We start from the raw sequence: 57671 nt of genomic DNA, 5'->3' as shown, positions 1-57671 counted from the left end.
ATTATCATCATCATCTGCTATACCATCATTATTACTATCTATACCACCTGCTTCTACAACATCATAAATCCCATCATTATCCGCATCTAAATCGAATTGATTTGAAATTCCATCGGCATCAGGGAAATCACAAAATAGAGGTTGCAAACTTATGTCATCCAATAAGTAATCGTTACCACCCACATTTGGCCCTCTTTTAACAAAAACATCTACAGTTATAAAATTATCTGAACCTGAATTCACAAAAAAGTTATCGAATTCCCAGGCACCGAAACCAAGACCTGCCTCACCATCTAATATTATAAATTGACTACCGTTTACTCTTAATTCAATTTGACCTTCCAAAGTGCTATCAACTATGCTAGGGTCACCAGCAAAATCTGTTCTAGCCCAAATCATGTTAGCAAAACTAAATTCAAAATCTTGATTTGGCTGAGCAGGAAGCGTTAAACTAACTACTTGCAAAAAATCTTCGGCACCGTTATCTGAAGGGCCTGCCTGAATACCTATTATAGAACCACCCGTACCTAAACCTGTAGTAAAATCTGTGATTGTATTTTGATTTGCATCTACCTGAAAGCAAGGATTATCTGCACCACCAATTGCATAAACTGGAGCTGCATCAAACCAAATACCTTGGCTACAATTTTCTGACCTCGTAAAAGGAGGTGGCAAAGTAAATGAAGCATTATCAAAGACAAGACCACAAGGAGCTACCTCTACTGAATCTGGAATACCATCATTGTCATCGTCTAGATCATCGATATTATTAATACCGTCACCATCACAATCACCAGTTGCTGAGGTGTCTCCACACTGTGCATAACCTGCAGTTGTCATAGCAATTAAAAACAACATGAACAATAGGAAACCTTTAAAGGTTTGTTGGTTTGTTTTGTTTGAAGTAATTTTTGTCATAATCATCAATTATTTTACTATACTATTGTTTTCTTCTAATTTTCTAAATTTGTAGATTAGCCGTTAGCGCTACGTTGTTCTAAAAATTTAAAAAATTATTTTAAATATATTGTGTGCACTTTAAAGTGCTGTATTTAATGTTGTATTAAGTTAAAGACCCTAAATTGTAAAAAAGTCACTAGAAATAATTGACTTTCTTTATTTTTTTTAATTTATTGCACAAAACAAACTGTAACTTTCACATACAAATTGTAAAGTTGTCTTAATTTAATAAAGGGTAAATGGGTAATTGTTAAATGAAGCATATTGGGGAATTTAGTTCTTTAACAAATTTAGAAAAGTTTTTAACATATTCCAAAAAAAAAGTTAAATTTTATTAAACTGAAAATTAGTTACTTAGGTTTTTTTTAGCATAGACAATGTCTTTGACACCCCAATTAAAGAAGAATTAACCTAGTATAATTGTTAATAACTAAGTTTACTAATTTGTAAGTTTTTATAAAAAGCTTGTAAGTTTTACCATTTTTAGAAAATTATGGAAGGTTTAAATTAAATTATAACGAACAACACATTTTTTTTGTTTGCGTTACAATTGTTGCACAATTATTTGAAGAAAACTAAAAGTTACGTTCGTTTTTAATTTTCTCATAAGCTTCTTGTACACTTTGAAATTTTTCTTTGGCACCTTTAATATGCGCTTCTCCTAAATTTTGCACCCTGTCTGGATGGTATTTTTTTACCATTTTTCTGTAAGCTGCCTTAATTTGGTTATTTGTAGCCGCTTTTGTAATTTCTAGAATTTTGTACGCATTTTCAGCCTCATTATAAAACATGGCTTTTATAGAGTTGTAATCGCTATTATTTATATATAAATACCCTGCAATTTTTCTAATTTCTTCTACTTCTTTATGAGACACCAATTGGTCTGCCTTTGCAATACCAAATAAAAAATGCAGCAATTGCAAACGCGCTGCATGAGACATGTGTTCTCTTATTTGCATACAAACTTGACGCGAAGAGATATTTTGTTTAACCACACCTTTAAATAATTTAAAGGCATTGTTGGCTCTTTCTTTACCATACATTCTTAAAAATTGAGCACGTACAAAATCTAATTCTTTTTGATCTATTTTACCGTCTGCTTTTATTACAATAGAGGCTAAAACCAATAGACTCATTTCAAAATCGCCAGATTGTGTTTGTGCACTTTGTTTTTCTTTGCTTGTTTTTTGTTGATATTCGCCTTGCTCTAAAACCAGATCTTTTTCTGAAAAACCGTCTACAAAACTACCTATTGCAAAACCTATTGCTGCACCAATTGGGCCACCTAACGTAAAACCCAAGCCTGCTCCTATCCATTTTGTAAATTTGCCCATAATTGATTTTTGTTGCCGTAAATTTACCAAATTACTTATAAAGTATTATTTTTTTATGGGGTTAGATTGTACATAATTTCGATTTTTTTTTCTTTTTTTTGAAAAAATGCTGAAAACTGTTTTGTAGCCAAAAGTTTGCTCTTGCATGAAGGATTGTAGCATTTGTTTGAGCTCTTATTTGAGGTACGAAAATAAAGCGAGTGCGAAAAGCCTGACGATTGCTATAGAAAAGTGCAGTGTAACGAAACTTTTTTATAGCAATGGGCATGCCCAAATTATTATAAATCAACAACAATAATTCCCTATAAATTTTGTTGATATTTCTATTGAAAACAGCGTTTATATTAAGGTTGAATTTTGCAAAACAAATACTTATCTTTGTTACATAAAATTATATAATTATGTATCCAGAAGAATTAGTAAAACCAATGAGAGACCAGTTAATTGATGCTGGTTTTGAAGCATTATATACCGGTGAAGATGTAGAAAAGGCAATGGCAAAAAAAGGAACAACTTTAGTGGTTGTAAACTCTGTTTGTGGTTGTGCTGCAGGTACTGCAAGACCAGGAGCAATTGCTTCTTTAGGCGCTGCTAAAACACCAGACAATTTAACTACGGTTTTTGCAGGTGTAGAGAAAGAATCTGTACAAAAAGCGCGTGAATTTATGATTCCTTTTCCGCCGTCTTCGCCAGCAATGGCTTTGTTTAAAGATGGTAATTTAGTGCACATGCTAGAAAGACATCATATAGAAGGACGCTCTGCACAAATGATTGCAGAAAATTTGGCACAGGCTTATGACGAATATTGTTAAGCTATTCTAAAGCTTTTTGAAGAAAGAGAACTTTGAAAAACCACATGAAAAAAAAATCGTGTGGTTTTTTTAATTTTACTAAAAAACACCTATGGCTTTTACCAATTATACCAAAGAAGAACTTTTAAAGAAATTAAAAACACAGCAAAAAATGTTCTTTTTTAAGATTGTTGTGGTTTTTTTATTAATTTTAGTGAGTGCTTACCAAACCTATATAGAAGGGTTTTCTTTTAACACTTTGTTACCTTTACTTTTTATTCCTATGAGTATTTATATGTACATGGAACTGAAAAAAATACAAAAAGAATTGGCCTCTAGAAAATAATTATGAATAAAGAAATTGTTATTAAAAATACGATAGCCTTTGTAAAAAAAGAGTTGCAAAATGCAGAAGGTGGGCATGATTGGTTTCACGTAGAACGCGTTTTTAAAAACGCTATTTTAATTTCTAAAGATGAAAAAACCGATGTTTTTGTGGTTTCTTTAGCCGCGCTTTTGCATGATATTGCCGACCCAAAATTTAACAACGGTAACGAAAAAATTGGTCCGGAAAAAGCAACAAATTTTTTAATTGCACAAAATGTACCTAAAAAAACGGGTGTACATGTTGTAAATATTATGAAACACATTTCTTTTAAAAATACGTTTGATACTACTGCCAAAACCTTTAATTCTAAAGAGTTAGCAGTAGTGCAAGATGCAGATAGATTGGATGCTATTGGGGCAATAGGTATTGCACGATGTTTTAATTATGGTGGTTTTAAAAATAGAGCGTTGTATGATCCTGAGATTTTACCCAACTTAAATATGACGAAAGAGGCGTATAAAAATTCTACGGCTCCTACCATAAATCATTTTTATGAGAAATTGCTGCTTTTAAAAGAACATATGAATACAGCTACTGGAAAACGTATTGCTGAAAAACGACATGCGTTTATGGAAATTTATTTGGAACAATTCTATAATGAATGGAATGGACTGCAATAAGTTTTAACTATACATAAATTTATTACATAGTTTTTGCTAATAAAAAAAGGCTTTAAAATTCTATATTTAAAGCCTTTTTATTTTTAAGTAACCCAATTGCATGTTTGTTTAAAAAAATAATCTTAAACCTGTATAAAAATGCGTATTTTAAATTTTGAGTCGGTTTTTTACCCTTTTTGAAGAAAATGTGCTATTGAATTAAGTTCAACATTTCGCTTCTGTATTTAGAAGCTGATTTTCCTGTAAACTCTTTAAACAATTTATTAAAATGAGAAAAATTATTAAAACCACACTCAAAAGCAATGTCTGCAATACTCATATTGCTTTCTGATAATAATTTTGTTGCATGCACCACACGATACTCATTTACCAATTTTGTAAATGTTTTTGACGTGGTTTTTTTGAAAAATCTACAAAATGCAGGCACTGTCATACTTACCAAATCGGCTACTTCTTCTAAAGGAATGCTTCTGGTAAAATTCTCGTTAATGTGTTTGAATATAACATCTATTTTTTTGTTGTCTTGTGGCTGGGTTTCAAAAGCAAAACCATTTGCATTTAAAATGGTATAATCGTCTGTTTCTGCCAATTCTTTTAGTATGTTTAAAAACGCAATAATTCTTTCAGCACCTTCTAAACCCGCTAAATTTTCTATTTTTGCACCAATTCTTTTTTTAATTTCTATATTAAAACGAATGCCTTTTTTTGCTCTTTCAAATAATTGATTGATTGCCTGCATTTCTGGAATACTAAAGAAATCTGCTCCTAAAAAATCTGGCTTAAATTGTATTAAGGTTTCTGAACCATTAGTTGTTAAACGATCTACAAAACCCATGTGTGGCAAGTTAGAACCAATTAAAACCAACTGACTGTTGTTAAAATAACCAATATGGTTACCTATATGCCTTTTTCCTTTCCCTTTATTAACGTATACAATTTCTATTTCTGGATGAAAATGCCAAAATGCCTTATTCTTCTTTAAAAACTGTACGTGCTGTTTAACTAACAAAGAACTACCAAAACTTGGTGTTATTTTTTCTAATGTTGGTTTTGTTTTCATAACCTATTTATATATGTGCAAAATTACAACACAAAAATGAAATAACGCTTATAAAATTAACATTATTGTATTCTAAATTAACTTAACATTCAATTAACCTTAATTTAATAGATAATTTAGTGTATATATTTGCTAATTTAAATGTTTTCAGGGATCTATAAACGCCATAAATTTGTAGTGTTAAACATCATGAACAATGATAAAAACAAAAATTATGAAAGCAATAGTAAAAAAACTAGTAGTAGTAGCTTTAATGTTTGGAACATTAATTACTAACGGAAACAACAACGCAAAAGAAAACAATACTTCTAAAGTAAGTAATGTAATTGTAGAATTTACTGCCGCAAAAAAAGGACAAGTCTTATCTATAAGAAATTTAGAAGGTACTTCTGTATATAGTGCACAAATTGAAAAAAATGGTGCATTTTCTAAAACATTTGATTTATCTCATTTAGCAGAAGGAAACTATACAACAGAATTGGAAAAAGAATTTGAAATTATTGTAAAATCTTTTTCTATAAGCAAAGGTTTGGTAACTTTTGAAGACAATGTAGAAAAAGTTTTTAAACCAATTATTAGAACAGAAAACAACTTGGTTTTAATCTCTAAAATAGCTTTTAATAAAGAACCGTTAAAAGTAAATTTATATTATGGAGATGAAATGATTTATAAAGAAACTGTTACAGATGCTAAAAGTATTTTAAACAGAGTTTACAGAGTATCTGAGCAAGAAAAAGGTGCTTATACAGTTGTTATAAAATCTAACAACAGGTCTTTTACCAAAAACTTTAACCTTTAAGATTTAGTTAATTGATGCATTAAATTACTGCTATAATTTAATGGTAAAGCGAGCCTTTTAAGGCTCGCTTTTTTTTAGTTATTTATTTTTTAAAATTACCTATAAACTATACATAATTAACCCTTTAATTAACCTTAATATTATTTTTGATAAAATATAGTATATAAAGTGGCTAATTTTGTTGTTTTACAAAGTTTAATTCTACCATATCTTTGTAGTGTTATTAATCATATAAATGAAAAAAAATGAAGACAACAATTAAAACACTATTAGTTATGGCTACACTGTTTGGTAGCTTACTAAGCAACGCAAACGAGTTGGCAAACAATTTAAAAGGTTTGGCTGCCGAAAAAGTTAAAGTTACTTTTAACGACGTACAAAAAGGAAATACTTTATTTATAAAAAATATAGCAGGTGCTGTAGTCTATAAACAACAAATTAAAACTTCTGGAGCTTATACTAAAACTTTTGATTTATCTAAATTAGAAGAAGGAACATATAGCACAGAATTGGATAAAGATTTTGAAATTATTATAAAGGAATTTACAGTTGCCGACGGTAAAGTAAATTTTACAGCTCAAAAAACTGTTTTTAAGCCCGTTTTAAGAACTAAAGATAATTTAATTTTATTTTCTCAAATATCGTTTTCTAAAAAACCAACTAAAATCATAGTGTATTATGAAGATGAAATGATTTACAGTGAAACAATTGATAAAACAACACACAACATTGTAAATAGAACTTTAAAATTAGAAGAAGATATTAAAGGCGCTTATAAAGTAGTTGTAAAAAATTCTGGAAAATCTTATTTGAAAGAATTTATACTTTAATCCTTTAGTTTTATATTTTATGTTTTGTTAGAAACGAGTCTTCAAAGACTCGTTTTTTTTGCATAAGAAAGTAATGATAACAACTAATTTCCAGGAAAATTTGGTTTTCTTTTTTCTAAAAACGCGGTAGTACCTTCCTTAAAATCTGCGGTAGCAAAACAACTACCAAAACTATCTATTTCTGTTTTAAAGCCAGTAATAGGTTCTTTATAACCTGCATTAATAGCAACAATTGCAGCACTAATAGCCACCGAAGAATTGCGCATTATTTTACCCGCTAGTTTTTCTGCCAAAGGTAATAAAGCCTCTAATTCTACTACATAATTTACCAAACCTAGTTGTTTTGCTTCTTCTGCAGAAATCATAGCAGCTGTCATAATCATTTCCATAGCTTTACCTTTACCTACCAATTGTGGCAAGCGTTGTGTACCACCATAACCTGGTATAACACCTAAAGAAACTTCTGGCAAGCCCATTTTTGCGTTTTCTGAAGCAATTCTAAAATGGCAAGCCATTGCCAATTCTAAACCACCACCTAATGCAAAGCCATTTACAGCAGCAATAACTGGTGTGTCTAAATTTTCTACAAAATCAAATAAAATTTCTTGTCCTACTTTTGCTAAACTTGCACCTTCTTGTTCTGTAAAATGGGCAAATTCAGAAATATCTGCACCTGCTACAAAGGCTTTTTCTCCACTTCCTGTTAAAATAATAACTTTAATACTTTGGTCTGTTTCTAAAGTATCAAATGCAGTGTGTAACTCTTGTATTGTTGCTTTATTTAGAGCGTTTAATTTTTTTGGTCTGTTAATGGTAATTTGTGCTAAACTATCTTTTTTTGTTACTTGTATGTTTTGATAATTCATGGTTGTTTTGGTTTTAATCATATACATTTCCTATAAACTGATAATATTCATTTTTATATATCCATATATATTTCTTATATTTGTATCTATTAGTCTGCGGAACACGAAAGTCGACTCCACGTCGTTATTTTAAATTTAATTTAAAATTAGTGTTTTAGTGGGCTTATTTTATTTTTAGATGTTAGTGGATTTTTTCTGTTATCATAATAATTTTTCCAACCTTCATATTTATTACTATCATATAAATCAACTACTAATACTACTTGATCTTTAATATAATTATAATATCTGATTTCTCCTCTTTCAAAAACACGTTGAATTGTCCAACAAAAATAATCTACCAAATTTAATAACGGATCTTTAGTTGGATAATTTACATTGAAAACTATTTCAGTTTTTGATTCTTTATCCTTATTAACCCTGGAAAATCTTTGCTTGGCTTTTAAAAAAGCTAATTCTAAATTATGATTTTTAGTGCTTTTACCTCGTTCTGAAATATGCATAACCAATTTGTCATGCTTTGTTAATTTATTTTTAAGTAAATGAGATAATAAATCTGCATAAAAATATTCTTCTTTACCTTTATGTTTTGTTTCATAACGCTCAATATCTTTTCTTCCTACAACAGCTTCAAAACTACAATTTATGGTTTTCATTAAATCGAACATTTCTTTTCTAACTTCTGGTAAATCATCTGTAGCATGCAAATAGTATCCTGTTTTTTTAATTTTCTTTAGAACACTGGGAACATGATAAAATTCATCACCAATTATTTTGTTTTGAAGCTCATTTATTTTATCTCTTACCTCATCTAATGGATCCTTAATTTTTATCATTCCAAGGATAAACGCTTTTGAAACTCCATTTTCTCCAATAATATTTCTCTTTCCTTTACCGTAGAAAGTAGTATCACCAGCTTCATCTAAAAACCTATGAAAATCCATTAATTTCTTCTTTCTCATTATTTATTTTTTTAGAACACTTAAGAAATATTTAGTCGCATTTAAAATTGCATTTTTAAATTCAATTGTCAAGAATAAGAATTAAAAAATTAGATTTTATAAAATGATTTGTGTTTTATAGCATTGTATCTTTTAGATTAAAAAAAAGGAACAAGAAACTATACTTTGATAATAGATTTTATTTTTTACTTATCAATACTAAAGATCTTAGTTTAAAAAACAATTTTGATAAACACCTATTTTTTTGGTAAAACAACCGTAAAAACGGTACCTTCTCCTTCTTTAGATACAAAAGAAATAGTACCATCGTAAGCCTCTATGATGTTTTTAATCATACCTAAACCTAAACCCATTCCACTTGATTTTGTGGTAAATTTTGGTTCAAAAATTAGCTCTTTTACATTATCTGCAATTCCTTTTCCGTTATCTGTAACCTCTAATTTTAAATTATTTTTCTCAGAAAAAACAAATACATTTATGAGTGGGTTTTCTTCCTTATCTGTTGCTTGAATTGCGTTTTTAACCAAATTGGTAACAATTCTAATTAATTGGGTTTTGTCTAAAAAGGCATACAATTCTTTTTCTTTGGGTTGATAAGCTATAGATTTTTCATTAAAAATGTCTAAGGCAAATTTTACCACACTTATCACCTCTATTTCTTCTTTTTTTTGTGATGGCATTTTGGCAAAATCAGAAAAAGCAGATGCAATAGAGCTCATTACATCTATTTGCTGAATTAAAGTTTGGCTATATTCTGCTAATTTTTCTTTAATATTATTATCTTCAGGATTAAATTTTCTTTGAAAACTTTGTACAGTTAAACGCATTGGAGTTAGTGGGTTTTTAATTTCATGAGCCACCTGTTTTGCCATTTCTCTCCATGCTTGTTCCCGTTCGCTTTTTGCTAATTTTGCTGCACTTTCTTCCAATTGATCTATCATGCTATTGTAAGCATCTACCAAAACTTCTATTTCTGAGCTTGCTGTATCTAAAATAATTTTTTCATTACGTTCATTTAAACGCGTTTGCTGCATTTTATCTGAAATGGTTTTTATAGAACGTGTAATGTAACTGGATAAGAAATAAGCAAATGCAATGGCAATTAAAAACATTACCAAATACACTAAACTTAATCTAGAAATAAACTCTCTTAATTCATGCTCAATCTCTGAATTATCTTGTGTAAACTGCAATTCTAAAATACCAATTCGCTTAAATTTTGAATCGTTTATATAGGTGTAAGAAGTTTGGTAACTGGTACCTTCTACTTCTTTATTTTTTAAAATTCTATGGTTAGAGTTTTGTGCCAACTCTTTTACAATTTCTTGCGTAAGTGGTTGTACATCAATTTTTTCGAAAGCAGCAGCAATAGAAGATTTTAAAAGTTTACCTTTTAAATTATATATGGCAATATTTAATTTATTAATAGACGATATTTCATAAATACGCTCTTTAAAAATCTTTTCTAAATTTTCTGTTTTTACCGCGTAAGTGGTTTTATTACTTAACTCTAAATCTATGATTTGTTTGGTAATGGCTTCTTTACGTTCAAAACGCTGAATGTTATAGTCTTTTGTTTGCTCATCATACTGGTATACTGTAACCACCAAAATTAATATAGAGGCCAATAAAACCAAAAAAAGCATCGATAAAAAGATACGGATTCGTAAAGAAATATTTTTAACTTTAAACAAAATGGTTTTGTATTTTTAATGATAAATTTCATGGAAAGATACCAAAATAAAAAAGCCATTACAAATACTGTAATGACTTTTGGTTTACTTTTAACGTAAAAACTCTTTTGTAAATAAGGCAGACTTAAATATAAAGTAGCTTTAATAACTTAATATAATTGCAACTTTAGCAAGAATAAAATCTAATAATTAGTATTATTTATAGATTTAGTTTTTTAAATGGATAGATTTTACCGCAAAAACGAAATTACATTTTCAAAAAACATTTTCTGCACAAACAAGCTAATACCAAAAGCACACTGTGTACTAACCTACTATATTTACTATTTTTCCAGGTACAATAATTACTTTTTTAGGTGTTCTGCCCTCTAATTGTGCTACTGTTTTTTCATGTGCCATTACTGTTTTTTCTATTTCTTCTTTAGATAAATCTAAAGGAAGTTCTAAAGTAAAACGCATTTTTCCGTTGAAAGAAATCGGATAATTTTTAGCACTTTCTACCAAATGTTTTGCTTCAAAAACAGGAAAATCTACAGTAGCAATAGATGTTTTATGACCTAATAACCTCCACAATTCTTCTGTAATATGTGGTGCATAAGGCGATAATAAAACTAGCAAAGGTTCTAAAATTTCGCGTTTATTACACTTTAAAGCTGTTAATTCATTTACAGCAATCATAAATGTAGAAACAGAAGTATTAAAAGAGAAGTTTTCTATATCTTCTTCTACCTTTTTTATGGTTTTATGTAAAATTTTTAACTCATCTTTTGTAGCTTTTTCTTCAGAAACTTCAAACTTTTCTCCTTTAAAATACAACTTCCATAATTTCTTTAAGAAAGAAGAAACTCCAGAAATACCAGAGGTTTTCCAAGGTTTTGTTTGTTCTAAAGGCCCTAAAAACATTTCAAAAAGACGCAAAGCATCTGCACCATATTCTGCAACAATATCATCTGGATTAACCACATTGTATTTAGATTTCGACATTTTTTCTACTTCTCTAGAAACTTTAAAAACATTTTCTACTAAATCTTCTGCTATAAAAATTGCATCTTTATATTCTTTATTTATGGGATGATTTTTAAAACCTTCTACATCTAACTCATCAGAAGCATTTACCAAAGAAACATCTGCATGTAATGGTGTTTTCGTAATCATTACCAAATCTGCAAAATTAGGATTCAGTAATTTTTTATCTAACAAATAATTTTTTACGACCGTTTCAAACTCATCATCATTAGAAAATAAACTTTTTGAAACAAATACTGTGGGTATGTTTTCAATAACGTCGTCATTAGATTTGTCTATTGCACAACCATTTTTAACAAAAATAGTAGCTTTAAACACAAATGCAGAAGTTCCTAAAATCATTCCTTGGTTAATCAACTTTTTTGCAAATTCATCAACAGGTACAATTCCTTTGTCAAACAAGAATTTTTGCCAAAAACGCGCGTATAATAAGTGTCCTGTTGCGTGTTCTGATCCACCAATGTATAAATCTACATTTTGCCAGTAATCTAACGCTTCTTTGCTTGCAAATTCTTCAGAATTTTTAGCATCCATATATCTGTTAAAATACCAAGAACTGCCTGCCCACCCTGGCATTGTGTTTAGTTCTAAAGGATAGACCGTTTTGTTTTTTAGCTTCTCATTAGCAACTACTTTTTTAGCACGAGAATCCCAAGCCCATTCTGTTGCGTTTCCTAAAGGTGGTTTACCGTCTTCTGTTGGTAGGTATTTTTCTACTTCTGGCAACACAATTGGTAAATGTTTTGCAGCTATCATTTGTGGCATTCCGTCTTTGTAATACACAGGAAAAGGTTCTCCCCAGTAACGCTGTCTGCTAAAAACAGCGTCTCTTAATCTGTAGTTTATTTTTCCATAGCCAAAACCTCTTTTTTCCATTTCAAAAATGGCAAGTTTTAGTGCTTTTTTATATTTTAAACCTGATAAAAAATCTGAATTTGCAATTACAGTTCCTTCTTTATCTGTGTGTGCCTGTTCAGAAATATCTACACCTTCAAAAATATTAGGAATTGGAATACCAAAGTGTTTTGCAAATGCATAATCACGCTCGTCTCCACAAGGAACGGCCATAACTGCGCCTGTTCCATAACCTGCTAAAACGTAATCTCCAATCCAAATTTGTATTTTTTCACCAGAAAAAGGATGAATTGCATAAGCGCCCGTAAAAGCACCAGAAATGGTTTTTACATCTGCCATTCTATCGCGCTCAGAACGTTTTGCAGTTGCTTTTATATAGGCTTCAACTTCTGCTTTTTGTGCGTCTGTTGTTATTTTTGAAACCAACTCGTGTTCTGGAGCTAATGTCATAAACGAAACTCCATAAATTGTATCTGGTCTTGTTGTGAAAACCTGAATCCTATCTCTGACTTTCTTTCCAGAGGAAAGAGACACTGTTGGAGCTGACTCTTTGTTGCTTATGTTTATATTATTTTCTTTTTCTTGACTTTTTTTGATTTTCTCTTCTAATTTTTGAAGATTGTAAAATTGATTATTTAACTCTTTTTCAATTTTAAGAATTACTTCATCAATATTACCAATTACCTCTTCATTAGTAAAACGAATTACTTTAAAACCAGATTTTTGCTCTAATTCTAAAGTTCTAGCTTCGTCTTTTTCTAGTTGATAGTCGTGAATTCTTCCATCAACTTCTATTATTAATTTACGTGTTAAACAAACAAAATCTACTATATAATCATTGATTAAATGTTGTTGTCTAAACTTTAACTTGGTTTTTTTACCTTTTAACTGTTTCCATAAAATAGCTTCTGCTGGTGTAGGGTTTGCTCTCATTTCTTTTGCTTTTTCTAGCAATAAATAAGAATTTGTTCCACCAGTCATATAACCAGGCGTTTTCGATTCCGTATTTGCTCCCTTTCCTTCGGAAAGGGTTGGGGATAGGATTTCGAAACTAACCATTGCACCTTGACTTCTACCAATCCAATTGGTTTGTGAATCTTTTAGCGGTTGTGGCCAATCAATTTTTTCTAAACCGTCTAATAAACGTTGTGCATAAGCAGAAATTCGCATAGACCATTGTGTCATTTTTTTACGAATTACTGGATGACTTCCTCTTTCTGAAACTCCGTTTACAATCTCATCATTTGCTAAAACGGTTCCTAAAGCAGGACACCAATTTACTTCTGTATCTGACAAAAATGTTAAACGGTATTGTAGTAAAATTTCTTCTTTTTCTTTGGTTGAAAACGCCTTCCATTCTTCCGAAGAAAATGTTTTTACAGCATCATCACAAACAGCATTTACAGTTGCATTACCATTTTTTATAAAGATTTTTTCTAAGCTAGAAATATCTTCTGCTTTGTCTGTGTCTTTATTGTACCACGAATTAAAAAGTTGAATAAAAATCCATTGTGTCCATTTATAATATTCTGGATTAGAAGTTCTCACTTCTCTACTCCAATCAAAAGAAAAACCAATTTGATCTAATTGTCTTCTGTAAGTTTTTATGTTTTCTTCTGTAGTTTTTGCTGGGTGTTGGCCAGTTTGTATGGCATATTGTTCTGCAGGCAAACCAAAAGAATCATAACCTTGAGGGTGCAAAACGTTAAAGCCTTTATGACGTTTGTAACGTGCATAAATATCACTAGCAATATAACCTAAAGGATGCCCAACGTGTAAGCCTGCACCAGAAGGATAAGGAAACATATCTAACACATAATATTTGGGTTTATCTGAAGTTTCTTCGGCTTTAAAAGTTTGATTTTCTGCCCAAAATTTTTGCCAATTTTTTTCTATTTCTTGATGGTTATATTGCATCTCTTACATCTTATTTAGTGGGCAAATTTACGTTTATTCTTTGTAAGCAAAAAACAGATTTCTCTTAAATTAAAAAGAGCTTTCTAACTACATAGAAAGCTCTTTTTTTATAGGATAAAAATGTAAGATTACAAACAATTTTTATAATTAGAATTTCTTTTGTAAAGTGTTGTATTTAATGCTCCATCTTTATAAAATTCTACTATGGTATTATCACAAGAAAACTTTACTTGGTAAGTAACTATATTGCCAAAATTAAAATCTAAAGTTATGCCGTCTCCAGAAATTGTATACGCTTCTGTACCTGGTATTGCTTGATCTTGAAAAACATTATCTACACCATAATACGTTAAACGTTCTCCATTTACAAATGCATACATTACCCGATCTTCAAAGTCTTTTAAAAGCCATTCTCCATTTTCTAAGACTTCTATTTTGCTTGCTGTAGCTAGTTCTAAATCTAAATTTTCTTTAGTACTGCTGCAACTGGTAAAAACAATGCTAGCTATAAGTATAAGGTTTAAAAAAGTTCTTTTAAAATTTGGTTTCATGTGCTTCATTTTTAAAGTTTTAATTAAGTTTTACACAAATAAACTGTAAATTAATACTTTACACGAGATATTTATTGCTAAAAGCGAAAAAAAAGCTTTGAAGCCGAAAAAAGCCACAAACAAAGTTTGTGGCTTTTTTAATAGTTATATAATTTAAACTTATTTTACAGTTATTGGCACAGATACAACGGTGTGCTCCCAACCCATTTTTAAGGTCATGTTTTTATCAAACATCATAGAAAAAGCTTCAATAGAATCTTCTACTTTACTTACTGCTCCATTAACTCTTACTACATCTTGGTCTTGCTTATAAAAGTAAGAACCCCAATAATTTAATTGATTACTTAAAATGATTGTCCAATCTCCTTCTGTGGGAATTGTGTATAAAGAATAGGTGCCTTTTTTTACTTTTTTACCACCAAAAATTACATCTTTATAGAATGTAATTACTGCAGATTCGTTTGCACCAGTTCTCCAAACTTTATCATTTGGTGCTAATTTTGCTAAAGATCTACCCTTTAAAGATGGTCTACTATACACTACTTTTACTACTTTATCTGAGTTTCTCCAATTGGTTGGAAAAGCTGCAGCATCCATAGGACTTACATCTAATTTTGGGAACTTTTGTGCAAAGGTGTTTGTACTTGTAATTATTGCAATTGCAAAAATTGCAATTGTAAGCATAGATTTTTTCATGGTTATATTTGTTTTTGTAACGTTAAACTTCACAGGAAGTCTGCCAAAAATAAATATCATTACAAAAAACTTTGCTAATTTTATATTAAATTTTAATGGCAATTACAATCTGTACTACAACCCGTTTTTTTCTTGGAAGGAAGAATGTATTTTTTCAGCAGAAAAAAAACAGCCACCAATACTAATATATATACTATAATCTGTTGCATTAACTTAATATTTGATAGGTTATTAAAGCAGACATATAAGCCAAAACACCCATTCCAAATAACTGAATTAAAGGCCATTTCCAACTTTTAGTTTCTCTTTTTACTATGGCTAAAGTTGCCATGCATTGCATTGCAAAAGCATAAAAAACTAATAAAGACATTCCTACAGGAAAGGTAAACATACTTTTACCTGTATCTGGATTAATTTCTGAACGCATGCGCTCTTTAATGGTAGCTGTATCTTCATCATCTGCACTTACACTATATATGGTTGCCAAGGTTCCTACAAATACTTCTCTTGCAGCAAAAGATGTAATTAAGGCAATACCTATTTTCCAATCATAACCCAAAGGTTTTATAGCAGGTTCTATAGATTTACCCATAATACCAATATAAGAGTTCTCTAATTTTGCAGCTGCAATTTTTTGTTCTAGTTCATTGGCTTGTAACTTATTATTTATATTACTTTCTATAGTATGTTTTTCTGCGTTTTTATAGGATTCTGGTCCGTTAGAAGCTAAAAACCACAACACAATAGAAAGGGCTAAGATTATTTTACCTGCTCCAATTACAAAAGCTTTCGTTTTTTCTAAAACATCAAAAAATACATTTTTAAAAGAAGGTATTTTGTAGTTTGGCATTTCTATTACAAAAAAGGATTTGGTACTTATTTTTAATGTTTTTTGTAACATATATGCTGCAATTATTGCGCTTAAAAAACCTAATGCATATAAACTTAACAATACCAAACCTTGTAAATTTAAAAACCCAAAAAGTTTAGTTTCTGGAATAATTAGTGCAATTAAAATGGCGTAAACAGGTAATCTTGCAGAACAAGTTGTAAAAGGTACTACTAAAATGGTAATTAAACGCTCTTTCCAGTTTGTGATAGTTCTTGTTGCCATTATTGCAGGTATTGCACAAGCAGTTCCAGAAATTAAAGGAATTACACTTTTACCATTCATACCAAAACGACGCATAATTTTATCCATTAAAAAAACAACCCTACTCATGTAACCCGTTTCTTCTAATAAGGCAATAAACAGAAATAAGATTACAATTTGAGGTATAAAAATTAATACACCGCCAATTCCTGGTATAATACCTTCTACTATTAAATCTGCTAATACACCTTTTGGTAGATTGGCTCTAGCAAAATCTGACAATTTTGCAAAACTACCATCTATAAAATCCATTGGCATACTTGCCCAATCAAAAATAGATTGAAAAATTACAAGAAGAATTAGAAAGAAAATTACGTATCCAAAAATTTTATGCGTAAATATTTTATCTAATTTACTCCTTAAATCTGTAGCCTTAGATTTGTCTACTAAATAGGTTTTCTTTAAAATTTTATTTATTTCTTGATATCTAAAAATCGTTTCTTTATGTTGGTATTTTTTTAGTTTGGTAACATCTTTTTTAAATGCTAATAATTTGTTTTTTTCTTCTTCTGTAATGGTAGCTGGGTAGTTGCCTTGGGTAACCATTAACCATAATTCGTACAAAGAATAATTGGCACTAATTTCTTTTAATCTAGAAAAATAATCTGGATCTATCTTAGAGTCTATTCCACAAAGTGGCGATGCTTTTGCTGCAACATGACAGCGAATAATAGCTTCTTTTACGTCTAAAATACCATCGTTTTTACGAGCACTTATTAAAATAACCTCTGTATTTAACTCTTCTTTTAAGAGAGAAACATCTATAGAAATTCCTTTTTTGGCCATTTGATCTACCATATTTATGGCCAATACTGTGGGTATTTCTAAATCTTTAATTTGAGAAAATAAAAGTAAATTTCGTTTTAAATTTTCTACATCTGCAACCACCAAAATTACATCTGGTGTTTCTTTAATATCTTTTTTAAGTAGTGTTTTTAATACAATACTTTCATCTAAAGAAGTGGGATTTATGCTATAAGTACCTGGTAAATCTGTAATAACAGCATTTTGTGTAGCAGATAATTTAGAAGTGCCTTGTTTTTTATCTACAGTAACTCCAGGATAATTTCCTACTTTTTGATTTAAACCTGTAAGTTGATTAAAAAGTGATGTTTTACCCGTGTTGGGATTACCTACTAAAGCAACTTTTATATCGTTTTTAGACATTAATTTGCTTTTAATATTTTTATTTGTGCTGCAGTTTCTTTACGTATTGCCAAATGACTTCCGTTAACACAGATATACAAAGGGTCTTTTAAAGGCGCAATTTGTACCAAAGCTACCTCTGCTCCTGGCAAACAACCCATTTCTAATAATTTAAGTGGAATAACATCTAAAGAATCTTCAGAAATGTAACCTACTTCTCCTTTAAGTAATGTTGCAATTGTATTCAATATAAATAGGATAAAAAATTATTACTAGCGCAATAATTAAAGTTATTGAACAAAGATATGCATTTAGAATGATTCTAAACAACTTTATTTGTTCGCATACTCATCTTTTAACAAAACGATATCTTCTTTTAATTTTTCCATTTCTAATTGATCTGTGCCATCATAATAGCCACGAATACGTCTATCCTTATCTACCAAAACAAATTGTTCTGTATGTATAAAATCATCTTCACCACCATCTCCTTGATCTAAAACTGCAAAATAACTTTTTCTTGCCAACTCATAAATATGCTTTTTTGGCCCTGTTGTTACATTCCATTTACCATCTATTACACCTTTATTTATGGCATATTCTTTTAAAACGGGTACACTGTCCATAACTGGTGTTACAGAATGTGATAGAAACATTATGTCTTTATCATTTTTGTAATATTCTTGCAGTTCACTCATATTAAAAGCCATGGCAATGCAAATAGTTTTGCAACGGGTAAAGAAAAAATCTGCTACATAAATTTTGTTTTCGTAATTTTTGTTGGTAATAAAATTTCCATTTTGATTGGTTAGTTTAAAATCTGCAATTGTGTGGTCTTTTGTAATATGCTTTATAGAAAAATCTACCAATTGCGGATTTACATCTGCAGGATTATAAATTTTCAATTTTTTATCTACTTTTAAAAGGTGATAAAAAACAGGAATAGCCAAAGCAGAAAATACGCCCAAAAAAATAAGCGTAGGTATCGATTTTTTAAAAAATTTAACTTCCATATCACCAAAATTATATTGCAAAAATACGACTTAAAATCGCCCTAAAAAAGAAAGGAAAAGCCAAGCAATCTAAATTCTTTGTTAAAATAAAAAGGCAACTTCTAATAGTTCTTTTACAACTCTCTTTAAAAACGTACATTTGTTCGATTTTTAAATTATGATTTAATACCGAATGGAAATATTAATAAAAGCATCTCAATTTATTTTAAGTTTATCTTTACTAATTGTTTTGCACGAACTGGGGCACTTTATTCCTGCAAAATTATTTAAAACCAAAGTAGAAAAGTTTTACTTATTCTTTGATTATAAATTTTCTATCTTTAAGAAAAAAGTAGGAGAAACCGTTTATGGTATTGGCTGGATTCCTTTAGGTGGCTATGTAAAAATAGCGGGTATGATAGATGAAAGTATGGACAAGGAACAAATGGCATTGCCACCAAAACCTTGGGAATTTAGATCTAAACCTGCGTGGCAACGTTTAATCATAATGCTAGGTGGTGTTTTTGTGAATTTTGTATTGGGTATTTTTATCTACATTATGTTAATGTGGTCTTATGGCGAAGAATTTTTACCAAACGAAAGTGTAAATGCTAAAGATGGTATTTGGGTAGAAAATGCTTTGGCAGAAAATTTAGGTTTACAAACAGGAGATAAAATTTTAACAGTAGATGGGCAAGCAGTAGATAAGTTTGCAGGCTTAACTTTAGAATTTATAAATGGAAACAACTACCAAATTGAAAGAAATGGGCAAATTTTAGACAAAGAAATCCCAGAAGATTTTATTTCTCAGTTAATGGATAGAGGTAAAAATGCGGGTCCTTTAATTTACCCACGTTACCCTTTTACCATTTCTAGCATTTCAGAAGATTCTCCTAATGTTGGTTCAGATTTAAAACCTAAAGACATTATAACGGCTATAAATGGTAATACCATAAAATATTTTGACCAAGCTGAATCTATTTTACAAAATCTTAAAAATAAAAAAGTTACCGTTTCTGTAAAAAGAGGTAACGAAACAAAACAAGTAAATTTAGAAGTTACAGAAGAAGGTAAATTTGGTGTTGGTTTGGCTATTTTACCTGGTAAAGATTTAGAAAAATTAGGTTATTATGATTTAGCAGATATCAAATATTCTTTCTCTGAAGCAATACCTGCTGGATGGAACAAATCTTGGAAAACATTAACAGATTACGTAAAACAACTTAAAAAAATATTTAACCCAAGTACTGGTGCTTACAAAGGTTTGGGTGGTTTTATTTCTATTGGTAGTATTTTTCCTGATGAGTTTAGTGCACAGTCTTTTTGGACAATTACCGCATTTTTATCTATCATGTTAGGTTTTATGAATCTTTTACCAATACCTGCTTTAGATGGTGGGCATGTTGTATTTACCCTTTGGGAAATGATTACTGGTAAAAAACCTGGAGATAAATTTTTAGAATACGCACAAATAGTTGGTTTTGTATTATTACTTACATTGCTGATTTTTGCTAACGGAAATGATATTTTTAGATTGTTTAAGTAATTTAAACTGTCTAACTTAAAAAAGCCTCACAAATAAGATTGTGAGGCTTTTTTTTATTTTTGAACTTATTTTTACAAGAGCAAATTATAGTTATATTTTGGTTTGTTTAATAGCTTGTTCATTTTTCCAATCTATCCATTTTTGTCCTTTTATTCTTCTCATTACGGTATCTATAGTTCGCATCACAAAAACATTGTACATCGCTTTTCCTAAATTTTTAGGGTTTCTTGCCATGGCTCTTAAACTCATAGAAAAACCTGGTGTTAGGTATTTCATATAATGCCAAAAACCTTCTGGCATATACAATACTTCCCCATGCTCTAAATACGTTTTATAACCTTTTGCATTTTTTAAAGCAGGCCATTTCTTAAAATCTGGATCTGAAAAATTAATATCTTCTCTCACAATTAAAGAATGTGGAATTTTATACAAGTGTTTCGTTTGTTGTTGATCAAACAAAATAATTTCTTTTTTGCCTTCAAAATGAAAATGAAAAATATTGGCCAAATCAATATCATAATGCATAAAAGTATGCGAATTTGTTCCACCAAAAAATAACATTGGTAAGCCTTTCATCAACTTTAAACCAAAATCTGGATAGGTAAAATCTTTTTGTAAAATGGGCACTTCTTTTAAAACATTCCACAGAAAAATTCTAAATTTTGTAGGTTTACTTTTTAGTAAATCTACATATTTTGCCATTTGCATTTTTGCATGTGGTTCATTAAAACCATCTTTAAAATCTACAGGTCTATCATCATACAAAGGCACAATTTTGTCTCCTGCAACTTGTTTTATGTAATCTAAATTCCATTTAGAATATGCTGGCCAATCTTTTATAAAATTTTGAATTACAACAGGTTTTTGTGGCTTAAAATAGTTTTTTATAAAATCTTCTTTTGTAATAGTTTCTACCCTTTCTATTTCTATTAAATTTAAGCTCATTTTTAATCCTTTAAGGTTTCAAATTTAAGTAATTAAAAAGAAAAAAATTATCGCATCAAAAAACCATCAACTTTAAAAATTGATGGTTTTTGTGCGTAAGTTAAACGCTAGTTATAAACTAAGTTTATTGCTCTTCTTTTATAGCTATGGTTTTTTCTGCTGCAAGGTCTTTTCCTTTTAAATAATCTGGCAACTGCATGCCTGCCATATTAAACATATCTTGTAAAGGTGGTACTGCATTGTACATTCCAGAAATAAAGTTAGATGTTGAAGATTTACCATCTTTACCACCACCGTTTTCCCAAACTGTAACTTTATCAATTTTAATATTCTTAATAGCTTCTGCTTGCGTTTTTACCAATTCTGGTAATTTATCTGCAATTAATAATAAGGCTGCGTTTTGAGAATCGTTACCAGCTGCTTTTACAATTTGGTCTAAACCTTGTGCTTGTTTTGTTAACACTTCATACAAACCTTTTGCTTCTGCTTCTGCTTTTAAGAAAATGGCATCTGCTTCACCTTTTGCAATTCTTCTAATGTTTTCTGCAGCAGCTTCTGCATCTATTTCTACTTTACGCTTGTCTATTTCTGCGGGTACAATAATGTCTGCCAATTGCGATGAACGTTCTCTTTCTGCTCTTGCCAATTCTGCTTCTTGCTCTGCAGCATAAGATTCTTTTAATGCATTTGCTGCTTGTACTTTTTCTGATGCAATTGCTGTACGTTCTGCTTCTGCCTCTCTTTGTCTTCTTAAAGAATCTGAATTTGCTACATTAATTTTAGCTTTGTTTTCTCCGTCTACAGCTTGTGCATTTGCTGCCGCAACTTGTGTTCTTTCATCTTGTACTGCATTTGCCTCACCAATAGAACCATCTCTATTTTTTTCTGCCACAGATTTTCTTGCTGCGTTAATTGCATGTGCTGCTGCTTCTTTACCTAAAGCTTCTATATAGCCAGATTCGTCTACAATATCTGTAATATTTACGTTTATTAATTTTAAACCTACTTTTTTTAATTCGGTTTCTACAGATTGCGAAATGTTGGTTAAAAACTTGTCTCTGTCATTATTAATTTCTTCAATATCCATGGAAGCAACAACCAAACGCAACTGACCAAAAATAATTTCTTGCGCCAAATCTTGAATTTCATTTTGCCCTAAACCCAATAATCTTTCTGCAGCATTTTGCATAACACCAGGTTCTGTAGAAATACCAATAGTAAATCTACTGGGAACATTTACACGAATGTTTTGTTTAGAAAGTGCGTTTACCAAATTTACTTCTATAGAAATTGGTGTTAAATCTAAATATTCATAATCTTGAATTACAGGAAAAATAAAGGCTGCACCACCATGTATACATTTGGCAGATTCGCCACCACCAACTTTACCATACACTACTAAAATTCTGTCTGATGGACATCTTTTGTAGCGTTTTACCATGGCAATAATTAATATAAAAATAAATAATATTGCAATTCCTACTCCTATTAGACCCGAAAATTGGGTGATTTGTAAATTAATTAAGTTTAGCATAGTAATTTTGTTTTGTTTTGAGGTTCTATAATTAATGTTCCGTTTGTTGTTACTTCTGTAACTGTAATAATTCTGCCTTGTTTTAAATCTTCGTTATAATCTGTTAATGCATCTAGCTCTCTTAAAGCGCCTTGTATTTTAATTTGAATTTTGCCTGTACTTCTTCTATTTGCACCAACTGTTAAATAAACTTCTCCCGTAGCATTTAATGCGTTTTGCATTTTTAAGGTTCCACTAGAAGTTAATTTGCTGATGTAATAAAACAAAGCTGCCATTACAAACATCATTAATAAACCAAAAAAGATAGAAACAATTACAGTGGTTGGTTTTGAGTTACCAGAATGGATACTAGAAATACCACTCCAACCAAAAATAGTAAAAAACGCAATTAAATTTTTTAAGGTAAAAAATTGAAATCCAGCTCCTGTATCTGCATCAATTTCTGCATCTACATCGCCACCAATATCATCTGAATCTGCACCAATTATTGTAGTAATTAATACAATTAAAAACATAAAAGTTGCAACACCTGTAAGCAACCAATACGTTTGCTCAAAGGCTGTAAGTTCTTGAAACCATTCCATTTATAACAATTTTTTAAAAGTTACTAAATATAAATATTTTTGATTGAATAAAACAGGTTATTTTATCAATACATTAGAGAAACTTTAAATTTAAAAATTAACTTTATATAGCGCTATTTTTGTTGATTACATTTAGCATTCGTAAAACGAAAAAAGATAAATTGTATTAAATTTTGGTTGCTCTACATATATTTGTAGCAGAAAAAATGTTTTTGTTACAAAAAAAGTTTTTCTAAAAAAAGAAAACGAAGTACTACAAGGGGTTTAAACCTCTTGTTAAACCCCTTGTTGAAAACCTTGTTAGAAATTATAACGCAAACCAAATAAAATATTGCTTGGTGGCATTGGTACAAAACCAGATTCTATATAATCTGCATTAAAAATATTATTGGCCGTAATTGTAAAATTAAATTTGTTGAAATCTACAATTACAGAAGCATCCCAAACATTATAACTTTGCCCTGTTGTGCGTTCTGCGTGTTTGTAAATAATATTTTGTCTAATATTTTTAAAGAATCTAGAAGAAAAACGCGTTACAAATTGATGTTTTAAGGTATTTAAAGAATAACGAGACAAATCTTTATTATGGTCTAAAATATCATCATTTAAATACGTATAACCAAAGTTTACAACCTGTTTATAACCTAACAATTTAAAATTATAAGCGCCTTCAAACTCAAAACCTTGTGTATTTACAGCTGCAATATTGGTTGCTGTAAAAACACTTGTTCCTGTATCTTCTCTTATATAATCTATTAAATTATCTGAATCTCTATTAAAAAATGCAACAGAACCAGCAAAACGAGCATCGTTGTATTTAAAACCAAATTCTTGCGCAAAAGCACTTTCTGGTTCTAAATTTTCGTTACCAGCAGTTACAGGATCGTTATAAAACAAATCTGTGTAAGTTGGCACTCTAAACGTATACCCTACATTACCATAAGCTTTAAAATTTTCTGAAATTTGTACCCCTAAATCTAAACCAGGAAATGCATTAAAATCAAAATCTGAAAAATAAGAAACAGCAACACCAGGTGTAATATCTATTATATTACCAAGTTTAAAACGGTGTTCTAAAAAAAGATTGGTTATGGTTCTACTTCTTTCACCTAAATTATTACTGCTAATTGCATAGCTAGAAAAATCTATACCAAAACCTGTAATACCCAATTTAGATGTATAAGAAACATTAGTTTCTGCACCAACTTTATTGGTAATATGAAAATTTCTAAAAAAAGCAGGATCATCTCTTTTTAACAGAAACATGTCTTGCCCTCTTCTCCAATACAATCTTGGTGTAACTTTAAATTTATCGTTTTTAAACGTGGTAGAAACACCTAACAAACTGTTTTGAGTTTCTTCATACTCATTCCAAGCAGGATTTGTTGTATAAAAGTTTTCTGCACCAAACTTTTTATCGAAAAACGTTCCAATAATTTCTATAGGTTGTTTTTTCTTGTTTACAATTGCTTTTAAAAAATAGTTGTAATTATTATAATCAGAATTATTTCTGTAACCTTCTGATGTTAAAGTACCTACATGTGCTATAAATGAAGAATTTTCAAACTCTTTACCAACAGTTATAGAACCATTTAATTGCCCAAAAGAGCCGCTTTCTACATTAACAGAAGCAACACTATTAAGTTTCTTTTTAGTAACAATATTAATAGCTCCTGTAAATGCATTTTGCCCAAAAACTCTTGCTGCAGGTCCCTTAATAATTTCTATTCTTTCAATTACTTCAATTGGTAAAGCTGCATTCAAGGTATGGTGTCCTGTTTGTGCATCATCCATTTTTATACCATCAATTAAAAGTAACGTTTGATCAAAACCACCACCTCTAATATACAAATCTGCCTGACTACCTGCAGTACCTCTTCTTCTAATATCTACACCAGCCACTTGTTGCAATAAATCTGCAACATTAGTAGCTGCACTGTTTACAATAGCTGCTTTAGACACAATATTTATAGTTCTAGAGTTTGCTTTAAAAGGCAAATCTATTCTTGCAGAAGTAATAACTACTTCTTTTAAAGTATCTTTTTTTATTAATTTTTCTTGTGCGCTTATTACTGTAATACAACACAATAACACAAATAAACCGGTAATTTTAAATTTCATAAGTATTCATTTTAAATCTTTGGCAAAAGTCGTAACTTTAACAGCACCAAAGATAGTCCAGTTTTAAAATGAAAGATAGTCCGGTATTTGAGTTTTTTAAAAATGAAATTAATTTTGATAAATCACTTTTGCAACCGGTTTACCTGCAAGTTGCAGCACAAATTATTAAAGCCATACAAAGAAACGTATTAACAGCAAAAACAAAATTACCTGGAACACGCATTTTAAGTACACTATTAAAAGTTCACAGAAATACAGCAGTTGCTATTTACGACGAATTAGCTGCACAAGGTTGGGTTGCTATTTTACCAAATAAAGGTACTTTTATAGCACATAAACAACTAAAATTAAACAAATTAAAAGGTACATTAGAAAACACAGACGGAAGTAATTCTGAAATAAAAAAAACTGGTTTTACATTCCAAAAATCGTTTCATTTGGCTTCCACAGTACAAAAAACAAATGCAAAATACACTATAAATGATGGCAAACCAGATTTACGTTTGCACCCTGTAAACGACTTTACAAGATGGTATAGTGCCGCCATGAAACGCAAAACATTAATCAAAAAATGGAACAGACCAAATGAAACCTCATTATCTGTATTTCAAACACAATTGTGTAATTATTTAAATGCAACAAGAGGTTTTAAAAGTACATCAAAAAATATAATTAGTACCAGAAGTACAGAAATGAGTTTGTACATTGTTTCTCAATTACTTTTAAAGCCCAATGATATTGTTTTGGTAGGAAATTTAAGCAATTACGCGGCAAATATGATTTTTCAGCAAACTGGTGCAAAAATTGAAACAATTCCTACAGATAAAAATGGTTTAGATACTAATTTTATCAAAGAAAAGTATACCAAAAACAGTATACGATGTATTTATATTTGTGCGCATAGAGACTATCCCACCACCAAAAGTTTAAGCAGAAAAAGACGTTTAGAATTATTAAAATTAGCTAAAAATTATGGTTTTGCAATTATTGAAGATGATTATGATTACGATTTTCAATATAATAATGCACCTGTAAAACCTTTAGCCAGTGCAGATACAAACGGAATGGTAATTTACTTGGGAAAATTAGGGCAATCTTTATTTCCGAGCTTTCAGACAGGTTTTGTTATTGCACCAGAAAATTTAATTGCAGAAGCCAAAAATTACTTGTATTTGTTAGATGAACAAGGAGATTTAATTCAAGAACAAATGTTATCTGAATTGATTAGCGAAGGCGAAATTCATCGTTTGATGAAAAAAAACATTGTTACCTATAAGCAAAGAAGAGATGTTTTAACGCAACTTTTACAAACGCATTTTTCTAAAATTACCAATTGGGAAATTCCTAATGGTGGTTTGGCAATTTGGTTAAATTTTAAACCACAAATCTCTTTAATAAAATTGGCAACAGCAGCAGAAAAAAACGATTTATTTTTGCCCAAAACCATTTTATATCAAAATAAAAACACTTGTGCTATTCGTTTTGGTTTTGGTCATTTAACTACAGAAGAATTAGAAATTGTAATCCTAAAATTAAAAGAAACTTACTTAGAGATTACCACAAAGATTTAAAAGCATAAAAAGTGATAAAGTGAAAGAAAAGTTTTAATTTGGCGTATTATGACTACATCACAAAATTTAGATTTTTTTGCACCCAAACCTTCACCAATAGCAGGTGCATTTTTTATAGATAATGGCATTTCCGCAGGTTTTCCTGCGCCTGCAGAAGATTTTGAACAAGAACGTGTTTCTTTAGATGAAGAATTGGTAAAAAATAAAGACACTACTTTTTTTGCTAAAGTAAAAGGACAATCTATGATTAATGCAGGTTTAAACGATCAAGATTTATTGGTTATTGATAGAAGTTTACCACCAGAAGATAAAAAAATTGCCGTTTGTTTTGTAGATGGAGAATTTACCGTAAAACGTTTGCGTGTTCAAGGTAAAGAGGTTTGGTTGCAACCCGAAAATCCAGATTACCCAATTATAAAAATTACCGCAGAAAACGATTTTGTTATTTGGGGCATTGTAACCAATGTAATTAAGAAAGTGTAGTTCTTTTTATGTTGAATAAACCTTATACAAACCAAGGTTATCCTATAGCAATAACATTAAAATTTAGAATATTTGTAATACCAAAACTTAAATTATAAACACATTGCCATCAATTTAAAATTAAAAAACATCACTAAGCTTGTTAAATTGAAGTTTTTAGAAATATGGAAGATAAAATCCTCCTTAAACCAATTAAAACCTAGTTACATTAACATAATTCAGCTCTAAAAATAATAGTTAAAATATAGCATGAACATTAAAAAAACATTTGTTGGATTTACTTTCTTACTTTTTTGCACAACCATATTTTCCCAAATAAGCGTAAAAGATTCTACTGTGCAAGTTATTGGTTATTGGGCTAATTTAGAGCAACAATCTTATGACATTTCTTTAGAAAAACTAAAGTTAAAAGGAACAGATACAATTTCTAGAGAATATACAAGTTACGAAGTAGATTTAAAAATAATTGATTCTACAGCAAATAGTTACACTACAGAATGGTATTATAAAAATTACAAAGTAGAAACCGATAGTGAAATTGCAAAAAAAATTAATGCTTTAGCTAGTGATATTGCTGTACAAATTAAAACAGATGAATTTGGTACATTTATGGAAGTTGTAAATTGGGAAAGTATCAAAGAGTATCAACTAAAAGTAACAGATCAATTAAAAGAAGAATTAAAGGACGTACCAAACATTAACAATATTATAGATAATGTTATGAAAAACTTTAATTCTAAAGAAGCTATTGAGGCAAATGCCATAAAAGATGCCATTCAATTTTATAGTTTTCATGGCATTAAATATACTTTAAATGAAAAAGTAAAAGGTAACATTACGCTGCGTAACAATTTTGGCGGCAAACCTTTTGACGCAGCTATAAGTTATAGTTTAGACGAAATTAACGAGGAAGATGGAAATGCTGTAATAAGAATGAAACAGGTTGTAAATTCAGAACAATTAACCAATGAAACTTATAAATTTTTAAAAAAAGTGAGTGCTTTTGGTAAAAATATGCCAAATCGTGAAGATTTTCCTCCATTAACCAATGAAACTTATACAGCCTCTAGAATCCATGGAGAAACAGGTTGGGTAATTTATAGCATAGAAACTAAAGAAGTAAAAGCAGAAGGCACTACAAAAATTGAAGAAAGAATTATTGAGATAAAATAAGTCTGATACAAACTAAGATTATCTTTTATTGCTAACATTAAAATTTAGAAGAATTGTTATATTTTTAATACCAAAACTTAGGTGATAAACGCATTGCCATCAATTTAAAATATTACATAAAACCAAATCATTCAATTAAACTAAAAAACTATTATGGATCATAATTTAACCAACAAAACACTTTTAATAGAATCTACAGACCAAGTCCGTGTAGAATTTTACAAAAAAACCTATGCGCACGTTGCAGGTGGCGTTTTACTATTTGTAATTTTTGAATATTTATTGCTACAAAGTAATGCTATTGTAAACTTTATGCTCTCTATGACAGAAGGTTGGCGTTGGCTGGTAATGTTAGGTGGTTTTATGCTAGCAACCAATTACGCAGAAAGTACTGCATTAAAAACTACCGATAAAAACATACAATACATGGCGTATGCTTTATACGTTTTTGCACAAGCCATTATTTTTGTGCCACTATTATACATTGCTATTTATTATACAGAAAGTGCAGATTTAGTACAACAAGCTGCTGTTGTAACCTTAGCGCTATTTGTAGGTATTTCTGCCATTGTATTTGTAACTAAAAAAGATTTTTCTTTCTTAAAAGCGGGTTTAACCGTTGGTTTTTTTATTGCAATTGGTTTAATTATTGCAGGAACTTTGTTCGGTTTTAATTTAGGTTTATGGTTTTCTGTAGCTATGTGTATTTTAGCAGCAGGTAGCATTTTATACCAAACTTCTGAAATGGTTAACAAATACGGAACAGAAGATTACATACCCGCTTCTTTAGGCTTATTTGCTTCTTTAATGTTACTTTTTTGGTATGTTTTACAAATTTTTATGTCTAGAGACTAAGCTTATTTTTTTATAAAAATTAGCATTCAGACCTCACAGTTTTTAAAAAAATCTGTGAGGTCTTTTTTTTGATGAAAACTAAAATAATTACTTTTTTAAAATATTTTATTATTGTTTTTCAATAATTTTTATATATTTGTTATCGTAAAACAATAATTATTATGAGAAAATTAAATATTTTAAAAGCTATTGTAGATTTTATGTGGATAATTGCTGTGCCAATTACTGCACCTTTAATTCTTCTTTTAATAATTGCAATTTGGTTTGACAAGTTTTCTGGAATAGACTTTAATTTTCTTGGAATTGAAGTAAAACTAGATCGTTTACCTTCTAAAATTATAATTTTTCTAACTGGAACTAGTTTTTTACTACAGATTTATTGTCTGCACATTTTCAAGAAGGTTTTGCGCTATTTTAAAAACGTTAAAATTTTTGATGTTTTTGTTATCAACTCCTTTCATACAATTGGCAAACTATTAACTATCTCTGGAGCTTTGTTTTTATGTATTGGTTTTGTTGGAAAAATTTACCTTCAAAACAAAATTAGCATTTCATTAGGTCTTCATCCCTATTTATTAATAATAGGTTTGGGTTTGTTTTTTCAAATACTTAGCGAAGTTTTTAAAATTGCCAAAAACACAAAACAAGAAAACGATTTAACCATATAATTTATGAAAGATTTAAAAGACACAAAAAAAGCCATTAAAACCTATGCATTCGTTTTTACATTTATGCTGTTTCTATATCCTATTAAAGCGCTATTCGCTTTTATGGAAAACGATTTTAGTTATTTAGGAATGGTAATTAACAACGCTAGTGCCAGCGTAATTTGGATTAAATTCGGTATTAAATTTATTGCTAGTATTGTGTTCTTTATAGGGCTATATCATTTGATAAAAACACTAAATTTTACCGATTTTAAACAACTCTTTTCAACCGAAAAAATACTGCTGTTTAAAAAAACCGGTTTTTACTTTTTACGTTCTAGTGCAATTGGTAGTTTATTAATTTTTGTAGATATTTTTGATGGTAAGTTTGCCAACTTAAAAATGAGTACAGACTTTATATTCATCTTATATTTTTCTATGATTATGGGCTTCTTTTTCTACGTTTTTAGCAGAATATTAGAAAGAGCAAAAGAATTACAACAAGAAAACGATTTAACCATATAATTATGATCACAATTTATTTCTTATTATTTGCAATTGTAGCAGTTTTTCTAGTAATACTAGTCTATAAAGCTATTTTAAAAAAAAGTATTGTAAATTATTTATATAGCATCTTTAGAGCTGGTTATTGGTTTCTTATTTTATTTTTAGTTTTTCAAATTTCTATGGAAGTTTTTACAGAAAATGGCACCATTCACTTAGATGATAGTAGTAGAATTTTTAGTTCAGATCATTCTTCAAAAGGCTATAATGTACCAGTAACTATCAACTTATCTTTTGATGAAAAAAAAATATACAATTACACTAAAAAAGATACGATTACTGGAGAGACTTTTTCCGGCAATTTCACAAAATTCTCTAACGAGGAAAAAAACAACCCAATTAAAAAAAGTTTTCTTAGAAATGCAGGCATTACAAAACAACAATTAGATAGTATTTTTGAATATTCATCAGCTATTAAAATTCAAGGAAATAAACTTAAAATTTCTGGAGAATCTGGCTTAAATAAAACTTTAAAAACAAATACTTCATCATTTAGCACAAATGGGTATTTAAATATAAAATCTTCTCATTGGTTTTTTGTTTTTTGTCAGTTTGTTGGTAATTATCTAAAAATACTAGTTGTAATAGTTATTTTCTACCAAATGCAATCTATTTTTAAAAATTTAAAGAAAGAATTTAAATTTAGCAAAGCACTCTCTAAAAAAATGAAATGGGTAGGTTTTTTAGTGCTGACCCTACAATTGTTAACTTTTATACTAAGTGTTATTTATGGTATTTATTATAATTATGTTGGGTTTAAAAATCCAAATAATGATATTCAACTTAGCATAAACCCAAGATTAGAATTCGATTTTACTTTTTTTATTATAGGTTTGGGCCTAATTGTTTTAAGTACTTTATTAGAAAAAGGCGGGGAAATTCAACAAGAAAACGACTTAACCATATAATATGGCAATTATTGTAAACTTAGATGTAATGCTTGCCAAACGCAAAATGCGAAGTAAAGAGTTGGCAGAAATTATTGGCATTACCACAGCAAATTTATCCATCTTAAAATCTGGTAAAGCCAAAGCGGTTCGTTTTTCTACTTTAGAAGCTATTTGCAAAGCTTTAGATTGCCAACCTGCAGATATTTTAGAGTTTGTACCCGATTAACATGGTTTATTTAAAAGTTGGTCTTGTTGCGTCTAACTGCTTCAACTTTAATTTTTAATGCTGAATTTCTGCATCCTTATCTTTGTTTTCTAGCATGTTGTATTTCAAATTTGTAAAAAGATACACCATTACCAAAATACTTCTTAAATCATCTGGATTGTATTCTTTAAAGAGACCAAACTTATTTAACAAAAAAGAAATACCGAATAAAACAAGGGCTGTTATCGCCAATTTTTGATATGTTTTTCATCAATAGCAGAATTTAAATCAACCTAAAATTAAGGAATCTTGCTTATTTTAGCAACACTAAAAACTCAAAATTTTACAATTCTTAAATTCAATTCAAGTTTCGCTTTTCAATAAAAAATCGTTTTAACAATTGTGCGCATTCATTTTCTAAAATACCACCAACCACTTTTGTTTTTGGATGTAACGTTGTTTTTAAGTTGATAAAACCACGTTCTGGTTCACTAGCTCCATATACAATTTTACCAATTTGCGCCCAATAACTAGCGCCTGCACACATTTGGCAAGGTTCTAAAGTAACATACAAAATACAATCTTTTAGGTATTTACCTCCTAAAAAATCTGCTGCTGCAGTATACGCTTGCATTTCTGCATGTGCAGTAACATCATTTAAAGTTTCTGTTAAATTATGCGCTCTTGCAATTATTTTATCTTTAAAAACTACAATAGCACCTACAGGAATTTCACCTTTATCAAAAGCATATTCTGCTTCTTCAAAAGCTTTTTTCATAAAATAAAGATCATCAAAAGGCTGTATCATTTTTTAATGTTATAAGTAACGAATTTAAATAAAATAATTAACGGGCAGTTTTAAAAATCACAAATTTTGATGTTGTATTTTTGCATTGAAATGAAAGTTTTATTAGACCATATTAATAATCCAAAAGATTTAAGAAAATTAAACCTTTCTCAATTGCCACAATTGGCAAAAGAGCTGCGCGATTTTATTATAGATATTGTAGCTACTAAAGAAGGGCATTTAGGTGCAAGTTTAGGTGTGGTAGAACTTACTATAGCATTGCATTATCTATTTGACACCCCAAATGATTTACTAGTTTGGGATGTTGGCCACCAAGCTTATGGCCATAAAATTTTAACGGGTAGAAAAACTATTTTTCATACCAATAGGCAATTTAATGGTATTGCAGGTTTTCCTTCTCGTAATGAAAGCAAATTTGATGCTTTTGGTGTTGGACATTCCTCTACATCTATTTCTGCAGCTTTAGGTATGGCAATTGCAGCCAATTTAAAAGGCAATACCAAAAAACAACATATTGCTGTTATTGGTGATGCTTCTATTGCAAGCGGAATGGCGTTTGAAGCTTTAAATCATGCAGGTGTTTCTAAAGCTAATTTGCTAATTATTTTAAATGATAATGCCATTGGTATAGATCCTGCAGTAGGTGCTTTAAAAGAGTATTTAACTAGGGTTAAAACCGATAGAAAACTTGCCGCACAAAATAATATTATTAAAGCCCTAAATTTTGATTATTCTGGGCCAATAGACGGGCACAATTTGCCTAAATTAATGCAAGAATTAACACGTTTAAAAAACGTGAAAGGACCAAAATTTTTACATGTAATTACTACAAAAGGAAAAGGTTTACAAAAGGCAGAAGAAGATCAAGTAACCTATCATGCACCAGGCAAATTTGATAAAATTTCTGGTGAACGTTTAAAAAAAGAAAACAACTTATTTACCAAATACCAAGATGTTTTTGGTAAAACTATTGTAGAATTAGCAGAAAATAACCCTAAAATTGTAGGAATTACACCTGCCATGTTAACAGGGAGTTCTTTAAAACTTTTATTAGAAAAATTTCCTAAAAGAACTTTTGATGTAGGTATTGCAGAGCAACATGCAGTTACCTTAGCTGCTGGTATGGCAACCCAAGATTTAGTGCCTTTTTGTGCTATATATTCCACATTTTTACAGCGCGCTTACGATCAAATAATACACGATGTTGCTTTGCAAAAATTACCGGTTATCTTTTGTTTAGATAGAGCTGGTTTGGTAGGTGAAGATGGCGCAACACACCATGGTGTTTTTGACATGGCTTATTTAAGAACAATACCCAACTTAATTATTTTTGCTCCAAGAAATGAAATTGAATTGCGTAACATTTTATATACTGCCCAACTAGGTTTAAAAAACCCTATAGCCATCAGATATCCTCGTGGTTATGGAAACATTATAGATTGGCAACTACCATTTAAGAAAATAACAATTGGTACAGGAATTCAACTTAAAAAAGGAAAAGATATCGCAGTTTTATCTGTGGGTACAATTGCTAAAAATGTAGAAGAAGCCATAATTTTATCAACAAAAAAAGAACAAATTGCCCATTTTGATTTGCGCTTTGTAAAACCTTTAGACCACAAACTGCTGCATACAATATTTAAAAACTATAAAACCATTTTTACTATTGAAGATGGTGCTATAAAAGGTGGTTTTGGATCTGCAATTTTAGAATTTTCAGCCCAACATCATTATAAAAATACCATAAAAATATTAGGTATTCCAGATAGTTTTGTAACACATGGTTCTGTTGTAGCACTGCAAAAACAAATTGGTTTAGATGCTAAAAGTTTAGCAACATTATTTTCTTACGCATAAAAAAAGACGCTAAAATTAGCGTCTTTTCAATTAAAATTTCTGTTTAAAATTTATTCTATAACAATCTTCTTAGAAGCTTTCTTGCCGGTTTTATCTATAATATTTACAATATAAATACCAGTATTTGCATTTATAGAAATTTGCTGCTGCTCTTTAACATTAAAATCTACTTCTTGTTTATGTACTTGTCTACCAGCAATATCAAAAACTACTACGTTAGATTTTCCTAAACTATTTTTAGCAAATAAAGTAAAGTTTCCATTAGATACTGTTGGGTACACTGTAAATGCAGATTTATCTGATAGTACATCTTCCACAGCTGCTGTTCCTGCTGTAAAGGTAGCTGTAAACATACCTCTACCATGTGTTGCTGCCAAAATTAAATTGTCACTTTCTCTATATTGCAACATATCTACTCTTACATTCCCCATATTGTTTGAAGCTTGCTCCCAAACTACAGGTGTTGCTGTAATATCATCTGATTTCCAAACACCAGCTTCAGTTGCTAAAATGGCTTGTTTTCTATTTAAAGGATTAAATAAAGCCCATCTTACAGGTATGTCTGGTAAATTACCTTCTATATCTGTCCAATTTTCACCGCCATCTGTAGTATACCAAACACTTTTTACTCCAAAATTAGAATATGTTAATAAGATTTCATCATCAGAAGCACCAATTTCTATACAAGAAACTGCTCCTGTTATTTCAGGTGTACGAATATTTGAAAAAGAATCATTAGTTGCATTTAATGTAACAACATTACCTACAGAAGTACCAAAATAAACTGTTCTTTCGTCTTTATTATAGCTAGATACTCTTATATGAGTAATGTCTCTACCTCCAAGAAGTCCTATATTTTCTAAATTATCTGTTGTTCCATTAAAACCTCTTCTTGAGCCTTGGTCTTCCCCATCAGGCAAAAGCTTAGCTCTAGAAATAGAGTTGGTTCCGTTATAAGAATATAAAATGTTGTTTTCATCATCATAATCTGCAGGATTTATAAAACTACCATTATCGTTAAGAATTAAAGGAACAAAATCTCTAGCTCCATTTTCTCCCAAAGGATATAAATAGTAATTATTATTTTGTGTTGATGCTATAAAATACAAACCATCAGTTCCATTTTCTGCAGTTTGGTCTATAAATGAAAAACCACCGTCTCCTCCTAAAAGTTCTGTAGTATTACTAATACCTGTCTCAAAAAAAGCGGTTGTACCATTATCTTGCGCACCACCTATAAATACGTTTTTATTTACAGGATCTATGGCCCCAGAATAGTATTGTGTAACATTAAAATTTAAATTTCTTGGTTCTACATCTGCAAATGGAAGTAAACTTGCTTTATCTGAATAAAAAATACCACCGTCTGTAGAAAATAGGATACCGTCTGAATTTGGTCTATATATAATATTATGAATATCAGCATGAGCAAAATCTACCGATGAATCTACATTTAAGTCCCAACTAGAAACTTTAAACCAAATTCCACCACCATTTATGGTTTTAAAAGTATTAATTCCTCCAATAAAAACTTCATTTTCATCTGTATTGCTTACTCGAATTGCTAAATCATACCAAGCTTGACCTCTGGTAAAATCATCATTAGGAACTGTACTATCTCCTGTATCTTCTGGTTCTATAACTCCAGAATTATTAGTTTCACTTGAAACCCAACTGGCACCGTTATCTGTTGTTTTAACCACTTCTCCAAGTCTATTACTGCTAGTAATTAAAGCATATACAATATCTTTATTACTTGGTGCTGTAGAAATTGCTACCCTACCACGCCCAGATAATGAAGTTGTATAACTAAGTGTAAAGTTAGTACCATCTGAAGAAGAAAAAATACTACCACGAGCACTACCAAACCAAATTTTGTTATCTGCAGCAATATCTAAATCTCTTACTGGTTCAGAAGAAACTCTAGTCCAGTTTATTCCTCCGTCAATTGATCTAAATAATCCTCTATTAGCAGAACTACTGTCATCTCCAGTAGCCGCGTAAATTACTCCAAGGCTTCCTCCTTCATTTCTTACAACCATATCAAAAACATAGTCGAATTCTTGGGTAGAAGGTAGCACATTCCAAGTAACACCACCATCTAAAGATTTCCAAATTCCTGCGCCATTTACGGCATCAAAATTACCCCAACCTTCTCCAGTACCTGCATAAATTATTGGACTATTTAGTGGGTCTGCAGCTAAAGCAGATATTGCAAAATTTGACATTTCTGGGTAAACTAATGTCCATGAAGAGTTTGGATCTGTAATATCATCATTTTTCCAAATACCACCACTTACGCCTCCAGAAAAAACTCTTTTGTTTGAAGTATCATTAGGATCAAAAAGCATAGCTCTTACTCTACCAGAAACCGTTTTTGGACCTCTAGATTCCCAATTAAAATTACTGTCATCTGTTTTTCCTAAATTAGTTTGAGCTCTTTTTTTTGCGCTAAAACTTGCAACTTCAATTAGATTTTCTTTGTGTAATCTTTTTGTAATTGGATTTACAGTTTTTAAAAAATCTTGCTCAAAAGCCAAGTCAGGTCTATCTTTTTTTGGTAAGTCCTTAACTTGTTTTGCTGTTAAATGCTTTCTTTTTGTAAAAGGGTGGTTTTCTAAGTAGTTTGAAAACTCTCTTTGTTGTTTTTCAAAAGCAGTTTCTTTTTGACAAGCAACAACAAATAGGGTTATTACAGCTACTAAACTTAATAATTTTAGACTCTTCATATGACTTAATTATTTATAATTTAAAAAGGAAACCAAATTTAAGTATTATATCTTACTCTTAAATAATGTTACCTGTTAATTTTTTGTGCATTTTAATGGCATAACTGTCAGACATTCTAGAAACATAACTGCAAACTTGCATAATTCTGTTATACAAATTATTGGTTTGCGTTTTGTATTCTTCTGGCATTAATTTTAGTACCAAACTATCAAAACTAGAAGGCGTGTTGTTATGCCTGTTGTTTAATGCCGTAACAAATACGTCTAATAAATCTGCTATAATTCTATAGCCTGCTACTTCTTTTTCTACAACTTCTGTACTGTTATAAATTTTAGCAACACTAATTTTTAATATGTCGTTAATCTGTGCTTCATACTTACATTTATCTAACAAAGATTTGTTAAAAGTGCCATTTAAAATGCTTTCTTCGTTTTTTAAGAAGATTGCTACTGCCTCGTTAATTAAAACACCAATTGCTAAAGCACGTAAATAACTTATTCTATCTGTTTTGTGCGGTAAAGAATGGTATTTTTTAATGTCTATGGTATCTTTTACCAACTTAATCATGTATTCTAAGGCAAATTCTTCTTCTATTAAACCTAAATTAATACCGTCTTCAAAATCTATTATGGTGTAACAAATATCATCTGCAGCTTCTACCAAATATGCTAAAGGATGTCTGTAAAAAGAAATGTCTTTTGTGGTTTTTTGCAACATTCCTAATTCTGTCATAACTTCTAAAAAATCGGTTTTTTCTGATTGAAAAAAGCCATACTTTTTATCTGAAATATGATTTGTAGGTTTTTTTGGAAGACTTTCTTTGGGATATTTTATAAAAGCACCTAAAGTTGCATAACTTAAGCGTAAGCCACCAGAAATGCCTGCTCTAGATTCTGTTAAAATTTTGAATCCGTTTGCATTGCCTTCAAAATCTATTAAATCTTGATATTCTTTTGCTGTTAATTGTTCTTTATATTTTGCGCCATTTGCAGATTTAAAATATTCTCCAATAGCTTTTTCTCCAGAATGCCCAAAAGGCGGATTTCCAATATCGTGCATTACAGAAGCTGCTGCTACAATAGCTCCAAAATCGTTAAAAGTATAGCCTAATTTTGCTAGGTTTGGATGGCGTTCTAACAACACTTTACCTACTCTTCTACCCAAAGTTCTACCCACTACAGAAACTTCTAAACTATGTGTTAAACGTGTGTGCACAAAATCGGTTTCAGAAAGTGGAATTACCTGTGTTTTATCTTGTAAACTTCTAAATGCTGATGAAAATATAATTCTATCAAAATCTACATCGAAACCTAAACGTGTTTCGTCTTGTGCTATTCTGTAGCGTTTTTGTGTGTCGCCAAAACGTTTTAAAGAAAGAAGTTGTTCCCAGTTCATTATATGCTAAATTTATTATGATATTTTCATCTATAAAACTGTTTAAGTTCTTTGAAAATACCAAAGTTCGAAAATACGAAATCTTTAGCCTAAACCAAGTTTTTCTTGTTTATCTAATTCTCTAATAATTTCATATTTTGTTGTTGATTTATTCTTTTTAATTTCTTCTGATTTTTTTATTCTTATTTGTTACACAGGTTATGCTGTAAAAAGCTTTAAGATATGGCCCAGTTTTGTATGAATAGCTTTTAGCGTGACAAAAAATTGGGTGTGTTTCTTCCTCTACACAGTTTGTTATTCTGAAAGCATCTTTTTGAGGCTTTACGAAGTCTTGCGTGAGATGCTTTCAGCAGGACAAGTTTGCAGATAAAGAATTAATACTTGCAAACAAGCTTAGCCTTATGGTATGGCTCAGTTTTGTGTGAATAGCTTTAAGCGGGGCAAAAAAATTAGGTGTGTATCTTCTTCTACACAGTTTGTCATTCTGAAAGCATATTTTTGAGGTTTTATGAACTCTTGCGTGAGATGCTTTCAGCAGGACAAGTTTGCAGATAAAGAATTAATACTTGCAAACAAGCTTAGCCTTATGGTATGGCTCAGTTTTGCGTGAATAGATTTCAGCGGGACAAAACTTTGTGTGAGTTTCTTCTTCAACACAGTTTGTTATGTTGGATGCATCTTTTTGAGGTTTTATGAACTCTTGCGTGAGATGCTTTCAGCAGGACAAGTTTGCGAATAGAAAATTAATGCTTATAGACAAATTTGGCTATACTCTATCGCTAAGTTTTGTGTAAATAGCTTTCAGCGGGACAAAAATTTGGGTGTATTTCTGTTGCAACATAGTTTGTTATGCTGAATGCATCTTTTTGAGGTTTTACGAATACTTGCGTGAGATGCTTTCAGCAGGACAAGTTTGCGGATAAAAAACTAATGTTTGTAGACAAGCTTAGCTTTACATTATGAATCAGTTTTGTGTGAATAGCTTTCAGCGTGACAAAACTTTGTGTGAGTTTTTACTTCTTCACATTTTGTCATTCTGAAAGAATCTTTTTGGGGTTTTATGCACTCTTGCGTGAGATGCTTTCAGCAGGACAAGTTTGCGGATAAAAAACTAATGTTTGCAGACAAGCTTAGCTTTACAATATGAATCAGTTTTGTATAAATAGTTTTTAGCGTGACAAAAATTTAGGTGTGTTTCTTTTTCTACACAGTTTGTTATGCTGAATACATCTTTTCGAGGTTTTATGAACTCTTGCTTGAGATGCTTTCAACAGGACAAGTTTGCGGATAGAAAACTAATGTTGGCAAACAAGTCTAGCCCAGATTGAACGGCTTGTTTGAGCTCTTTTTTGTTTTTTTCAAACAAAAAAAGCGAGTAGTGAAAGCTGGAAATGGCTTCAAAAAAAAAAAGAGAAAAACATTACTGCTTTCCTCTTTTTTACGAACTTTTACTATAAAAATGTGTTTATCCTTCACAAGATGCACATTCTTTCTTTTGTTTAAATTTTTGTGCAGCATTCATACTGTGTTGGTAATACATAGATTTTACTCCTAATTTCCAAGCGTTAATGTATACTGCATTTACTTCTTTAATTGGCATATCTGGATGCACCATAATGTTAATAGACTGCCCTTGATCTATGTGGTTTTGTCTGTTTGCTGCTTGATATACAATTACGTTTTGATCTATTTCTGAATAGGTTTTAAAGACTTCTTTTTCGTGGTCTGATAAAATGGTTAAGTGTTGCACAGAACCATCATTATCTCTAATACTTCTCCAAATTTCTGTTGTATTGTGTCCTTTTTCTTCTAGAAGTTTTTCTAAAACAGGGTTTTTAATAGTGGTTTTAATTTTTGCAATATCTTTTACATAAATATTAGACCAAATTGGCTCTATTCCTTGAGATACTTGCCCCAAAATAAATGCAGACGATGTTGTTGGTGCAATTGCGTTTAAGGTTGCATTACGTCTGCCATAACCTTTTAAAACTGCTGGCTCACCATATTCTTTTGCCATTTCTTCAGAAGCTTTGTAAGATTTTTCTTTGATTACTTTAAAGATTTCACTGTTTAAATCATAAGCTTCTGCACTATCAAAGGCGTACATTTTAGATTGTAAAAGTGAGTGCCACCCTAAAGCGCCTAAACCTAATGCTCTGTTGTCTTTGGCAAAGTTGTAGGCTTTTTCCATAAAACGGAAGGTAAATTGATCGTCTCTGTTTTCTGATACTTTAAATACTTCTAATTTGGTAATGAATTCTTCCATTACGGCGTCTAAGAAATAGGTAAGTGTTTCTACTGCGTCTGTATCTTTCCACTTGTCATAATGCAATACGTTTATAGAAGATAAACAGCAAACGAAAGACCAATCGTCATTAGAGGGTAACATAATTTCTGTACATAAGTTACTTGCGTAAATCTCATGATTTTTGTCTTTATAAACATCTACAGTGCCATTGTTTGCATTGTCTCTAAACAATATATAAGGATACCCAATTTCTCCTCTTCTTTGTAAAATTTTTGCCCAAATGCTTCTTTTTTCTACATCGCCAGCAATCATTTCTTCCATCCATTGGTTACCAACAGTTACACCATGGGTTAATTCTTGAATTGGATTCCCTTCTGTACCAATTTCTAAGAATTCTTTAATATCTGGATGGTCTACTGGTAAATATGGTGAAAAACGACCTCTTCTTACAGAACCTTGGCTAACTACATCAACCATTTTTTCAAACAATTGCATAATGTGTACAGAACCAGATGATGAACCATTATTTTTTACATCTGCGCCTCTTTCTCTTAATTTACCAAAGTAACCTGATGTACCTCCACCTAATTTAGACATCATACCTACTTCTGATTGAGAGAATAAAATATCTCCCATATCATCTGCTACATGCGAACCAAAACAACTAATTGGTAAACCTCTTTTTTTACCAAAATTAGACCAAACTGGCGATGCTAATGAGTAATAACCTGCAGCCATGTATTTGTAAAACTTGTCTGCAAAACCATCTTTCTTTAAAATACGTTCTGCATTTTCTGCAATTTCGCGAATTCTTTGTTCTGGCGTTGTGCCTTGTGTTAAATAACCCGATTCTAAAAATTTACGACTGTTTTCTGTTAGCCATTCAATTTCTGGTTGGTTTTTATTTTTAAGCATTTCTTTTCGCGCTGTATTTCTTGCTTGAATTAGTCTTTCGTGCTCAGTAAGTTCTGTTGCTGTTTTTGTTTCGTTCAGGTTCATAGGTTATAATGAGGTGGTGGTTTAAAATAGGTCGTCGCTAGTAATACTTTTAGTTCTTTTACTATAATTTATAGATCTTTTTACAAAGAAATCTCCGTGTTTGGTTCCAATAATTTCATCATCAAACCAATCTGTTTCTGCTAATAAAGCTTCATCTACATCAAATACTTGATCTACACCAATGCTAGCTAAAGATTTGTTGAATCTATTTTTGATAAATTCTTTAATTACATCTTTTGGTAAGAAGTCTAATTCTCCTTTCTCAAAAATCCAATCGATTATTTTACTTTCTGCAATAAATGCCTCTCTACATGTTTCTTGTACTAATAAACCATGTGCTTCATCAAACCAATCTGGGTTTTCTGCTTTAATAATTTTAATTACATCAATACCAAAGTCTCCATGAATTTGTTCTTCTTTTGATGTTGCTTCTACTACATTAGAAATACCTTTTAATTTGTTTCTATGTTTGTTAAAAGCCATTATTATTAAAAACTGAGAAAACAAAGAAACATGTTCTATAAACAATGAGAACAAAATAATAGATTCTGAAAACTCTTTATTATCCTCGCTATTTACATTTTTAAGTGCTCCTTCTAAGTAATTTACACGTCGCATAATTACAGGATTTTTTTTCAAGTTTTTAAACTCGTTATTTAATCCTAAAATTTCTAATAAATGTGAATATGCATCATGGTGCCTTACTTCACTTTCTGCGAATGTAGCACCTACAGAACCAATTTCTGGTTTTGGCATTTTCTTATAAATATCTCCCCAAAAAGTTTTTACAGCTACTTCTATTTGAGAAATTGCCAACATGGTATTTTTAATGGCACTTTTTTCTACTTCACTTAAACCTGCCTTAAAATCTTGAATATCGCTTGTATAATTAAATTCTGTATGAATCCAATACGAATGTCTAATAGCATCTACATATTCATTTAATTCTGGATAATCATAAGGTTTAAGATTTAATCTTTTTTCGAAAATATTCTTTTTTCTGCTTCTGTTTTGCTCATCTCTATATAAAATATAAGCTTTAGCCACATCATGAAATGGGCTATCCATTAACTTAAATTCTACAATATCTTGAATTTGCTCTACAGTTGGCACATAATTGGGTTCTTTTAACTTCCTTTCTAATAAGGTACCATTCACAATATTTGTAATTGCAAGAGCATCTTCTCTTGATCCGTTGTCTACAGAAAGCATGGCTTTTTCTATAGCCCGAGTAATCTTGTCTAATTCGAAATTACTGGTTTGGTAATCTCGCTTAATTATTTGAGTAATTTCCACGATAAAAAGGTATTTGTTCTAAGTTAATAAATGGTTAAATACCACCTCTACAAAGATGGCTTTTTTTGTTCCAAAAAGAAAGTCATAGTTATTCACAAATCCCTTGAAGTTTTTAACAAAAGCAAAAAATATTTAAAAAATCTAAAATTTTAACATTTCTACAAGTATTTAGTTTTCAATATATTACAAGTGTAAAAAACGCAAACTTATTGCTATTACTGACATTCTTAAAAAAGTTAGCAAACCGAAAAAAAATTAAGCGTTTAACGTTTATAGAAAAACATTAAACATTAAATTCACTTATAATTAACATTAATTTTACTTATAAATAGGGTTTTTATTAGGCTATTTAGAACATTTTTACATAGCAAAAAAAGCCATGTCCTTTTTTTAAAAAACTTATTTATAGGTATCTTTGCAAAAAGGTTTTTACATGAAAAAAAGATTCCCAAAAATTGTTCAAATTGCTATAATTTCTGTGTATTTAATTTTTCTAGCAGGCTCTGTTGTAAGAATGACAGGTTCTGGAATGGGCTGCCCTGATTGGCCCAAATGTTTTGGGTATTATATACCACCAACTTCTGAAGAACAAATAACCTGGAAACCCAACACAACCTTTAAAAAAGGATACATTATTATTAAAGATGAAACTTTATATGTTGCAGAACATGATGTAAACACAGCAACTACTTTTTATAGTAAAAATTGGGCTAAATACACCAAACACGATTACAACATATTTAATAAATTTCATACCTGGACAGAATACATAAATCGTTTGGCGTCTGTTTTATCTGGTTTTGTGTTTTTATTTTTAATTTACGGAGCTTTTCTTTTTAGAAAAGAAAACAAACAAATACCAATACTTGCTTTTATTGCTTTTTTCTTAATGCTTTTTGAAGCGTGGTTAGGAAAAACAGTTGTAGACAGCAATTTAACACCAACTATTATTACCATACACATGGTGGTAGGTTTAATTATAATTGCACTTTTATTACGTTTAAAATTTATTGTTTCTAATACAAAAACCTATATATATGACGCTCTTTTTAACAAATTGCTTTTAATATCTGTTATTTTTTCTTTGATACAAATTGCAATGGGCACACAAGTAAGGCAGTTTATAGATGAGCAGGTTAAACTATTTGGTTTCGAAAATAAAAACCTAAGCTTATTAAACCCTAGTTTTAAATTTTACTTTCATAGATCTTTTACCATTGCTATTGTATTGGTTAATTTAGGAATGTTCTATTTAAATCAGATTAAAAATTTAGGTTTTAAACTGGTAAATTGGATTGTTTTCTTAATTTTCTTAGAAATAATTACAGGAATTTTAATGTATTATGCAGAAATTCCTTTTGGTACACAAGCTGTACATTTATTGGCAGGTGCAATTTTATTTGGTTTACAATTTTATTTATGGCTACAAAGTAGGAGAGCTGTTAGTTTTTGGTTTTTGGTTTTTGGTTTTTGGTTTTTGGTTTTTGGTTTTTGGTTTTTGGTTTTTGGTTTTTGGTTTTTAAGAAAAATAAAAAACAGCGTTTTTGCAACTTTACTCAATTAAAAATTGATAAAAATTTTAAAATGTTCTCGCTACAATTGCGATAAAAAATCGAAATCACTTAAACTGACAGACTTTGAAATTTTGAAACTAAAATAATAAAATAACTGCAATTTTAAGACTCAATACCGAAGACTGAGAACTTAGAACTTAGAACTGCAAACTAAAATCATGGATGTGCATTTACCCAAACTTCGCCATCTGAAAAATATTCTTTTTTCCAAATTGGAACTGTTTCTTTTAAAGTATCTATGGCAAATTCACACGCTAAAAAAGCGTTTTTTCTATGTTTAGAAGATGTGGTAATAATTACAGGAATAGCGCCTATTTGTAACATGCCTTCTGCATGATGTATGGCAATTTTTTTTATGTCGAATTTTTCTAAGGCCAAATCTGCAATTTTTTGCATTTCTTTAATTGCCATAGGTTTGTAGGTAGAAAAATCGAGTTGTTTTACTTCTTTACCTTCTGTATCATTTCTAACAGTGCCTACAAAAGCTGCAATTCCGCCACAAGTATCGTCTTCTACAAACGCATAACAATCTTGTAAATCTAGTTTTTCTGATGTAATTTTTATACTTGTTTTTTGCATTTCTTTAACCCCTAAATAAATTCAATTTCAACAAAAATAGGAAAACAAATTCGTATTTTTGTTATGTAAAACTGAATAGCGAAACTTAACCTCTTTGTACCAAAAAAAACAAAACTATCAACATGAAAAAAACATTTAGAATTATTAGTTTTTTAGAAGGAGTTTCTTACTTATTGTTACTTTTTATTGCAGTTCCTATAAAATATTTACAAGGTGATGTTACTTATGTAAAAATGTTGGGTATGCCACATGGACTTTTATTTATGCTGTATATTGTTTTAGCAATTGTTATTCAAAAACAAATGAAATGGAATTTTAAAACTTTAATTATTGTTTTAGCCTGTTCTGTAATTCCTTTTGGTACTTTTTACGTGGATAAAAAGTATTTGCAATAGTTTTTTTTAAGATTGATTAAATCACGTCTTAAAAACATAGATTTTACATAAAATTTCAATTCGGCAATATTTTTTTCTTTGGGAAGATTAAGATAGGAATTACCCTCCACTAACTGGCGGAATTATGGCAACAGTATCATTTTCTTTCAGCAAAAAATTGTTTTCTGCATACGTTTCATTTACAGCAATAGCATAAGAATCTATATTTTTTAATGCTGGATATTTTTCTTGAAGTAACTTTTTAAATTCTGCTACAACAATTTCGTTTTTAACCGCTATTTCTAATTGCGTTTTCCCAACTAAATCTGTTGTTATTCCAAAAAAAAGTGTTGTTATTTTCATCATATATAATTACAGGTTTAATCTAAATACAAAACCATTTTCTTTAATTGCTCCAAATCTAGCACTTACATATTCCATTCTTAAAAAACGCCATTTACCAAAACCTAAGTTTGCCAAACCAATAGAATATTCTGTATACGGATTTTTATCTGCCACAAACAAAGCTTTTCCGCCAGCAACTACATGAAAATTTAATTTATTAAGTAGCGGAATTCTACTTAATAAAGCGCCTTTAAAATTGTGCTCTACATGCATTTCTGCATACTTATCATTGGTGTAAATCTTATAATATTCTAGCAAATTAAAACTATTCAATTCCCTATCAATAGGAAATAATAATTGATTACCGTTTGCTTGTAATTTATCCATAAAAGCAATATCTTTTTTCTTTAAAAAAGCAGCTGCTCTTGTGTGGTAAGAAAACGTACCATAATTACCTGCATTTATATTTTGCTCTATGTTTGCAATAAATACATCTGAATTTAGATTGCTTTTGCTTGCACCAAATCTTTTTATATAGTTTAAACTTATACTAGGAAATTTACTGCCGCCAACACTTACTTTTCTATCTGGATAAGAAAGGTATTTTTGCCCAATTACAAAAGTTGCGCCCAAATTTAAAGTAGCAATAGTATGCGTATTAAAGGCAGGATTATCAAAATCTGTAGGATTTAAAGGGTTGTTAGATGTAAATTTATTGTTTTCTTCTTTTACAAAAGAATAATTTGTTGTGTTAAATAATGGCGATCTTTGAGCATATTCTAAAGACCCAGAAAAATAAATACCATTTTTTATTTGTTCTGAAAAACGCACTCTCGCAAAAGCTTTTTCATATATTTTCATGTAATTGTATCCATAAAGTAAAGAGGAAATAGTGTTATTTAACCTTAAAATAGGTTTTCTACCATTAAATTGTTGTGTAGTAACACCTCCAGAAATGGTTAATCTTGGTTTAGAAAAATTATCCCATTTTTTACTAAAATAAAAAGTAGGTCTTAATCGTTTATCAGAAAAACCATAATTAAAATCTACTCCAGAACTCCACCATTTTCCTTCTTTATTTAAAGCATTAAAATAGCTAAAACCAATAGATGTATATGCACCTTGCACGGTATTAAAACCTGTTTGTAATAAAGGCCCATTGTAAGAAAAAGAACGGTTTTTATAAGAATTATTATGCGTATAACCTGTAAACGGATCCGACCAAGCGAATTTATTACTCTTAACATCTGTAGAATCTAAATATTTTTTAGACTTTTTTAATATTTTAATGCTGTCTTTTACCTTGTAGTCTGCAACCTCTTCATTAGTTAAAGGTACAGGTCTTAGCTTGTTCCAAAAAACCGTGTCTTTTTTTGTTGCATTTTTTTCGAAAGAAAGAATTTCATTAGTAAACGTTTTTGGAGTAAAATTGGGTTTAAAATTATAATCTGAATACGCATAAGAAAACTTTCCATTGGGTTTAAACCCAAAAATAGAAATATCAAAATCTATACTTTGGCTAATTAGAACCCAAGCATTTATTTCTTCTGCATAATTATAACCCTGTTTTAGTTTTAATTCATTTACAATAGGAATATTAACTTGTGCGCCGTTTGTTTTTAAATCGCAACCATACAAAGCCCAATCATCTTCTACAATATATAAAAACCCACTAAAAACCCGATCGTTTTTACGTTTTGGCAGCAATTTTATTTTATTGATTAGTTTACCACTTTTCTCATAAAAAACACCTACCAATTTGTATTTATAATAGTTAAAAGCATTGCTAGAAATTGGTGAAACCAAATCGTTAAAAACTTCAATACTATTTTGGTACAAATCTATATTAGAATCTTCTGCCCTGTTAAAACTAATACCATTGTCTTCTCCAGAAACTTTAGATGCTATAATTTTTTCTTTAAATTTTTTGGGTTTTTTCTGAAACGAAATGTTAGAAAACGTTTCTGATAAATAAATGATACCACTTCTGGTAGAGTCTAAACCGCCACCAAAATCTCCTGTAGATTGTCCGAAAAATTTTTCTGGTGCATCTTTAATTCTTGTTAAACCTCTAGAGTAAAATCTGGCAGTATAATTGGCAAATTTATCGGTATTTTTTTCTTTATTTTCTAAAACCTTTCTAATAATTATATTGGCAGGATTCTCTTTAGTAGAAACTGTAATGGTGTTTAAAGCAACACTTTCTTCAACTAAAACAACATTCAATTCAAAAGGAAAAGAGGTAATATTTATTTCTTTTTTTAATGTTTTAAAGCCCAAGAACTGAAAAACTAAAGTATGTTTTCCTAATTTATTTAAATTTAAAATATATTCTCCATCGTCATTAGAAGTTGTACCTGTTATAGATTTGTCTAAATAGACGCTTACAAAAGACAAAGGTTCATTTTTTACATCTGTAATTTTTCCTTTTACTTGTGCTAAAAAAATGGAGGTAAAGAGTAAGAAAAAGAGCAGCAATTTATTTTTCATGCGTTGGTTTTGATGATTGATAACAAACATAAAATTTATAACGCAAAATTAAAGTTTAAAAAATGTTAAAGCAATGGTATTATTTACCTTTATAAAAAAGTGTTTTTTTACTAGAAATTTATATCATTAGCTTTTAGTAGATTCTCTGATAATTAAATCTGTCTCAAGAACAATATTTTTATAATTAATAACTTTCTTCTTTTTTTTATCTTTTATTTCTTTATAAAGTAATTTAAAAGCGTTTTTACCCATTTCAAATCCAGGTTGATTTATAGTAGTTAAAGATGGAGAAATTACAGATGCCATAAACCAATTGCTAAAACCAATTACATTTATTTGTTCTGGTACTTTAATACCTTGATTATTGAATTCTGATATGGCTCCAATAGCTACTAAATCTGTATTGATAAATATACCATCTACATCTGAATGATCTTTTAAAAGTTGATTGGCATAAAACTTTCCTTCATCAAAACTCATATCATTTAAGAGATATACCAAAGAGGAATCATAAATTATATTGTTATCAGTTAAAGCCTGCTTGTAACCTAAAAAACGATCAATTGAATTTTGAGGCAATAATGGCCCTCTAAAATGCGCAATTCTTTTACATCCAATGTCAATCAAATATTGTGTGGCTTTGTAAGCTGCCTTTCTATCGTCTATGGTTACTTTAGAACATTTTATAACTTTCGCAATTTTATCAAACATCACTAAAGGTGTTTCTTGATTTAATACTTCAGATATATGTTTATAATCTGCAGTACCATTTGCTAAAGAAATTAAAATACCATCAACTCTTTTACTTATTAATAAATCTATCTGTTTTTTTTCTAACTCATAAGACTCGTTAGATTGAAGTGTAATTACCAAATATCCTTTTTTTTCTGCTTGAGAAATAATCCCCTTAATAACACTAGAAAAAAAATGATGTACAATTTCAGGTATTATTAAACCAATAGTTTTAGATTCTTTAGTTCTTAAATTTACAGCAAAAGAATTGGGTTTATAATTTAACATAGCAGCAGTTTCACGAACCAACTTTCTGGTTTTTTTACTAACATCAGGATATTCTTTAAGTGCTTTAGATACTGTAGTTATAGAAATACCCAATTCTTCTGCTATTTGTTTTAGTGTAACCATAATATCTTACTTTTATAGAATTAAACTTTGCTATTTTATCCTGTAAATATAGTAAATTATCTTAATCGAAAACGTTTTCGGAAAATCGAAAACGTTTTCGATTTATTTATTTAATAATTTAAAAACCAATAAAAATACATTTGATAAAAAATAACTAACTTTATTATTAAATTCATATTAAAATGGAAAAACAAATAAACTTTAAAAATTTGCTTTTGATGGTTCTTATGCTATCATCTACAGCTTTTGTTGCCCAGTCAACAATTTCTGGAACTGTTAAAGACAACAGTGGTAATTTAATACCTGGTGTAAACATCCTTTTAAAAGGAACCGCAAAAGGAGCTAGCTCAGATTTTGATGGAAATTATAAAATTAATAATGTAGGTAATGGTACTTATACCTTAATAGCTTCCTACATTGGTTTTGATAACTTTACAAAAGAAGTAATCGTAAATTCTTCAAATATAACTTTAAATATTGTTATTAAAGAAAATGCACAATCTTTAGATGAAATTATTGTAACGGGTGTGGTAAATCCTAAATCTAAATTAGAATCAAGTATTTCTGTTTCTACAGTAGGTATTAAACAAATAGAACAATCTTCACCTAGATCAGCAGGAGAGCTTTTTAGAAGCCTGCCAGGTATTCGTGCTGAATCTTCTGGTGGTGAGGGTAACGCAAACTTTAATGTACGTGGTGTGCCTGTTTCTTCTGGTGGTTCTAGATATTTACAACTACAAGAAGATGGACTTCCTATAATGCTATTTGGTGATACTTCTTTTGGAAATGCAGACAACTTTTTACGTATAGATTCTAATATTGGAAGAGTTGAAGCGATTAGAGGTGGTTCTGCTTCTACGCAAACATCTAATGGTCCTGCAGGTATTATAAACTTGATCAGTAAAACTGGTAGAACAGAAGGTGGTACTATAGGTGCAACTTATGGTTTAGATTTTCAAACTAGTAGATTAGATTTTGAATATGGAACTCCTATTGGAGAAGGTTTATATTATCATGTTGGAGGTTTTATGAGAGTTGGTGAAGGACCTAGAGACATAGGTTACCAAGGAAATAAAGGCGGTCAAATAAAAGCAAACCTTACTAAAGAATTTAAAAATGGTTATGTACGTACTTATTTTAAATATTTAAATGATAGAACTGTAATGTATTTACCAATGCCAGTTAGTTTAACAGGCACAAATGCTAATCCTACTTTTGGAAATTTACCAGGCTTTGATATTACTTCAGACAGTTCACATTCTACAAATATTCAGAATACATTTAGTGTTTACGATGGAAATCCGACACAAAACGACATTAGAGACGGTAACAATCCTGTAAGTGCTTCTTTTGGTGCAGAATTTTCTTTTGACTTAGGTGATAATTGGAAAGTAAATGGTAAAGCTAGATATTCTAATAATTCTGGTCAATGGAACGCTCCGTTTACTGCAAATGTTGGTACTGTAGCAGAAATAGAAGCTTTAGTAAGAGATGCTTCTGGAGCAACTGGCGCTTTAACCTTTCAAGATGGTTCGCCATTTAACCCTTCAAATGGTCTAGCACAAGATATTAGATATTTTGATGTAACTATAGAAGATTTAAGTAACTTTTTTAGCGATGTAAAAGTTTCAAAAGCAATTAATGATAATATAGGTGTTACAGTTGGTATGTTCTCTGCAACTCAAAACACAAAGATAGGATGGCAATGGAGTTCTGCAATTTCTGAAGTAGCAGGAGGTGGAACAGCAAGATTAGGTGTTTTTGATGGATTCTCTCAAGGAGGAGCTTACTCTTTTGGGCAGCCAGTTTGGGGTAACTGTTGTCAAAGAAAATACAATACAGTACATAATGTAAACTCTCCTTATGTAGGTGTAGATGCAGAAATTTCTGAAAAATTAAATTTTGACGGTAGTATTCGTTTCGAAAACGTAAATGTAAACGGAACCATAAACTCTGGTCAATTAAGTAATTTAGATGCAAATGGAGACTTAATTGGTTTTGATTATAATAGTGATGGTGTAATTAGCCCTTTTGAAGAAACAATACCTACAATTGCTGGTAACCCAGGACAAGCTATAAGCGACAATTATAATTTTGTTTCTTTCTCTGCAGGTTTAAACTATAAATTAAATGATGGTGCTGCTATTTTTGGAAGATATAGTAAAGGTGCTTCAGGTAGAGCTGCAGATAGAAATAACTATGGTACAGATGGCTTAGGAGATGTACAATTTGATGAGATTTCTCAATTTGAAGTTGGTTTAAAAAAGAGACTAGATAATGGTGTTTTAAATGTTACAGGTTTTTTAAGTAATACAGATGAAGGTATTAGTAACGAGTTAAATAGAACTGTAGGAAATCCTTTTAAAGCTCTAGGTTTAGAGGTAGAATCTGCATACAGGTTTGGAGATTTTAGTATCAATGGCTCTATTACTTATACAAAAGCAGAAATTGATGGTGGTGATAACAAAGGAAACAAACCAAGAAGACAAGCAGACTTTGTTTACAATTTTGCACCTGCATATTCTTTTGGAGCACAAAAACAACACCTTTTAGGAATCACAGTATTAGGTACATCTGAGTCTTTTGCACAAGATGATAACGACCTTGTAATGCCAGGTTATGCTTACATTAATGCAGTAGCTAAAGTTAGCTTAACAAAAGGATTATCTTTAAGCGTTAATGCAAACAATTTATTCGATACCATTGGAGTTACAGAAGTAGAAGGAAATGGAAATATAGCAGGTGGTTTAGCTGCAGCTAGAACAATTTCTGGACGCTCTACCACAATGACATTACAATATAGTTTTTAAAAAAAGAAAGTTTGTTACTTTTTATTAATTTGAACTAAAAGTGGAGCTAATGATAAATTTATTGGCTCTACTTTTTAAAACAATACAAGCATCTTTAAATTCTAAAATTATTTTAAAATGAAACATTTCATAATTATTGTTCTTTTATTTACATCACTTCAAACCAAAGCACAAGAAGTTTTTCATCAAAATAAAGAATCAAAAAAACAAAAAATGATTGTGTATGGTAGCGATAGTTGCCATAGCTGTTTAGACACAAAAACTTTTTTGAAAGGAAAAAATATTAATTTCACTTATTACGATATTGATGTAAATAAAATAAAGGAACAAGAAATGTTAGTAAAACTTCAAAAAAATAATATTTCTATTCATACTTTAAGTTTACCTGTAGTAGATAGTAAAGGAGATGTTTTTTTAAACAAAGGTAACCTACAAGAGTTTTTAAAAGTTTTAGCTAAAAAAATAGAAAAAGATGAAAATTAAAAAACCCACACTAAGCTTTTGGCAAATACTAAATATGAATGTTGGTTTTTTTGGAATTCAATATAGTTTTGGCTTGCAACAAAGTGCAGTAACGCCAATTTATGATTTCTTAGGTGCAAGTCCAGATCAAATTCCAATTTTACATCTTGCTGGTCCAGTAACAGGTCTATTAGTACAACCTATTATTGGAGCTTTGAGTGATAAAACTTGGAGCCCAAAGTTTGGAAGACGTAAACCCTATTTTTTAATAGGAGCCATTTTATGTAGCTTAACTTTATTCATTTTCCCATACAGTAGTTCTTTATGGATGGCAGCTGGTTTATTATGGATATTAGATGTAGGTAACAACACTGCAATGGAACCTTATAGAGCTTTAATTGCAGATAATTTAGATGAAAAACAACAACCCCTAGGCTTTCAAATGCAAAGTTTCTTTACAGGTTTAGGGCAAGTATTAGCAAACTTATCTTTATTTATTTTCCCTTTAATTTTTATTGGAACAACAGGTTCTTTACCTACATGGGTATATGCATCATTCTTTTTAGGTGCAATTTGCTCAATAGCAACAGTGTTATGGAGTAATTACAAAATAAAAGAAATACCGCCAACTCCAGAGGAAATAGAAAAATTAAAAGAAAAAAGAAGTGTTTTAGAACCTTTTATTGAAATTTTTTCTGCCATAAAAGATATGCCTAAAGTAATGTGGCAATTGGCTTTGGTATACCTATTTCAATGGTATGCATTATTTTGTTATTGGCAAAATTCATCTAAAAGTGTAGCTCTTTCTGTTTGGAATGTAACACCAGAAAATAAAGAAGCATATAGTGAAGCGGTAAGTTGGACTGGTTTAGTAAACGGTTGGTATAATGTTGTAACTTTTTTAGTAGCCTTTGCTTTAGTAGGTTTTGCAAAAAAATATAGCCCCAAAAAAGTACATGCCTTTTGCTTACTAATAGCAGCTATTGGCTTTCTGGCATTTCCACATATCGAAAATAAGAATATGTTATTCTTTGCCATAACAGGCTTTGGTATTGGTTGGGCTAGTATGATGGGAATTCCATATCTAATGGTTGTTTCAGACATTCCTAAAGAACGTTATGGAGTTTATATGGGAATTATTAATATGATGATTGTAATTCCAATGATTATCCAAACCTTATCTTTTGGATATATTTTAAAAACCTTCTTGAACAACGATCCAAGAAATGCCATCACATTTGCAGGAGTTCTATTAGTATTAAGTGCAACATTTACACTCTTTATCAAAAGTAAAAAAGAAGTAAATTATTAATTAAAAAGATTTGAAAAATAATATTAAAAATATAGATATTTTATGTATAGGAGAAGTTTTAGTAGACTTTATAGGCCATCAAAACAATGTGCTAATAAACGAAACTAGAGACTACCACAGATATTTAGGTGGTTCGCCTGCAAACGTGGCTATGAACTGCAAAAGATTGGGCTTGTCCTCTACTTTAGTTTCCACTGTTGGAAATGATGGTTTTGGAGAATACATTTTTAAAAGGTTAAAAGAAATTGGTATTAATACCTCAAATATTAAAACATTAGAAAACAAATCTACAAGTGTTATTTTTGTTTCAAAATCTAATGGAACACCAGATTTTATGCCTTACAGAAATGCAGATTATCACATTTCAGAAGATCAAATTACTACTGAAATTTTATCTCAAACCAAAATTTTTCATACTACCTGTTTTGCGCTAAGTAAAAATCCTGCACAAAAAACAATTCTTAAAAAAGCTGAAGAAGCCTACAAAAAAGGATGCAAATTAAGTATCGATATCAATTACGCTAAAGAACTCTGGGACATTAAAGAAGAAGCTTTACAAGTAATTAAAAATTATTGTAAATTCAATCCATTAATAAAAATTAGTGAAGATGATATGTTGCGTCTTTTCGAAAAACAACTTCCACATCAAGAAATTTTTGACTTCTTTCACTATTTAGGCGTAAAAACTGTTTGCTTAACGTTAGGAAGTGAAGGGGTAAAACTTTCTCAAAAAGGAAAAGACATTATTCAATTACCCGCTATAAAAATAGAAAAGGTAATGGATACAACAGGCGCTGGAGATGCTTTTTGGTCTGGCTTTTTATTTGCCTACATAAAAGAAAAATCTATTGAAGATTGTTTGCAAATTGCTTTAAAGTTAGCAGCTTTAAAACTACAAAACGTAGGTAGATTACCTAACAATATCAATATATTATCAAAACTTTTATAAGTTTTACTAAAAAACACCTTTTTTATGTCATCAGAAAAAAATACTACTATTTCTAATGGTGTTATGTTAAATGCATATCCAGATAGTATTGGAACAAATTTAAGTGATACTATTAAAATGCTTCAAAAAGAAGAATTTAAAAATGTGTTTTCTTTGTTTTATGTGTTACCTACTTTCTTTAATAGCGATTTAGATAGAGGTTTTTCTATTATTGATTATAATATAAACGAAGAATTAGTTTCTAAAGACGATTTAAAAGCCTTAAAAGAATTAAATATCGAGTTAAAATTTGACATTGTTTTAAATCATCTTTCTGTAGCTTCTCCGCAATTTAAAGATCTTTTAAAAAACGGAGAGAAATCAAAATTTAAAGATTTTTTTATCAACTGGAACGAATTTTGGAAAGGTAATGGTAAGTATAATGATGATGATATCATTGTGCCAAAAGAAGAATTTCTCAATAAATTGTTTATGAGAAAATCAGGACTTCCAATATTAAAAGTTCCTTTTCCAGATGGTTCTGAAAAGCCTTATTGGAATACTTTTTATCAAAACATAACACATAACAAAATTAAAGTAGAAGATTTAACTTGTATTAAGGGTTTAGGTGTAAATAATGCTATTTTAATTTGCGAAAAAGTAAATTTCGCAATCGATAATAATTTAGATTTAAAAACTTTTCAATTTAATGAAATAGAACAGTATAAAGAAAAAGTACTTAAAATAGTTTATAGAAAAAGTTCGTTTTTAGGTCAAATGGATGTAAATGCAAAATCTGAATTAGTTTGGGCGTTTTATGAAGAAACTTTAGCCAAAGTAAAAAGTTTTGGATGCTCTATTTTAAGATTAGATGCATTTGCATACTTACATAAAGAAGTTGGACAAACTAATTTTTTTAACAAACCAGGTACTTGGCAGTATTTAGAGAGAATTAACCAAATTGCTAAAAAGAACGATTTAATTCTATTACCAGAAATTCATGCAGAATATGGTTTAAATCTACATAATGAAGTCGCAAAAGAAAACTATCCCATTTATGATTTTTTCTTACCTGGTTTAATGATTCACACACTTGAAACAGCAAATAATACAGCTTTATTAACTTGGATTAACGAAATTATAGCCAAAAAATATAAAACTGTAAATATGTTAGGTTGTCATGATGGAATTCCTGTTTTAGACTTAAAGGGGAAAGAAGTTAATGGTATTTATAATAAGGGACTTTTAGAAGATTCTGAAATTGAATCGATAATGAATACCATTATAGAGCGTGGAGGAAGAGTAAAAAATCTATACGACCCATCAGGTAAAAAGATATCTTATTATCAAGTTAATGCCACTTTTTTTAGTGCTTTGGGTGAAGATGAAAAAAAATTATTACTTGCAAGAGCTATTCAAATGTTTATGCCAGGTATTCCTCAAGTTTGGTATTTAGATATTTTTGCTGGTAAAAACAACTATAAAGCTGTAGAGAAAGGTGGTAGTGGTGCTCATAAAGAAATTAACAGAACAACACTTTCTAAAGAAGACATAGAAGAAGGTTTGCAAACAGAAATTGTTAAAAATCAACTAAAGATAATGCGATTAAGAAATACTTTAAAAGCATTTTCTGGTAGCATAAACATCAATAACTCTAAAGAAAACGTTTTAGATATTTCTTGGCAAAATAATCAAGAATTTGCACACTTAAAAGCCGACTTAGTTTCATTAACTTTTTGTATCAGTTATTTAGAAAACGATTTCATAAAAAAATTGAAATTTTAATACCTATTTAAACTTATTATTATTTCATAATTTCATTTTCTCTTTCATTGAAAACCATATCTTTGTAAGCTATAAATTAGAAGAATAATTTTATGAGCGATTCTAGAAAAAGACACGAAGCATTAATTTATCATGCAAAACCAAAACCAGGTAAAATAGCTGTAGTTCCTACAAAAAAATATGCAACACAGCACGATTTAGCCTTAGCTTACTCTCCAGGTGTTGCAGAACCTTGTTTAGAAATTGCAAAAGACAATAATAACGTTTATAAATATACCTCTAAAGGGAATTTAGTAGCAGTAATTTCTAACGGAACTGCCGTTTTAGGTTTAGGAGATATTGGTCCAGATGCCTCTAAACCTGTTATGGAAGGTAAAGGTTTACTGTTTAAAATATTTGCAGATATAGATGTTTTTGATATTGAAGTAGACGCTACAGATGTAGATAAATTTATAGAAACTGTAAAAGCTATTGCACCTACTTTTGGTGGTATTAATCTAGAAGATATTAAAGCTCCTGAAGCTTTTGAGATAGAAAATAGACTAAAAGAAGAATTAGACATTCCTGTAATGCATGATGACCAACATGGAACTGCAATAATTTCTGCAGCCGCGTTAAAAAATGCAATAGACATCTCAGAAAAAGACATTACCAAAGTAAAAATAGTAGTAAGTGGCGCTGGTGCAGCTGCAATTTCTTGTACAAGATTATACCTTAAATTAGGTGTAAAAAGAGAAAATGTGGTTATGTGCGATAGTAAAGGTGTTATAAGAAAAGA

At 30.0% G+C, this 57671-nt stretch carries 49 protein-coding genes and 1 pseudogene (2 of these 50 running past the window's edge); 23 read left to right on the top strand and 27 right to left on the bottom strand.

Annotated elements, in window-relative coordinates; all coding sequences use genetic code 11:
• Together Q0762_RS02140 and Q0762_RS02135 are read right to left on the bottom strand one after the other, a co-directional pair.
• Positions 1 to 918, bottom strand: a pseudogene (locus tag Q0762_RS02140) (hypothetical protein) (its annotated part extends 5456 nt beyond the left edge of the window); the annotation flags it as partial.
• 617 nt (positions 919 to 1535) lie between these two features.
• On the bottom strand, positions 1536 to 2294 hold the full coding sequence (locus Q0762_RS02135; RefSeq protein ID WP_298763156.1) for a TerB family tellurite resistance protein: 759 nt from the start codon (positions 2292 to 2294) through the stop codon (positions 1536 to 1538).
• 401 nt (positions 2295 to 2695) lie between these two features.
• Here Q0762_RS02135 and Q0762_RS02130 point away from each other — a divergent pair, with 401 nt between their 5' ends.
• The 3 genes from Q0762_RS02130 (at position 2696) to Q0762_RS02120 (ending at position 4093) form a co-directional block, all read left to right on the top strand.
• Positions 2696 to 3106, top strand: a complete 411-nt coding sequence (locus Q0762_RS02130; protein WP_298763155.1) for a BrxA/BrxB family bacilliredoxin — start codon at positions 2696 to 2698, stop codon at positions 3104 to 3106.
• A gap of 91 nt (positions 3107 to 3197) precedes the next feature.
• Positions 3198 to 3431 carry a hypothetical protein gene (locus Q0762_RS02125; RefSeq protein WP_298763153.1) on the top strand — a complete coding sequence of 78 codons (234 nt, stop codon included), beginning with the start codon at positions 3198 to 3200 and terminating at the stop codon, positions 3429 to 3431.
• A gap of 2 nt (positions 3432 to 3433) precedes the next feature.
• A complete protein-coding gene (locus tag Q0762_RS02120) occupies positions 3434 to 4093 on the top strand; it encodes an HD domain-containing protein (RefSeq protein ID WP_298763152.1) in 660 nt (219 codons plus the stop codon).
• A 190-nt stretch (positions 4094 to 4283) separates the two neighbouring features.
• On the opposite strand, the gene Q0762_RS02115 is transcribed toward Q0762_RS02120, so the two are convergent.
• The gene (locus tag Q0762_RS02115) at positions 4284 to 5153 is read right to left on the bottom strand and encodes an AraC family transcriptional regulator (protein ID WP_298763150.1); all 870 of its coding nucleotides are present in this window, start codon (positions 5151 to 5153) and stop codon (positions 4284 to 4286) included.
• 214 nt (positions 5154 to 5367) lie between these two features.
• Here Q0762_RS02115 and Q0762_RS02110 point away from each other — a divergent pair, with 214 nt between their 5' ends.
• Both Q0762_RS02110 and Q0762_RS02105 read left to right on the top strand, forming a co-directional pair.
• Positions 5368 to 5952, top strand: a complete 585-nt coding sequence (locus Q0762_RS02110; RefSeq protein ID WP_298763148.1) for a hypothetical protein — start codon at positions 5368 to 5370, stop codon at positions 5950 to 5952.
• A 245-nt stretch (positions 5953 to 6197) separates the two neighbouring features.
• Positions 6198 to 6782: a hypothetical protein gene (locus Q0762_RS02105; RefSeq protein WP_298763146.1), complete on the top strand. Its 585-nt coding sequence runs from the start codon at positions 6198 to 6200 to the stop codon at positions 6780 to 6782.
• 83 nt (positions 6783 to 6865) lie between these two features.
• On the opposite strand, the gene Q0762_RS02100 is transcribed toward Q0762_RS02105, so the two are convergent.
• The 10 genes from Q0762_RS02100 to Q0762_RS02055 form a co-directional block, all read right to left on the bottom strand.
• The gene (locus tag Q0762_RS02100) at positions 6866 to 7648 is read right to left on the bottom strand and encodes an enoyl-CoA hydratase-related protein (RefSeq protein WP_298763169.1); all 783 of its coding nucleotides are present in this window, start codon (positions 7646 to 7648) and stop codon (positions 6866 to 6868) included.
• A 146-nt stretch (positions 7649 to 7794) separates the two neighbouring features.
• On the bottom strand, positions 7795 to 8610 hold the full coding sequence (locus Q0762_RS02095) for a DUF3800 domain-containing protein (RefSeq protein WP_298763144.1): 816 nt from the start codon (positions 8608 to 8610) through the stop codon (positions 7795 to 7797).
• A 236-nt stretch (positions 8611 to 8846) separates the two neighbouring features.
• Positions 8847 to 10256 (bottom strand): ATP-binding protein, encoded by a 1410-nt coding sequence (locus tag Q0762_RS02090; protein ID WP_298763168.1) that lies wholly within the window; start codon positions 10254 to 10256, stop codon positions 8847 to 8849.
• 354 nt (positions 10257 to 10610) lie between these two features.
• Positions 10611 to 14102, bottom strand: a complete 3492-nt coding sequence (locus tag Q0762_RS02085; RefSeq protein WP_298763142.1) for a class I tRNA ligase family protein — start codon at positions 14100 to 14102, stop codon at positions 10611 to 10613.
• A gap of 128 nt (positions 14103 to 14230) precedes the next feature.
• Positions 14231 to 14653: a hypothetical protein gene (locus Q0762_RS02080; RefSeq protein ID WP_298763140.1), complete on the bottom strand. Its 423-nt coding sequence runs from the start codon at positions 14651 to 14653 to the stop codon at positions 14231 to 14233.
• A gap of 159 nt (positions 14654 to 14812) precedes the next feature.
• Positions 14813 to 15349, bottom strand: coding sequence for a DUF2911 domain-containing protein (locus Q0762_RS02075; RefSeq protein ID WP_298763138.1), 537 nt, complete (start codon positions 15347 to 15349; stop codon positions 14813 to 14815).
• A 92-nt stretch (positions 15350 to 15441) separates the two neighbouring features.
• A complete protein-coding gene (locus Q0762_RS02070; RefSeq protein ID WP_298763136.1) occupies positions 15442 to 15558 on the bottom strand; it encodes a FeoB-associated Cys-rich membrane protein in 117 nt (38 codons plus the stop codon).
• On the bottom strand, positions 15558 to 17669 hold the full coding sequence (gene feoB / locus Q0762_RS02065; RefSeq protein WP_298763134.1) for a ferrous iron transport protein B: 2112 nt from the start codon (positions 17667 to 17669) through the stop codon (positions 15558 to 15560). Before feoB ends, Q0762_RS02070 begins: the two co-directional genes overlap by 1 nt.
• A complete protein-coding gene (locus tag Q0762_RS02060; RefSeq protein WP_298763132.1) occupies positions 17669 to 17896 on the bottom strand; it encodes a FeoA family protein in 228 nt (75 codons plus the stop codon). Before Q0762_RS02060 ends, feoB begins: the two co-directional genes overlap by 1 nt.
• Before the next feature lie 84 nt (positions 17897 to 17980).
• A complete protein-coding gene (locus tag Q0762_RS02055) occupies positions 17981 to 18661 on the bottom strand; it encodes an SCO family protein (RefSeq protein ID WP_298763130.1) in 681 nt (226 codons plus the stop codon).
• A 172-nt stretch (positions 18662 to 18833) separates the two neighbouring features.
• Here Q0762_RS02055 and rseP point away from each other — a divergent pair, with 172 nt between their 5' ends.
• On the top strand, positions 18834 to 20186 hold the full coding sequence (gene rseP / locus Q0762_RS02050) for an RIP metalloprotease RseP (protein ID WP_298763129.1): 1353 nt from the start codon (positions 18834 to 18836) through the stop codon (positions 20184 to 20186).
• Positions 20187 to 20276: 90 nt separating this feature from the next.
• Here the strand turns inward: rseP and Q0762_RS02045 are convergent, their stop codons facing one another.
• From Q0762_RS02045 to Q0762_RS02030, 4 genes are all read right to left on the bottom strand, one after another.
• Complete coding sequence (locus tag Q0762_RS02045; protein WP_298763127.1) at positions 20277 to 21131, bottom strand: cupin-like domain-containing protein; 855 nt, start codon at positions 21129 to 21131, stop codon at positions 20277 to 20279.
• A gap of 124 nt (positions 21132 to 21255) precedes the next feature.
• Entirely contained in the window at positions 21256 to 22665 is a 1410-nt protein-coding gene (locus tag Q0762_RS02040; protein WP_298763126.1) for a flotillin family protein, read from the bottom strand.
• Positions 22659 to 23249, bottom strand: a complete 591-nt coding sequence (locus tag Q0762_RS02035) for a hypothetical protein (protein ID WP_298763125.1) — start codon at positions 23247 to 23249, stop codon at positions 22659 to 22661. The genes Q0762_RS02040 and Q0762_RS02035 overlap by 7 nt, the downstream gene beginning before the upstream one ends.
• Before the next feature lie 300 nt (positions 23250 to 23549).
• The gene (locus Q0762_RS02030) at positions 23550 to 25370 is read right to left on the bottom strand and encodes a TonB-dependent siderophore receptor (protein WP_298763123.1); all 1821 of its coding nucleotides are present in this window, start codon (positions 25368 to 25370) and stop codon (positions 23550 to 23552) included.
• Between the two features lie 68 nt (positions 25371 to 25438).
• On the opposite strand from Q0762_RS02030, the gene Q0762_RS02025 reads away from it, so the two are divergent.
• From Q0762_RS02025 to Q0762_RS01990, 8 genes are all read left to right on the top strand, one after another.
• Positions 25439 to 26941, top strand: a complete 1503-nt coding sequence (locus Q0762_RS02025) for a PLP-dependent aminotransferase family protein (protein ID WP_298763121.1) — start codon at positions 25439 to 25441, stop codon at positions 26939 to 26941.
• Positions 26942 to 26989: 48 nt separating this feature from the next.
• A complete protein-coding gene (umuD, locus tag Q0762_RS02020; protein ID WP_298763119.1) occupies positions 26990 to 27424 on the top strand; it encodes a translesion error-prone DNA polymerase V autoproteolytic subunit in 435 nt (144 codons plus the stop codon).
• Positions 27425 to 27673: 249 nt separating this feature from the next.
• Positions 27674 to 28597 (top strand): hypothetical protein, encoded by a 924-nt coding sequence (locus Q0762_RS02015; RefSeq protein ID WP_298763117.1) that lies wholly within the window; start codon positions 27674 to 27676, stop codon positions 28595 to 28597.
• Between the two features lie 153 nt (positions 28598 to 28750).
• The gene (locus tag Q0762_RS02010; protein ID WP_298763115.1) at positions 28751 to 29452 is read left to right on the top strand and encodes a Bax inhibitor-1 family protein; all 702 of its coding nucleotides are present in this window, start codon (positions 28751 to 28753) and stop codon (positions 29450 to 29452) included.
• 161 nt (positions 29453 to 29613) lie between these two features.
• Positions 29614 to 30120 (top strand): DUF2975 domain-containing protein, encoded by a 507-nt coding sequence (locus Q0762_RS02005; RefSeq protein WP_298763113.1) that lies wholly within the window; start codon positions 29614 to 29616, stop codon positions 30118 to 30120.
• A gap of 3 nt (positions 30121 to 30123) precedes the next feature.
• Positions 30124 to 30624, top strand: a complete 501-nt coding sequence (locus Q0762_RS02000) for a DUF2975 domain-containing protein (protein ID WP_298763111.1) — start codon at positions 30124 to 30126, stop codon at positions 30622 to 30624.
• Between the two features lie 2 nt (positions 30625 to 30626).
• A complete protein-coding gene (locus Q0762_RS01995; RefSeq protein ID WP_298763109.1) occupies positions 30627 to 31571 on the top strand; it encodes a DUF2975 domain-containing protein in 945 nt (314 codons plus the stop codon).
• A 1-nt stretch (position 31572) separates the two neighbouring features.
• Complete coding sequence (locus Q0762_RS01990) at positions 31573 to 31779, top strand: helix-turn-helix transcriptional regulator (RefSeq protein WP_298763108.1); 207 nt, start codon at positions 31573 to 31575, stop codon at positions 31777 to 31779.
• Positions 31780 to 31833: 54 nt separating this feature from the next.
• On the opposite strand, the gene Q0762_RS01985 is transcribed toward Q0762_RS01990, so the two are convergent.
• Both Q0762_RS01985 and Q0762_RS01980 read right to left on the bottom strand, forming a co-directional pair.
• Positions 31834 to 32010, bottom strand: a complete 177-nt coding sequence (locus Q0762_RS01985) for a hypothetical protein (protein WP_298763106.1) — start codon at positions 32008 to 32010, stop codon at positions 31834 to 31836.
• A gap of 106 nt (positions 32011 to 32116) precedes the next feature.
• A complete protein-coding gene (locus Q0762_RS01980) occupies positions 32117 to 32566 on the bottom strand; it encodes a nucleoside deaminase (RefSeq protein WP_298763104.1) in 450 nt (149 codons plus the stop codon).
• A 90-nt stretch (positions 32567 to 32656) separates the two neighbouring features.
• Between Q0762_RS01980 and dxs the strand changes: the two genes are divergently transcribed.
• A complete protein-coding gene (dxs, locus tag Q0762_RS01975) occupies positions 32657 to 34423 on the top strand; it encodes a 1-deoxy-D-xylulose-5-phosphate synthase (RefSeq protein ID WP_298763103.1) in 1767 nt (588 codons plus the stop codon).
• Between the two features lie 50 nt (positions 34424 to 34473).
• Here the strand turns inward: dxs and Q0762_RS01970 are convergent, their stop codons facing one another.
• From Q0762_RS01970 to Q0762_RS01955, 4 genes are all read right to left on the bottom strand, one after another.
• Positions 34474 to 37152, bottom strand: coding sequence for a T9SS type A sorting domain-containing protein (locus Q0762_RS01970; RefSeq protein WP_298763101.1), 2679 nt, complete (start codon positions 37150 to 37152; stop codon positions 34474 to 34476).
• Between the two features lie 58 nt (positions 37153 to 37210).
• Positions 37211 to 38548 (bottom strand): deoxyguanosinetriphosphate triphosphohydrolase, encoded by a 1338-nt coding sequence (locus tag Q0762_RS01965; protein ID WP_298763100.1) that lies wholly within the window; start codon positions 38546 to 38548, stop codon positions 37211 to 37213.
• Between the two features lie 1465 nt (positions 38549 to 40013).
• Positions 40014 to 41795: a ribonucleoside-diphosphate reductase subunit alpha gene (locus Q0762_RS01960; RefSeq protein WP_298763098.1), complete on the bottom strand. Its 1782-nt coding sequence runs from the start codon at positions 41793 to 41795 to the stop codon at positions 40014 to 40016.
• A gap of 21 nt (positions 41796 to 41816) precedes the next feature.
• The gene (locus Q0762_RS01955) at positions 41817 to 43091 is read right to left on the bottom strand and encodes a ribonucleotide-diphosphate reductase subunit beta (RefSeq protein WP_298763096.1); all 1275 of its coding nucleotides are present in this window, start codon (positions 43089 to 43091) and stop codon (positions 41817 to 41819) included.
• 433 nt (positions 43092 to 43524) lie between these two features.
• Here Q0762_RS01955 and Q0762_RS01950 point away from each other — a divergent pair, with 433 nt between their 5' ends.
• Positions 43525 to 44655, top strand: a complete 1131-nt coding sequence (locus Q0762_RS01950; RefSeq protein ID WP_298763095.1) for a COX15/CtaA family protein — start codon at positions 43525 to 43527, stop codon at positions 44653 to 44655.
• 166 nt (positions 44656 to 44821) lie between these two features.
• Here Q0762_RS01950 and Q0762_RS01945 read toward each other — a convergent pair whose 3' ends face one another.
• Positions 44822 to 45244: a molybdenum cofactor biosynthesis protein MoaE gene (locus Q0762_RS01945; protein WP_298763094.1), complete on the bottom strand. Its 423-nt coding sequence runs from the start codon at positions 45242 to 45244 to the stop codon at positions 44822 to 44824.
• A 122-nt stretch (positions 45245 to 45366) separates the two neighbouring features.
• Between Q0762_RS01945 and Q0762_RS01940 the strand changes: the two genes are divergently transcribed.
• Positions 45367 to 45639: a DUF3817 domain-containing protein gene (locus Q0762_RS01940; RefSeq protein WP_298763093.1), complete on the top strand. Its 273-nt coding sequence runs from the start codon at positions 45367 to 45369 to the stop codon at positions 45637 to 45639.
• Between the two features lie 99 nt (positions 45640 to 45738).
• Here the strand turns inward: Q0762_RS01940 and Q0762_RS01935 are convergent, their stop codons facing one another.
• The 3 genes from Q0762_RS01935 to Q0762_RS01925 form a co-directional block, all read right to left on the bottom strand.
• The gene (locus Q0762_RS01935; RefSeq protein WP_298763092.1) at positions 45739 to 45984 is read right to left on the bottom strand and encodes a MoaD/ThiS family protein; all 246 of its coding nucleotides are present in this window, start codon (positions 45982 to 45984) and stop codon (positions 45739 to 45741) included.
• Positions 45985 to 45990: 6 nt separating this feature from the next.
• Entirely contained in the window at positions 45991 to 48453 is a 2463-nt protein-coding gene (locus tag Q0762_RS01930; protein WP_298763091.1) for a DUF5686 and carboxypeptidase regulatory-like domain-containing protein, read from the bottom strand.
• Between the two features lie 126 nt (positions 48454 to 48579).
• Positions 48580 to 49596, bottom strand: a complete 1017-nt coding sequence (locus Q0762_RS01925) for a LacI family DNA-binding transcriptional regulator (protein WP_298763090.1) — start codon at positions 49594 to 49596, stop codon at positions 48580 to 48582.
• A 182-nt stretch (positions 49597 to 49778) separates the two neighbouring features.
• On the opposite strand from Q0762_RS01925, the gene Q0762_RS01920 reads away from it, so the two are divergent.
• The 6 genes from Q0762_RS01920 to Q0762_RS01895 all read left to right on the top strand — a co-directional run.
• Positions 49779 to 52406 carry a TonB-dependent receptor gene (locus Q0762_RS01920; RefSeq protein ID WP_298763088.1) on the top strand — a complete coding sequence of 876 codons (2628 nt, stop codon included), beginning with the start codon at positions 49779 to 49781 and terminating at the stop codon, positions 52404 to 52406.
• 117 nt (positions 52407 to 52523) lie between these two features.
• Positions 52524 to 52889 (top strand): glutaredoxin domain-containing protein, encoded by a 366-nt coding sequence (locus tag Q0762_RS01915; RefSeq protein WP_298763086.1) that lies wholly within the window; start codon positions 52524 to 52526, stop codon positions 52887 to 52889.
• A complete protein-coding gene (locus Q0762_RS01910) occupies positions 52879 to 54180 on the top strand; it encodes an MFS transporter (RefSeq protein WP_298763084.1) in 1302 nt (433 codons plus the stop codon). Before Q0762_RS01915 ends, Q0762_RS01910 begins: the two co-directional genes overlap by 11 nt.
• 10 nt (positions 54181 to 54190) lie before the next feature.
• Positions 54191 to 55129, top strand: a complete 939-nt coding sequence (locus tag Q0762_RS01905; RefSeq protein ID WP_298763082.1) for a carbohydrate kinase — start codon at positions 54191 to 54193, stop codon at positions 55127 to 55129.
• Positions 55130 to 55153: 24 nt separating this feature from the next.
• On the top strand, positions 55154 to 56893 hold the full coding sequence (locus Q0762_RS01900; protein ID WP_298763080.1) for a glycosidase: 1740 nt from the start codon (positions 55154 to 55156) through the stop codon (positions 56891 to 56893).
• A gap of 92 nt (positions 56894 to 56985) precedes the next feature.
• On the top strand, positions 56986 to 57671 hold the start of the coding sequence (locus Q0762_RS01895) for an NADP-dependent malic enzyme (RefSeq protein WP_298763079.1). The gene runs 1597 nt beyond the window's last position; the window shows 686 of its 2283 coding nt (coding positions 1-686); the start codon lies at positions 56986 to 56988; the stop codon falls past the right edge of the window.

It is taken from the genome of uncultured Polaribacter sp. (assembly GCF_947495205.1).
Classification (GTDB): domain Bacteria; phylum Bacteroidota; class Bacteroidia; order Flavobacteriales; family Flavobacteriaceae; genus Polaribacter.
The sequence above is the reverse complement of the archived record's forward strand: the minus strand, read 5'-3'. Positions and strand labels throughout refer to the sequence as shown.

What these genes read in the sequence shown, in the direction of transcription:
- Q0762_RS02135 (WP_298763156.1), bottom strand. Translation starts at nt 2,294, where the DNA reads ATGGGCAAATTTACAAAATGGATAGGAGCAGGCTTGGGTTTTACGTTA.
- Q0762_RS02130 (WP_298763155.1), top strand. Translation starts at nt 2,696, where the DNA reads ATGTATCCAGAAGAATTAGTAAAACCAATGAGAGACCAGTTAATTGAT.
- Q0762_RS02125 (WP_298763153.1), top strand. Translation starts at nt 3,198, where the DNA reads ATGGCTTTTACCAATTATACCAAAGAAGAACTTTTAAAGAAATTAAAA.
- Q0762_RS02120 (WP_298763152.1), top strand. Translation starts at nt 3,434, where the DNA reads ATGAATAAAGAAATTGTTATTAAAAATACGATAGCCTTTGTAAAAAAA.
- Q0762_RS02115 (WP_298763150.1), bottom strand. Translation starts at nt 5,153, where the DNA reads ATGAAAACAAAACCAACATTAGAAAAAATAACACCAAGTTTTGGTAGT.
- Q0762_RS02110 (WP_298763148.1), top strand. Translation starts at nt 5,368, where the DNA reads ATGAAAGCAATAGTAAAAAAACTAGTAGTAGTAGCTTTAATGTTTGGA.
- Q0762_RS02105 (WP_298763146.1), top strand. Translation starts at nt 6,198, where the DNA reads ATGAAGACAACAATTAAAACACTATTAGTTATGGCTACACTGTTTGGT.
- Q0762_RS02100 (WP_298763169.1), bottom strand. Translation starts at nt 7,648, where the DNA reads ATGAATTATCAAAACATACAAGTAACAAAAAAAGATAGTTTAGCACAA.
- Q0762_RS02095 (WP_298763144.1), bottom strand. Translation starts at nt 8,610, where the DNA reads ATGAGAAAGAAGAAATTAATGGATTTTCATAGGTTTTTAGATGAAGCT.
- Q0762_RS02090 (WP_298763168.1), bottom strand. Translation starts at nt 10,256, where the DNA reads ATGCTTTTTTTGGTTTTATTGGCCTCTATATTAATTTTGGTGGTTACA.
- Q0762_RS02085 (WP_298763142.1), bottom strand. Translation starts at nt 14,102, where the DNA reads ATGCAATATAACCATCAAGAAATAGAAAAAAATTGGCAAAAATTTTGG.
- Q0762_RS02080 (WP_298763140.1), bottom strand. Translation starts at nt 14,653, where the DNA reads ATGAAACCAAATTTTAAAAGAACTTTTTTAAACCTTATACTTATAGCT.
- Q0762_RS02075 (WP_298763138.1), bottom strand. Translation starts at nt 15,349, where the DNA reads ATGAAAAAATCTATGCTTACAATTGCAATTTTTGCAATTGCAATAATT.
- Q0762_RS02070 (WP_298763136.1), bottom strand. Translation starts at nt 15,558, where the DNA reads ATGCAACAGATTATAGTATATATATTAGTATTGGTGGCTGTTTTTTTT.
- feoB (WP_298763134.1), bottom strand. Translation starts at nt 17,669, where the DNA reads ATGTCTAAAAACGATATAAAAGTTGCTTTAGTAGGTAATCCCAACACG.
- Q0762_RS02055 (WP_298763130.1), bottom strand. Translation starts at nt 18,661, where the DNA reads ATGGAAGTTAAATTTTTTAAAAAATCGATACCTACGCTTATTTTTTTG.
- rseP (WP_298763129.1), top strand. Translation starts at nt 18,834, where the DNA reads ATGGAAATATTAATAAAAGCATCTCAATTTATTTTAAGTTTATCTTTA.
- Q0762_RS02045 (WP_298763127.1), bottom strand. Translation starts at nt 21,131, where the DNA reads ATGAGCTTAAATTTAATAGAAATAGAAAGGGTAGAAACTATTACAAAA.
- Q0762_RS02040 (WP_298763126.1), bottom strand. Translation starts at nt 22,665, where the DNA reads ATGCTAAACTTAATTAATTTACAAATCACCCAATTTTCGGGTCTAATA.
- Q0762_RS02035 (WP_298763125.1), bottom strand. Translation starts at nt 23,249, where the DNA reads ATGGAATGGTTTCAAGAACTTACAGCCTTTGAGCAAACGTATTGGTTG.
- Q0762_RS02030 (WP_298763123.1), bottom strand. Translation starts at nt 25,370, where the DNA reads ATGAAATTTAAAATTACCGGTTTATTTGTGTTATTGTGTTGTATTACA.
- Q0762_RS02025 (WP_298763121.1), top strand. Translation starts at nt 25,439, where the DNA reads ATGAAAGATAGTCCGGTATTTGAGTTTTTTAAAAATGAAATTAATTTT.
- umuD (WP_298763119.1), top strand. Translation starts at nt 26,990, where the DNA reads ATGACTACATCACAAAATTTAGATTTTTTTGCACCCAAACCTTCACCA.
- Q0762_RS02015 (WP_298763117.1), top strand. Translation starts at nt 27,674, where the DNA reads ATGAACATTAAAAAAACATTTGTTGGATTTACTTTCTTACTTTTTTGC.
- Q0762_RS02010 (WP_298763115.1), top strand. Translation starts at nt 28,751, where the DNA reads ATGGATCATAATTTAACCAACAAAACACTTTTAATAGAATCTACAGAC.
- Q0762_RS02005 (WP_298763113.1), top strand. Translation starts at nt 29,614, where the DNA reads ATGAGAAAATTAAATATTTTAAAAGCTATTGTAGATTTTATGTGGATA.
- Q0762_RS02000 (WP_298763111.1), top strand. Translation starts at nt 30,124, where the DNA reads ATGAAAGATTTAAAAGACACAAAAAAAGCCATTAAAACCTATGCATTC.
- Q0762_RS01995 (WP_298763109.1), top strand. Translation starts at nt 30,627, where the DNA reads ATGATCACAATTTATTTCTTATTATTTGCAATTGTAGCAGTTTTTCTA.
- Q0762_RS01990 (WP_298763108.1), top strand. Translation starts at nt 31,573, where the DNA reads ATGGCAATTATTGTAAACTTAGATGTAATGCTTGCCAAACGCAAAATG.
- Q0762_RS01980 (WP_298763104.1), bottom strand. Translation starts at nt 32,566, where the DNA reads ATGATACAGCCTTTTGATGATCTTTATTTTATGAAAAAAGCTTTTGAA.
- dxs (WP_298763103.1), top strand. Translation starts at nt 32,657, where the DNA reads ATGAAAGTTTTATTAGACCATATTAATAATCCAAAAGATTTAAGAAAA.
- Q0762_RS01970 (WP_298763101.1), bottom strand. Translation starts at nt 37,152, where the DNA reads ATGAAGAGTCTAAAATTATTAAGTTTAGTAGCTGTAATAACCCTATTT.
- Q0762_RS01965 (WP_298763100.1), bottom strand. Translation starts at nt 38,548, where the DNA reads ATGAACTGGGAACAACTTCTTTCTTTAAAACGTTTTGGCGACACACAA.
- Q0762_RS01960 (WP_298763098.1), bottom strand. Translation starts at nt 41,795, where the DNA reads ATGAACCTGAACGAAACAAAAACAGCAACAGAACTTACTGAGCACGAA.
- Q0762_RS01950 (WP_298763095.1), top strand. Translation starts at nt 43,525, where the DNA reads ATGAAAAAAAGATTCCCAAAAATTGTTCAAATTGCTATAATTTCTGTG.
- Q0762_RS01945 (WP_298763094.1), bottom strand. Translation starts at nt 45,244, where the DNA reads ATGCAAAAAACAAGTATAAAAATTACATCAGAAAAACTAGATTTACAA.
- Q0762_RS01940 (WP_298763093.1), top strand. Translation starts at nt 45,367, where the DNA reads ATGAAAAAAACATTTAGAATTATTAGTTTTTTAGAAGGAGTTTCTTAC.
- Q0762_RS01935 (WP_298763092.1), bottom strand. Translation starts at nt 45,984, where the DNA reads ATGATGAAAATAACAACACTTTTTTTTGGAATAACAACAGATTTAGTT.
- Q0762_RS01930 (WP_298763091.1), bottom strand. Translation starts at nt 48,453, where the DNA reads ATGAAAAATAAATTGCTGCTCTTTTTCTTACTCTTTACCTCCATTTTT.
- Q0762_RS01925 (WP_298763090.1), bottom strand. Translation starts at nt 49,596, where the DNA reads ATGGTTACACTAAAACAAATAGCAGAAGAATTGGGTATTTCTATAACT.
- Q0762_RS01920 (WP_298763088.1), top strand. Translation starts at nt 49,779, where the DNA reads ATGGAAAAACAAATAAACTTTAAAAATTTGCTTTTGATGGTTCTTATG.
- Q0762_RS01915 (WP_298763086.1), top strand. Translation starts at nt 52,524, where the DNA reads ATGAAACATTTCATAATTATTGTTCTTTTATTTACATCACTTCAAACC.
- Q0762_RS01910 (WP_298763084.1), top strand. Translation starts at nt 52,879, where the DNA reads ATGAAAATTAAAAAACCCACACTAAGCTTTTGGCAAATACTAAATATG.
- Q0762_RS01900 (WP_298763080.1), top strand. Translation starts at nt 55,154, where the DNA reads ATGTCATCAGAAAAAAATACTACTATTTCTAATGGTGTTATGTTAAAT.